The sequence below is a fragment of the Pseudomonas sp. CIP-10 genome (assembly GCF_020911845.1).
GTDB lineage: Bacteria > Pseudomonadota > Gammaproteobacteria > Pseudomonadales > Pseudomonadaceae > Aquipseudomonas > Aquipseudomonas alloputida.
Map to the genome: position 1 here is coordinate 2,107,912 of NZ_CP087160.1, position 54,051 is coordinate 2,161,962.

Annotated in this window: 63 protein-coding genes and 3 pseudogenes (2 of these 66 cut by a window edge); 52 read left to right on the forward strand and 14 right to left on the reverse strand. The window is 57.6% G+C overall.

The features are described 5' to 3' along the window. The 5 genes from LMH93_RS09415 to LMH93_RS09435 form a co-directional block, all read right to left on the reverse strand. Window positions 1-203, reverse strand: partial view of a response regulator transcription factor gene (locus LMH93_RS09415; RefSeq protein ID WP_230065048.1) — the 5' portion only. 181 nt of this gene lie to the left of the window's left edge; the window shows 203 of its 384 coding nt (coding positions 1-203); the start codon lies at window positions 201-203; its stop codon lies off the left edge, out of view. A 297-nt stretch (window positions 204-500) separates the two neighbouring features. After that, window positions 501-773, reverse strand: a complete 273-nt coding sequence (locus tag LMH93_RS09420) for a hypothetical protein (RefSeq protein WP_230065049.1) — start codon at window positions 771-773, stop codon at window positions 501-503. A gap of 15 nt (window positions 774-788) precedes the next feature. Then, entirely contained in the window at window positions 789-1,016 is a 228-nt protein-coding gene (locus LMH93_RS09425) for a hypothetical protein (protein WP_230065050.1), read from the reverse strand. A 407-nt stretch (window positions 1,017-1,423) separates the two neighbouring features. Beyond that, a complete protein-coding gene (locus LMH93_RS09430; RefSeq protein ID WP_230065051.1) occupies window positions 1,424-1,672 on the reverse strand; it encodes a DUF1654 domain-containing protein in 249 nt (82 codons plus the stop codon). A gap of 145 nt (window positions 1,673-1,817) precedes the next feature. Next, window positions 1,818-2,507 carry a LexA family protein gene (locus LMH93_RS09435; RefSeq protein ID WP_442800202.1) on the reverse strand — a complete coding sequence of 230 codons (690 nt, stop codon included), beginning with the start codon at window positions 2,505-2,507 and terminating at the stop codon, window positions 1,818-1,820. A gap of 72 nt (window positions 2,508-2,579) precedes the next feature. Here LMH93_RS09435 and LMH93_RS09440 point away from each other — a divergent pair, with 72 nt between their 5' ends. From LMH93_RS09440 to LMH93_RS09630, 39 genes are all read left to right on the forward strand, one after another. Beyond that, entirely contained in the window at window positions 2,580-2,810 is a 231-nt protein-coding gene (locus LMH93_RS09440; RefSeq protein ID WP_230065052.1) for a transcriptional regulator, read from the forward strand. Window positions 2,811-3,047: 237 nt separating this feature from the next. Beyond that, the gene (locus tag LMH93_RS09445) at window positions 3,048-3,776 is read left to right on the forward strand and encodes a DnaT-like ssDNA-binding domain-containing protein (RefSeq protein WP_230065053.1); all 729 of its coding nucleotides are present in this window, start codon (window positions 3,048-3,050) and stop codon (window positions 3,774-3,776) included. After that, window positions 3,773-4,456 (forward strand): replication protein P, encoded by a 684-nt coding sequence (locus LMH93_RS09450; protein ID WP_230065054.1) that lies wholly within the window; start codon window positions 3,773-3,775, stop codon window positions 4,454-4,456. The genes LMH93_RS09445 and LMH93_RS09450 overlap by 4 nt, the downstream gene beginning before the upstream one ends. A gap of 27 nt (window positions 4,457-4,483) precedes the next feature. Then, window positions 4,484-4,780 (forward strand): DUF1364 domain-containing protein, encoded by a 297-nt coding sequence (locus LMH93_RS09455; protein WP_230065055.1) that lies wholly within the window; start codon window positions 4,484-4,486, stop codon window positions 4,778-4,780. Next, window positions 4,777-6,075 (forward strand): tyrosine-type recombinase/integrase, encoded by a 1,299-nt coding sequence (locus LMH93_RS09460; RefSeq protein WP_230065056.1) that lies wholly within the window; start codon window positions 4,777-4,779, stop codon window positions 6,073-6,075. Before LMH93_RS09455 ends, LMH93_RS09460 begins: the two co-directional genes overlap by 4 nt. After that, window positions 6,072-6,356, forward strand: coding sequence for a hypothetical protein (locus LMH93_RS09465; protein WP_230065057.1), 285 nt, complete (start codon window positions 6,072-6,074; stop codon window positions 6,354-6,356). Before LMH93_RS09460 ends, LMH93_RS09465 begins: the two co-directional genes overlap by 4 nt. Then, complete coding sequence (locus LMH93_RS09470; protein WP_230065353.1) at window positions 6,353-6,670, forward strand: hypothetical protein; 318 nt, start codon at window positions 6,353-6,355, stop codon at window positions 6,668-6,670. Before LMH93_RS09465 ends, LMH93_RS09470 begins: the two co-directional genes overlap by 4 nt. Window positions 6,671-6,682: 12 nt before the next feature. Further along, window positions 6,683-7,369: a hypothetical protein gene (locus tag LMH93_RS09475; RefSeq protein WP_230065058.1), complete on the forward strand. Its 687-nt coding sequence runs from the start codon at window positions 6,683-6,685 to the stop codon at window positions 7,367-7,369. Between the two features lie 324 nt (window positions 7,370-7,693). Further along, complete coding sequence (locus tag LMH93_RS09480) at window positions 7,694-8,017, forward strand: phage holin, lambda family (RefSeq protein ID WP_230065059.1); 324 nt, start codon at window positions 7,694-7,696, stop codon at window positions 8,015-8,017. A 3-nt stretch (window positions 8,018-8,020) separates the two neighbouring features. Further along, a complete protein-coding gene (locus tag LMH93_RS09485; protein WP_230065060.1) occupies window positions 8,021-8,341 on the forward strand; it encodes an HNH endonuclease in 321 nt (106 codons plus the stop codon). Window positions 8,342-8,476: 135 nt separating this feature from the next. Beyond that, window positions 8,477-8,944, forward strand: a complete 468-nt coding sequence (locus LMH93_RS09490; RefSeq protein ID WP_010954708.1) for a phage terminase small subunit P27 family — start codon at window positions 8,477-8,479, stop codon at window positions 8,942-8,944. Further along, window positions 8,904-10,712: a terminase large subunit gene (locus tag LMH93_RS09495; protein ID WP_230065061.1), complete on the forward strand. Its 1,809-nt coding sequence runs from the start codon at window positions 8,904-8,906 to the stop codon at window positions 10,710-10,712. Before LMH93_RS09490 ends, LMH93_RS09495 begins: the two co-directional genes overlap by 41 nt. After that, the gene (locus tag LMH93_RS09500; RefSeq protein ID WP_230065062.1) at window positions 10,709-10,897 is read left to right on the forward strand and encodes a hypothetical protein; all 189 of its coding nucleotides are present in this window, start codon (window positions 10,709-10,711) and stop codon (window positions 10,895-10,897) included. Before LMH93_RS09495 ends, LMH93_RS09500 begins: the two co-directional genes overlap by 4 nt. 2 nt (window positions 10,898-10,899) lie before the next feature. Beyond that, window positions 10,900-12,171, forward strand: a complete 1,272-nt coding sequence (locus LMH93_RS09505; RefSeq protein ID WP_230065063.1) for a phage portal protein — start codon at window positions 10,900-10,902, stop codon at window positions 12,169-12,171. Beyond that, a complete protein-coding gene (locus LMH93_RS09510) occupies window positions 12,168-13,139 on the forward strand; it encodes a S49 family peptidase (RefSeq protein ID WP_230065064.1) in 972 nt (323 codons plus the stop codon). Before LMH93_RS09505 ends, LMH93_RS09510 begins: the two co-directional genes overlap by 4 nt. A 61-nt stretch (window positions 13,140-13,200) precedes the next feature. Then, the gene (locus LMH93_RS09515) at window positions 13,201-14,514 is read left to right on the forward strand and encodes a phage major capsid protein (protein ID WP_230065065.1); all 1,314 of its coding nucleotides are present in this window, start codon (window positions 13,201-13,203) and stop codon (window positions 14,512-14,514) included. A 52-nt stretch (window positions 14,515-14,566) separates the two neighbouring features. Continuing rightward, window positions 14,567-14,815 carry a hypothetical protein gene (locus tag LMH93_RS09520; protein WP_230065066.1) on the forward strand — a complete coding sequence of 83 codons (249 nt, stop codon included), beginning with the start codon at window positions 14,567-14,569 and terminating at the stop codon, window positions 14,813-14,815. A 38-nt stretch (window positions 14,816-14,853) separates the two neighbouring features. Further along, window positions 14,854-15,369: a hypothetical protein gene (locus LMH93_RS09525; protein ID WP_230065067.1), complete on the forward strand. Its 516-nt coding sequence runs from the start codon at window positions 14,854-14,856 to the stop codon at window positions 15,367-15,369. A 2-nt stretch (window positions 15,370-15,371) separates the two neighbouring features. Further along, window positions 15,372-15,746: a head-tail adaptor protein gene (locus LMH93_RS09530; RefSeq protein ID WP_230065068.1), complete on the forward strand. Its 375-nt coding sequence runs from the start codon at window positions 15,372-15,374 to the stop codon at window positions 15,744-15,746. Beyond that, a complete protein-coding gene (locus tag LMH93_RS09535) occupies window positions 15,739-16,242 on the forward strand; it encodes a hypothetical protein (RefSeq protein WP_230065069.1) in 504 nt (167 codons plus the stop codon). The genes LMH93_RS09530 and LMH93_RS09535 overlap by 8 nt, the downstream gene beginning before the upstream one ends. 30 nt (window positions 16,243-16,272) lie before the next feature. Beyond that, the gene (locus LMH93_RS09540; protein WP_230065070.1) at window positions 16,273-16,866 is read left to right on the forward strand and encodes a phage tail terminator protein; all 594 of its coding nucleotides are present in this window, start codon (window positions 16,273-16,275) and stop codon (window positions 16,864-16,866) included. 5 nt (window positions 16,867-16,871) lie between these two features. After that, a complete protein-coding gene (locus LMH93_RS09545; protein WP_230065071.1) occupies window positions 16,872-17,075 on the forward strand; it encodes a DUF2635 domain-containing protein in 204 nt (67 codons plus the stop codon). After that, the gene (locus LMH93_RS09550) at window positions 17,075-18,562 is read left to right on the forward strand and encodes a phage tail sheath subtilisin-like domain-containing protein (protein WP_230065072.1); all 1,488 of its coding nucleotides are present in this window, start codon (window positions 17,075-17,077) and stop codon (window positions 18,560-18,562) included. The genes LMH93_RS09545 and LMH93_RS09550 overlap by 1 nt, the downstream gene beginning before the upstream one ends. A 54-nt stretch (window positions 18,563-18,616) precedes the next feature. Continuing rightward, window positions 18,617-18,964 (forward strand): phage tail tube protein, encoded by a 348-nt coding sequence (locus tag LMH93_RS09555; protein ID WP_230065073.1) that lies wholly within the window; start codon window positions 18,617-18,619, stop codon window positions 18,962-18,964. Continuing rightward, window positions 18,961-19,257, forward strand: a complete 297-nt coding sequence (locus LMH93_RS09560) for a phage tail assembly protein (RefSeq protein ID WP_230065074.1) — start codon at window positions 18,961-18,963, stop codon at window positions 19,255-19,257. The genes LMH93_RS09555 and LMH93_RS09560 overlap by 4 nt, the downstream gene beginning before the upstream one ends. Window positions 19,258-19,386: 129 nt before the next feature. Next, complete coding sequence (locus tag LMH93_RS09565; RefSeq protein ID WP_230065075.1) at window positions 19,387-21,381, forward strand: phage tail tape measure protein; 1,995 nt, start codon at window positions 19,387-19,389, stop codon at window positions 21,379-21,381. Next, complete coding sequence (locus LMH93_RS09570; protein ID WP_230065076.1) at window positions 21,374-22,636, forward strand: DNA circularization protein; 1,263 nt, start codon at window positions 21,374-21,376, stop codon at window positions 22,634-22,636. The genes LMH93_RS09565 and LMH93_RS09570 overlap by 8 nt, the downstream gene beginning before the upstream one ends. 3 nt (window positions 22,637-22,639) lie before the next feature. After that, window positions 22,640-23,749, forward strand: coding sequence for a phage baseplate assembly protein (locus tag LMH93_RS09575; protein ID WP_230065077.1), 1,110 nt, complete (start codon window positions 22,640-22,642; stop codon window positions 23,747-23,749). An 8-nt stretch (window positions 23,750-23,757) separates the two neighbouring features. After that, entirely contained in the window at window positions 23,758-24,258 is a 501-nt protein-coding gene (locus LMH93_RS09580; protein WP_230065354.1) for a phage baseplate assembly protein V, read from the forward strand. Next, window positions 24,255-24,641, forward strand: coding sequence for a phage GP46 family protein (locus LMH93_RS09585; RefSeq protein WP_230065078.1), 387 nt, complete (start codon window positions 24,255-24,257; stop codon window positions 24,639-24,641). Before LMH93_RS09580 ends, LMH93_RS09585 begins: the two co-directional genes overlap by 4 nt. After that, window positions 24,631-25,674, forward strand: coding sequence for a baseplate J/gp47 family protein (locus LMH93_RS09590; RefSeq protein ID WP_230065079.1), 1,044 nt, complete (start codon window positions 24,631-24,633; stop codon window positions 25,672-25,674). The genes LMH93_RS09585 and LMH93_RS09590 overlap by 11 nt, the downstream gene beginning before the upstream one ends. After that, window positions 25,665-26,309, forward strand: a complete 645-nt coding sequence (locus LMH93_RS09595) for a YmfQ family protein (RefSeq protein ID WP_230065080.1) — start codon at window positions 25,665-25,667, stop codon at window positions 26,307-26,309. The genes LMH93_RS09590 and LMH93_RS09595 overlap by 10 nt, the downstream gene beginning before the upstream one ends. Before the next feature lie 2 nt (window positions 26,310-26,311). Beyond that, window positions 26,312-27,115, forward strand: coding sequence for a gp53-like domain-containing protein (locus LMH93_RS09600; protein ID WP_230065081.1), 804 nt, complete (start codon window positions 26,312-26,314; stop codon window positions 27,113-27,115). A 2-nt stretch (window positions 27,116-27,117) separates the two neighbouring features. Then, window positions 27,118-27,309, forward strand: a complete 192-nt coding sequence (locus tag LMH93_RS09605; protein WP_230065082.1) for a hypothetical protein — start codon at window positions 27,118-27,120, stop codon at window positions 27,307-27,309. Between the two features lie 67 nt (window positions 27,310-27,376). Next, the gene (locus tag LMH93_RS09610; RefSeq protein ID WP_230065083.1) at window positions 27,377-29,134 is read left to right on the forward strand and encodes an SGNH/GDSL hydrolase family protein; all 1,758 of its coding nucleotides are present in this window, start codon (window positions 27,377-27,379) and stop codon (window positions 29,132-29,134) included. A gap of 10 nt (window positions 29,135-29,144) precedes the next feature. After that, the gene (locus LMH93_RS09615; protein ID WP_230065084.1) at window positions 29,145-29,870 is read left to right on the forward strand and encodes a hypothetical protein; all 726 of its coding nucleotides are present in this window, start codon (window positions 29,145-29,147) and stop codon (window positions 29,868-29,870) included. 62 nt (window positions 29,871-29,932) lie between these two features. Continuing rightward, window positions 29,933-30,370 carry a structural protein P5 gene (locus LMH93_RS09620; protein WP_230065085.1) on the forward strand — a complete coding sequence of 146 codons (438 nt, stop codon included), beginning with the start codon at window positions 29,933-29,935 and terminating at the stop codon, window positions 30,368-30,370. Next, window positions 30,367-30,750: a hypothetical protein gene (locus LMH93_RS09625; RefSeq protein WP_230065086.1), complete on the forward strand. Its 384-nt coding sequence runs from the start codon at window positions 30,367-30,369 to the stop codon at window positions 30,748-30,750. Before LMH93_RS09620 ends, LMH93_RS09625 begins: the two co-directional genes overlap by 4 nt. A gap of 53 nt (window positions 30,751-30,803) precedes the next feature. Continuing rightward, complete coding sequence (locus LMH93_RS09630) at window positions 30,804-31,034, forward strand: hypothetical protein (protein ID WP_230065355.1); 231 nt, start codon at window positions 30,804-30,806, stop codon at window positions 31,032-31,034. A 100-nt stretch (window positions 31,035-31,134) separates the two neighbouring features. On the opposite strand, the gene LMH93_RS09635 is transcribed toward LMH93_RS09630, so the two are convergent. From LMH93_RS09635 to LMH93_RS29655, 3 genes are all read right to left on the reverse strand, one after another. Then, window positions 31,135-32,433, reverse strand: a complete 1,299-nt coding sequence (locus LMH93_RS09635) for a hypothetical protein (RefSeq protein ID WP_230065087.1) — start codon at window positions 32,431-32,433, stop codon at window positions 31,135-31,137. Between the two features lie 97 nt (window positions 32,434-32,530). Continuing rightward, window positions 32,531-32,956 carry a hypothetical protein gene (locus tag LMH93_RS09640; RefSeq protein ID WP_230065088.1) on the reverse strand — a complete coding sequence of 142 codons (426 nt, stop codon included), beginning with the start codon at window positions 32,954-32,956 and terminating at the stop codon, window positions 32,531-32,533. Window positions 32,957-33,570: 614 nt separating this feature from the next. After that, the gene (locus LMH93_RS29655; protein ID WP_268256902.1) at window positions 33,571-36,540 is read right to left on the reverse strand and encodes a calcium-binding protein; all 2,970 of its coding nucleotides are present in this window, start codon (window positions 36,538-36,540) and stop codon (window positions 33,571-33,573) included. 512 nt (window positions 36,541-37,052) lie between these two features. On the opposite strand from LMH93_RS29655, the gene LMH93_RS09650 reads away from it, so the two are divergent. From LMH93_RS09650 to LMH93_RS09660, 3 genes are all read left to right on the forward strand, one after another. Further along, the gene (locus tag LMH93_RS09650) at window positions 37,053-37,355 is read left to right on the forward strand and encodes a DUF2514 family protein (RefSeq protein WP_442800196.1); all 303 of its coding nucleotides are present in this window, start codon (window positions 37,053-37,055) and stop codon (window positions 37,353-37,355) included. 65 nt (window positions 37,356-37,420) lie between these two features. Continuing rightward, window positions 37,421-37,714, forward strand: a complete 294-nt coding sequence (locus LMH93_RS09655) for a hypothetical protein (RefSeq protein ID WP_230065089.1) — start codon at window positions 37,421-37,423, stop codon at window positions 37,712-37,714. Next, window positions 37,711-38,016 carry a hypothetical protein gene (locus LMH93_RS09660; RefSeq protein ID WP_230065090.1) on the forward strand — a complete coding sequence of 102 codons (306 nt, stop codon included), beginning with the start codon at window positions 37,711-37,713 and terminating at the stop codon, window positions 38,014-38,016. Before LMH93_RS09655 ends, LMH93_RS09660 begins: the two co-directional genes overlap by 4 nt. 463 nt (window positions 38,017-38,479) lie before the next feature. Here the strand turns inward: LMH93_RS09660 and LMH93_RS09665 are convergent. Further along, window positions 38,480-38,846: pseudogene (locus tag LMH93_RS09665) on the reverse strand (transposase); the annotation flags it as partial. 380 nt (window positions 38,847-39,226) lie between these two features. Between LMH93_RS09665 and LMH93_RS09670 the strand changes: the two are divergent. After that, complete coding sequence (locus LMH93_RS09670) at window positions 39,227-39,994, forward strand: SDR family NAD(P)-dependent oxidoreductase (protein ID WP_012051834.1); 768 nt, start codon at window positions 39,227-39,229, stop codon at window positions 39,992-39,994. A 35-nt stretch (window positions 39,995-40,029) separates the two neighbouring features. Here the strand turns inward: LMH93_RS09670 and LMH93_RS09675 are convergent, their stop codons facing one another. Then, window positions 40,030-40,908 (reverse strand): LysR substrate-binding domain-containing protein, encoded by an 879-nt coding sequence (locus LMH93_RS09675; protein ID WP_268256903.1) that lies wholly within the window; start codon window positions 40,906-40,908, stop codon window positions 40,030-40,032. A gap of 178 nt (window positions 40,909-41,086) precedes the next feature. Here LMH93_RS09675 and LMH93_RS09680 point away from each other — a divergent pair, with 178 nt between their 5' ends. The 7 genes from LMH93_RS09680 (at window position 41,087) to gpmI (ending at window position 49,974) form a co-directional block, all read left to right on the forward strand. After that, window positions 41,087-42,364, forward strand: coding sequence for a ribulose-bisphosphate carboxylase large subunit family protein (locus LMH93_RS09680; protein WP_230065092.1), 1,278 nt, complete (start codon window positions 41,087-41,089; stop codon window positions 42,362-42,364). Window positions 42,365-42,367: 3 nt separating this feature from the next. Beyond that, window positions 42,368-43,759 carry a four-carbon acid sugar kinase family protein gene (locus LMH93_RS09685; RefSeq protein ID WP_230065093.1) on the forward strand — a complete coding sequence of 464 codons (1,392 nt, stop codon included), beginning with the start codon at window positions 42,368-42,370 and terminating at the stop codon, window positions 43,757-43,759. Window positions 43,760-43,864: 105 nt separating this feature from the next. After that, the gene (locus tag LMH93_RS09690) at window positions 43,865-45,163 is read left to right on the forward strand and encodes an MFS transporter (protein ID WP_230065094.1); all 1,299 of its coding nucleotides are present in this window, start codon (window positions 43,865-43,867) and stop codon (window positions 45,161-45,163) included. A gap of 140 nt (window positions 45,164-45,303) precedes the next feature. Continuing rightward, window positions 45,304-46,740: a pyruvate kinase gene (pyk, locus tag LMH93_RS09695; RefSeq protein WP_230065095.1), complete on the forward strand. Its 1,437-nt coding sequence runs from the start codon at window positions 45,304-45,306 to the stop codon at window positions 46,738-46,740. Window positions 46,741-46,901: 161 nt separating this feature from the next. Beyond that, complete coding sequence (locus tag LMH93_RS09700) at window positions 46,902-47,075, forward strand: hypothetical protein (protein WP_230065096.1); 174 nt, start codon at window positions 46,902-46,904, stop codon at window positions 47,073-47,075. Next, window positions 47,068-48,336: a phosphopyruvate hydratase gene (gene eno / locus LMH93_RS09705; protein ID WP_230065097.1), complete on the forward strand. Its 1,269-nt coding sequence runs from the start codon at window positions 47,068-47,070 to the stop codon at window positions 48,334-48,336. The genes LMH93_RS09700 and eno overlap by 8 nt, the downstream gene beginning before the upstream one ends. A gap of 108 nt (window positions 48,337-48,444) precedes the next feature. Next, window positions 48,445-49,974 carry a 2,3-bisphosphoglycerate-independent phosphoglycerate mutase gene (gene gpmI, locus LMH93_RS09710; RefSeq protein WP_230065098.1) on the forward strand — a complete coding sequence of 510 codons (1,530 nt, stop codon included), beginning with the start codon at window positions 48,445-48,447 and terminating at the stop codon, window positions 49,972-49,974. Here the strand turns inward: gpmI and LMH93_RS09715 are convergent. Beyond that, window positions 49,951-50,188 (reverse strand): annotated as a pseudogene (locus LMH93_RS09715) (IS21 family transposase); the annotation flags it as partial. The gene gpmI and the pseudogene LMH93_RS09715 sit on opposite strands and share 24 nt — an antisense overlap. A gap of 521 nt (window positions 50,189-50,709) precedes the next feature. Beyond that, window positions 50,710-51,396, reverse strand: coding sequence for a hydrolase (locus LMH93_RS09725; RefSeq protein ID WP_198747828.1), 687 nt, complete (start codon window positions 51,394-51,396; stop codon window positions 50,710-50,712). Window positions 51,397-51,603: 207 nt separating this feature from the next. Between LMH93_RS09725 and LMH93_RS09730 the strand changes: the two genes are divergently transcribed. Further along, complete coding sequence (locus LMH93_RS09730; RefSeq protein WP_019750935.1) at window positions 51,604-52,065, forward strand: RidA family protein; 462 nt, start codon at window positions 51,604-51,606, stop codon at window positions 52,063-52,065. A 19-nt stretch (window positions 52,066-52,084) separates the two neighbouring features. Here LMH93_RS09730 and LMH93_RS09735 read toward each other — a convergent pair whose 3' ends face one another. Further along, the gene (locus LMH93_RS09735) at window positions 52,085-53,071 is read right to left on the reverse strand and encodes a LysR family transcriptional regulator (protein ID WP_178085881.1); all 987 of its coding nucleotides are present in this window, start codon (window positions 53,069-53,071) and stop codon (window positions 52,085-52,087) included. Window positions 53,072-53,302: 231 nt separating this feature from the next. Continuing rightward, window positions 53,303-53,767 (reverse strand): hemerythrin domain-containing protein, encoded by a 465-nt coding sequence (locus LMH93_RS09740; protein ID WP_019750937.1) that lies wholly within the window; start codon window positions 53,765-53,767, stop codon window positions 53,303-53,305. A gap of 189 nt (window positions 53,768-53,956) precedes the next feature. Here LMH93_RS09740 and LMH93_RS09745 point away from each other — a divergent pair. Continuing rightward, a pseudogene (locus tag LMH93_RS09745) lies at window positions 53,957-54,051 on the forward strand (transposase domain-containing protein); its annotated part runs 184 nt beyond the window's last position; the annotation flags it as partial.

Sequence of the window (54,051 nt, forward strand, 5' to 3'; positions counted from 1 at the left end):
ACCGCTTCGATGCGTCGGCCGGCTTCCAGCTTGAACAGCGCGGCCTCAATGCGGTTGGCCACGGTGCCAGGGGTGACCGCCATCTCGCGGGCGATTTCTTTGGTGGTGAGGCCTTGGGCCACCCACAGCAATGCTTCGAGCTCGCGGGGAGCCAGCGCCTTACCGAGCTGGCCAATCCATGAGCCGCAAGTGATCGTTTCCATGAAGTGTCCTCGGTGGGCTGCATTGGTCGTGACGCTCGCTGCCGTGTACCTCCCGGACCAGGGGAGGGCGAACGTCACGACCAATTCAGACGACTTAATGTTTATGTACCTGAGCTTTACGGGAGATAAAACGCACGGGTGTGCGCCTTAACTACTGCATTGGGGTGTGATCTGCATGACGTTTGCCGCCCATTGCTCTCGCGCTGGAAGACGGTACTCAGATCACACTCCGATGCAGCCTGCGATGGGGAGCAGGGCATCGGGCAGTTAACGACATGCTGTCGTGGCGCTGGCTGTTCAGTCTTCGTCACCGTCAGCCAACATCCTTTCGATATCGACGGAGCCGGGTGCGATCCAGTTTTTGATCTGGCCTGTCTCAAGGTCGATGTTCAGGATCAGGTAATCACCGTAGTGGTTGCCTGGGAAGAAGCTCGGCACATAGCCTTCGTAGCTGGCGACTTCTTCACCTTGAGCGTTTTTCAGGCCTGCGGCAAAACGGTCGCACACCTTGATGTGCAAGTGGATTTCGCTCGCATCGACTTGCACTGTCTTCTTCTGGTTGATCTGCATGTTGAAACTCCTCGGTTAGCAGGGAATGCCGTGCTCGGTCATGAACTCGGCGCCTTTCGATTTGATGAAGTCCAGACACTGCTGATACGTGCCTGTCGTTTGCGGCTTTGCGATCGCAGAAACGGTCCAGGTGAAGCGCGCGGCAGCCATGTCGGTGGCATATCCGCCGAATTGCTGACGCTTCAGTTTGAAGACTTGGCAAACCTGGCCGGCGGTGCGAATCGTCATGCGGTTGCAGTTCATCGTCTTGCCCTCCAGGGCGGTATGATTTCCCGTCTGGCCCTGTCGCCAAGGCCAGCCAGTGAAATCTGTTGTCCGCCCCATGCTTACTGCCGCGGCTATCCCCACCTGGCCGGGTCACACATTTCGTGTTCGGTGTTCTTCCCGGCTGGCTGCATGGTTTGGCGTCCTCCCATGGGGGAGTCCGGCAGCTGTCCAGAGGCTGCGTGGTCGACGACTTAGCTTGTCCCGACCCAGGTGATGGCCTGGGTGCGTCGAGGTGGTCACGTCTGGTTGTGTAAAGAGCGTTGGCTGCCGTAGCTGCCTATAACCTGTGTTATGGATCGAATAATAACTCAGGTTTTCTCGGTGTCAATAACTCAAGTTATAAATCCGATCAAAAGAAAGCCCGCGATCAGCGGGCAGGTTGTTCATGCTTCGGAGAATTCTCGCCATCCGATCCTGATCAGGCCAGATTCCAGGGCCTCCACTTTGATGCCTGAAGTCTCCTCCAGGTCGGCGATCAGCCGGCGCCAGTCGGCCGGAGATTCGTCTTGGTTGGGCCGAACCTCTACGCACTGCCTTTTCTGTACGTGTGGAGATGAGATCGCTTGTTGGATGCGGTAGCCAAGCCGCTCATAGGACAGGGAAGGGGAGTGCGAGAAGGCGAGCTGAAGCATGGTATGAAACTCCTTGTACTGTATATGTATACAGTTATCGTGAGCGGTAGGATTTTTCAATACTCTGCAGAAGATTCTTTACCTCGGGCTCTTTTCAGCAGGCGAAAAAAAACCCGGCATGCACCGGGCTTTAGGGGCTGAGTTGTTAGAGCTTGATCGTGGCTCTGACCACTACGCCCACAATTCGGCAGCCTTCTAGGCACATCTCCGTGGGGTAGGCTGGGTTGAGTGGCTTGAGGAAGCGTCGGCCTCCATCCTCAACCAATTTCTTGAAGGTCGCCTCATTGCTGTCGGCTAGCTTGGCCACCACCAGTTTGCCTGGGATCGCTTCGGCTTCTGTATCAACCAGGATAAGCATACCCTCGGGAATGCTCGTGCCCACCGGAGAGGTCATCGAGTCTCCCTTCACCTCCAGCCAGAATGCGACCCCCTTGGAGTCGTAATCTGACATCTCATATCGATCGGAGTATCCAGGCGGGAACGGCTCAACTGCCTCTGCCCAAGCCCCGGCAGCCACCCAGCTGATCACTGGATAGCGAAACGACTCGGGCTGCTGGTTCACCGGCTGAACATTACTGGACTCGCGGCGAGGTCCTTCCCCGGACGCCAGCCATTCAGCTGTAACCCCAAGCGCCCGCGCAATGTCGAGCAGCTTCTTGGAAGTCGAGTTTCGACCACTCTCGAGGTGCTGAATCGTGACTTGGCTCACCCCCGATTTCTCGGCCAACTGAGCCTGACTGAGGCCTAACGCCGTGCGGCGTTCCAGGATGCGGTCTTTGAGCATTTCGGAAGGTTTGTTCATGCCTGCAAGGGTAAAACACACGTTATTAGCCATCAAATAACATGTGTTTGCCTTATCTATAACTTGAGTTATCATCGAATGCACGATCCATTGAGGCACGCAGACATGCCGAACACAGAAAGACCAATTGACGAGGTCGTGCGCTTGGCCGGAGGCCAAGCAGAGCTCGCCCGGAGATGCAACACCAGCCAGCCCCGTATTTGGCAGTGCGTGCACCGGAACCAGAAGGTGCCGGCAGATCTGGTGATCCCCTTCGAAAAGGCAGTTGGTGGTCAGGTTACCCGCCATCAGCTGAGGCCCGATCTCTATCCGCCAGAGGATAAGGCCGCTTCGTGATGAGCATTGTGCGCCTGAAGGCTTTTCGCCAGTAGATGACCGAAACACCTGCGAATCCATCCAGTACCGGAATCGCAGACGAAAAAAAACCGCCTGGCAGGGCGGTCTTCTTGAAACAACATCGAGGTGAATTATGCACCGCACAGACGATGCAGGCAATCCCGCGCAGTCCACGTCAGGTTTCGGCATCTCGCCAAATCTGACGCGTCAGGCAGTTAGTCATGGAGTGCGTTCGTAATGGCTCGTATCCGCACTATCAAGCCTGAGTTCTGGACCAGTGAGCAGGTCATGGAGTGCTCGGCGATGGCTCGACTCCTGTTCATCGGGATCTGGAACTTCTGCGACGACGCAGGCAACCATCCGATGTCCCCCAAGACCATCAAAGCTCTCGTTTTCCCTGGCGACGACATCACTGCGTTAGCGGTGGAGGGGCTGCTCGCTGAGCTGGTATCGAACCGACTGATCACCATCTACGAGGCGGCATCGAAGCAGTACCTTCACGTCAACGGATGGCACCACCAGAAGATCGATAGGCCTACTGTAAAGCACCCTGAATTCGTTGAGCCTTCGCCGAGCGCTCGCCGAGAGGTCGGCGAAGGCTCGTCTAGCGGTGATCGAGGCCTCACCCCCGGAAGGGAAGGGAAGGGAAGTAATACACACTCTCCGCGTGAGCCGTTCGCGATGTTCCTCGACTGGATCCCCGACCAGGTTCAGCTTGAGGCTTACGCCAAGCGTTCCGGGGTAGCTATCGAGGAGTTCTCGGAAAAGGCCATTTCGGGCTTTGTCGTCCATCACGACGCGAAGGGGCTGGCCAAAACCGAGAGCCAGTGGATCGCCGACCTGGTCGGCTGGAGAAAGCGTGACCTTGCGAATGCAGCGAAGGTCGTTCCTCTGCGGTCGGGATCTGGTGGCCAGCAGCTCGACGACAGTGATACGTCGTGGATCGAGCAAGGAAGCGCCCAATGAACCCAGTTGCGGTTGTAACTCATGGCCTGTGGGCCAAGGTTCAGTCCGGCCAGCACGTCTCCGCTGGATACGAACTGCCCGATAACGTGAAGGCAGAACTCAACCGGAAGACAGCGAAGGTGATCAACGACCTGTTCCGTGATCTGCGATCGATCTGCACCGCCTGGAAGCAGGCTTGGCCAGACCAGGCCACATACGACGCGTCCAAGCAGCAATGGCTGACCGCTTTTCTTGAGGCCGGCATCTGCAATCCCGAGCAGTTGCAGTTTGGGCTGATGCGCTGCCGCCAGTCGGGTGCAGCGTTCATTCCGCCACCCGGGGAGTTCATCCAGTGGTGCCAGCCGTCGCCCGAAATGCTCGGCCTCCCAGCATTGGCGGCCGCTTTCCGCGAAGCGACTCGCAATGCCCATCCTGCGATGGCTGGCAGGGGCAAGTGGAGTCACGACGCGGTATGGCACGCGGCCAAAGAGTGCGGTTTCGAGAATCTCAACAAACTGCCGTCCGATGCTAGTTCGAAGCTGTTCGAGCGCAACTACAGCATTGCGGTTCGTCGGCTGATGTCTGGGGAGCCGCTGCAGAAAATGCCACTGGCACTTCCCGCTGAAGTTGCCGCACGCAGTACCCCACAAGTTGGAAATTCTGCCTTGGCAGCCATGCGTGCTCGCTTGGCAGGGCGCTGATCAATCAACCTGCAAGGAGGCGACCCTGTGCGCCAAACAAAACTGACCAAGGCCGCCCGCGGCCGGGAGTGCCAGGTGCGTATTCCTGGCGTCTGTAACGGCAACCCGGAAACCACCGTCCTGGCGCATTACCGCATGGCTGGCACCTGTGGCGTCGGCAGCAAGCCGCATGATCTGCAAGGCGCCTGGGCATGCAGCACTTGCCACGATGCCTGTGACGGGCGTAGCAAGTCTGTAGACCGAGAGACGGCGCGCCATTACCACGCTGAGGGAGTGATGCGCACCCAGGCGATCCTTCTGGCTGAGGCGGTGGTGGTCGCATGAGCGCGACTCGGGAAGTGAAGTTGAGCGAGGCCGAGGTGCGCCGGCAGGCCGCCGACAAGTCGGTACGTGACCTGCGCGATCCGCGTCACCCGGGCCTGTATCTGCGCTTCTGGAGCAACCGCGAGCGCGGTACCTGGCACCTGGTGCGCGGCAAGCAGTGGGTTCGGGTCGCCCGCTGGCCAGACCTGACCGTGGCAGCAGTGATTGCCGAACTGCCCGCTCTGCGTCAGCGCCTGCTGCGTGACCCGGCTACCGCGCTTGTGGTTTCGGGCATGGCTACCGTGGGCCAGTTGCTCGACTGGTACGTCGACCGGGTGGGGCGTGATCGCTCGCTGTCTACAAAGCGCAAGGCCGCCGCTCGCTCCGCCATCGGGCAGCACTTGCGCCCATGCCTGGGCGATCTGCCAGTCAAGTACGTCACCGCCGAGCTGATCGACAAGCACCTGATCTGGCCGGCCCAGGCCAAGCTATCGCTGTCCTATCTGCGGCAGATGTTCGGCATGCTGCTGACCGCCTTCCGCCAAGCCCTGAAGCTGGAGATGGTCGACAGCAATCCTTTGGCCGGAGTGCGCTTCAGTGACTTCACCAAGGCACGAATCGCCCCCAAGGCTGCCCGCCTGCGCGGCGTGCACCTGCCCGAGCTGATGCAGCAATTGACCCGGGCATTCGAGGCGACCCCGCACGACGCCATGCTGGCCCTGATGATGCTGGCCCACGGCACCCGAATCGGCGAAACCCGCATGGCCCGCTGGAGCGATGTAACCCCGGCTGCTGCCGAGTGGTTCATTCCTGCTGCTCACACCAAGACCCGTACCGAGCACCGTCTGCCACTTACCGCTCAGGTCAAGGCGCTGCTGATCCGGTACCGGGCCATTCAACAGGCCCGAGGGTATGAAGGTGTTTACCTGTTCCCGAATCGCCGTGGCCACTACTTGAGCGAGACCCAGGCCAGCATGGTGTTCACCCGGCTGGGGCAGGGCGAGTGGACCAGCCACGATCTGCGCAAGGTATCGCGCACTACCTGGACCGACCTCGGTATCGACGGCCACATCGGCGAGATGTTGCTGAATCACACGCTGGGGAAGATCGCCAGCACCTACATCCACACGCAGGCCATGGAGCAGCGCAAGTTGGCCCTGGAGAAGTGGCATGCCTGGCTTGACCGGATCGGTTTCGCGGCCATCCACGGCCTTACAGAGACCTTATTTGAAATCCCGCAGAAATCGCCACAAGCCAATGGCGGCGAGGGCTCGGGCGACCTTAGCGAATTAGTGATTAGCGAGGATTCGAAATGAATATTTCCGAGCCCCAGGCTCTACGGGAGCAGTTCATCAAGGCTTACCGCAGCCTGCTGCTAGCCGAAGGAATCAACATCCAAGAGTGTCGATTCGAATGGTGTGAAGCCGGGTTTATCCATCGTGAAACGGCAGTCGCTTGGTGGGCTTGGCAGGCCTCCCGTGAAAGCCTTCGCGTCACCAATCCGTTCCCCGTCCAGATGGGTGATCCGGATGGGGATTGGGCGCGAGAGGTTGCCGAGAAATCGCTGCGGGCCCAAGGGCTGAAGGTGGTCGGCTGATGAAGAAGCACGGTCCAGCCTTCAAGAAGGTCGTGATCGAGCTGGACAAGTGCCCTTTGTGCCGTGGGAGAGCGGTCACGATGGGCATGTTTTACGAACTGCCATGCGACCACTGCAACGCCTCGGGCTGGGTAGCGGCTGCAACTGGCGAGGCCCTGCCCTTGGATGAACTGGTGACCCAGCTCAGCCTGAAGCTGCAGGCTGCGACATGGCAGATCGAGCAGTTGAAGAACCCTCAGGCATCCGGGCCTGAGGCGACATATCAGGGAAGCAACCGGCGCGGCGCCGGCGGCACCAACTACACCGGGGATTGAGGGGGAAGGACCATGAAAGTAATCAGCGCTCGCCAAGCTTGGCACGACGCAATGCACGAGGATCGACCATCGGCCTTGGCCGTGGCGGCTGAGGCAGCAGCCCTCGGGAAAAAAGGCGGCCCAGGTGAGAGAAAGGTGATGGTGATGCTGGAAAATCATGACGGCAGAGAGGTGGCAAAGGTCTACGAAATCCGCACAGAAGGCGTACAGGAGACCCGCTCAGGACGCCGGCTGACCGATGCACGCTGCGCACACATGTTGGCGGCTGGGTTGGTGTTGGTGGCTATAGATTCTCTGCCGAAGTCTCTCCGCCACCTGGGTAACTTCATGTACTCCCCAGTAGCTACTGGCAATGATCTCGGCATCGCTCACGGCCTCGCCTGGCTTGGCAGCGGGCTTGAGTCGCTCACAGATCGCCGGAAGCAGCGGGCGTACTGGATGGCAATGGCTGCTCTCCAGTCCCACAAGATGCTTGTGAACGGCGGCGAGGCGATGGGACCAGGTGCTGTGTGCATGCTCGTCGAGGATCGGACCGGAGAGAAAATGAACCCGCAAAACTGGGCCCGTGATTGGCAGGCGATCTGGGATGCGCTTTGCACGCATGTCGACAAGCTCGATAAGCAAGCGCTGAAGCCAGTCGCCGCAGTGGTTCAGCGCCTCCAGGACCGTGGCGAAAATCAGAGCGAGAAAGCCGCTTGACGTTTTGAGGAGTGTTCTGGCACTATTTCGCCATCGTGATAATTTCGCCTATGGCGAAAACATGCAGAAACCCGGCCCCCAAAGCCGGGTTTTTCGTTTCTGGAGATGATCAAAGCCCGGCGGGAACGTGCAGGGGTAACAGTCAGCGTGGGGACTGGAGGGAAACGCCACGACTTCGACCTGACAGGGTCGACATCTCCGCCCATTCGAAGCCTCGGCAATCGCCGGGGCTTCTTCGTTTTCGGCTCCACCACACCCATCGCCCCGAGCTGGGAGTGCTGTTGGGGCCGAACCTATTACGCTCCCCAAAAGGGAGGAACTGAGATGCCAAACATGCCCGAGAAGGATCCTGGCCTGTGGGCCGCTGTGCTTGCCTGGGGGCTGGCTCACCAGCCTCAGCTGTATGCCGCCGGCCTATCGGTCGCGATCGCTGCCCTTCGGGTGGTGTATGGCGGCGGCACTCGCCGGCAGATGTGCCTGGAAGGTGCGCTCTGCGGCCTCATCACCCTGGCTCTGGTGCCGCTGCTCGAATGGATGGGCTTGCCGCAGGGCATGGCCACGTTCGCCGGCGGCATGGTCGGCTTCATGGGGGTAGAGAAGCTGCGCGGCTACTCCGACCTGTTCTTGTCCCGTAAAGCGCAGGGCTAATGGATGTCCTTACCTGCCCCTGATAAGAAGCCAAGCCCATACGGCTACCGCTGGCAACAAGCTCGCGAGGGTTGGCTTCGCAAGAATCCGTTGTGCATTCGATGTGAGAGAGCAGGGCTCAAGAAGCCAGCAACCGTTGTCGACCACATCCAGCCACACCGCGGCGACATGGTCCTGTTCTGGGACCGGTCTAACTGGCAGTCGCTGTGCACCAACTGCCACAGCTCCTACAAGCAGCGCTTGGAGAAGTCAGGGCGCGAGGCTGGCTGCGACGTTAGCGGGAGGCCGCTGGACCCCCGGCACCACTGGAATCGGCCCTCCTGAAAGCCTCAGGGCGCGCCGGGGCCCCATCCAAAGGGTAGGGGGGGTGAAAATGTTTTTGCGGAAATGCTTCCTGACCGATCGCCCCCCTCCGTGCGCAAAACCGCGAAATGAAAAGATTTTTTTTGAGAGCAGAAAATGGCCGGGAGACGACCCACACCGACGGAGCTGAAGCTTGTCAGAGGGAATCCCGGTAAGCGCCCGATCAACAAGAACGAGCCTCAGCCAGCTAAGCGCATTCCCAGCGCCCCCGACCACTTGAGCTCTGATGGCCAGGTGGCGTGGGGGCGGCTCACGGTGCTGCTTGACCGCATGGGCGTGCTTACCGAAGCCGATGGCTTTGCGCTTGAGCGCCTCTGCGACTGCTACTCCGAAATCCTTGCCCTGCGTGACGTGATAGGCGAGCAGGGCCGCACATACGAAACCACCAGCACCCAGGGCGAACTGGTGCTCAAGGCGAACCCGGCGGTGGCCATGCTTGCCGACGTAGACCGCCGCTTCAAAAGCTACCTGGTCGAGTTCGGCCTGACCCCGGCCGCGCGATCCAAGGTGCAAGTAAAAGACGATGAGCCAAAAGAAGACCAGTTCGCGGAGTTCTTCGGTTGACGACCCGGCGACCCAGTACGCCAAAGAAGTGCATTCCGGTGAGCGTGTCGCGGGGCCAGACATTCGAAATGCGTGCGCGCGCCATCTGCGTGATCTAGAGGAGGGGCCGAAGCGCGGGCTGACTTGGGATTTGGCTGCGGCGAACAAAGCTATTCGCTTCTATCGCACTGTCCTTAAGTTGAACGGTGGAGAGTTTGAAGGGTTACCGTTCGAGCTGTTGCCCTGGCAGAAATTCATTGTGGGCAGCATCTTCGGGTGGAAGTCCAGTGACGGTTATCGCCGCTTCCGGGTCGTTTACGTTGAGAGCGGTAAAGGTTCAGGCAAGTCGCCCCTGGCCGCCGGGGTGGGGCTGACCGGACTGATCGCGGACAACGAGGCACGCGCCGAAGTCTACGCTGCCGCGACCAAAAAAGATCAGGCCATGATCCTGTTCCGGGATGCTGTGGCGATGGTGCAGCAATCTCCGGAGTTGACCAAGCGCTTGGTCTGCAGCGGCACTGGCCAGAACATCTGGAACTTGGCCTATCTCAAGTCAGGATCGTTCTTCAGGCCGATCAGTTCGGATGATGGTCAGTCTGGTCCGCGGCCACACATGGCACTGATCGACGAAGTGCACGAGCACAAGACCAACATGGTCGTTGAGATGATGCGTGCCGGCACCAAGAGTCGGAAGCAGGCGCTCATTTTCATGATCACCAACAGCGGCTCGAACAAGCGCGGCCCTTGCTGGGAATACCACGAGTACGGCTCCCGGGTTGCATCTGGGGCGCTCACTGATGACGGATTCTTCGCCTATATCTGTTCGCTTGACGAGGGCGATGATCCGATTCAGGACGAAAGCTGCTGGTTCAAGTCGAACCCTTCGCTCCAGGATGCGGATCTTCCGGGCATGAAGTACTTGCGCGAGCAGGTGACCGAAGCTCGGGGGATGCCGAGCAAAGAAGCCATGGTGCGGCGCCTCAACTTCTGCGAATGGACTGGTGCTGAGTCGCCGTGGATCTCCTGGGATGTCTGGAGCCAGGCTGAAGAACGCGTACCGATGTCGCTGCTGCGCAATCGTCCCAGCGTTGGCGGACTGGACCTGTCCAGTACGACGGATCTCACATCATTTGTCCTGCTCTTCTACCCGACCTACGAGGATCCTCACTGGCGGCTGTTGCCGTACTTCTGGATTCCCGATCACGAACTTGACAAGCGCGAAGCCCGCGACAAGGTGCCTTACGCGGCGTGGGTTAAATCGCGAGATCTAGAAACGACGCCAGGGCGCGCCATCAGCAAGCTGCATGTGTTGCGTCGGCTGCAGACCATCTGTGACTTCTTCCAGGTGGACAAGATCGCCTTTGATCGTTGGCGCATTGAAGACATGCGGCAGCTGATGAGCGAGTACGACATCACACTGCCTGAGCTCGTTGAGTTCGGGCAGGGCTTCAAAGATATGGGGCCGGCGGTAGACGAGTTTGAGCGCCGCCTACTCGGCATGATCGAGCAGCAACCAGAGGAAGAGGGCGGCGCGGCCGAGTTCTTCGATGATGCGCTGCCGGTCGAGGCGGTGGAGTCTCTGCGGCACGATGGCAATCCAGTAATGACTTGGTGCGCCGGTAACGCCGTGATTGTTTCCGATCCGGCAAACAACCGAAAGGCCGACAAGGCAAAGGCAACGGGCCGAATTGACGGAATCATTGCCGCGATCATGGCGACCGGCATTAGCGGGGCAGTGTCTTCCGGCAGCAGCGGCAGTTCCATTTACGACGAAGGAGTAGGGGTTTGAACACCATTGCAATCGCTGCGTGGATTGCCGGGCTGGTTGGCTTCGGCCTGCTGGTCGCCGGGATCGCCCTGATCCATGTGCCCGCTGCGCTCATTTCTGCCGGATTAGGCCTGATCGGCTGGGCCTGGCTGGCCGACAAAGCCGCGGCCCGAGTACCTCTCAAGCCCAGCCCAGAAGGAGGCTGATTATGTTCTTCAGCAATCGTCTTGGCGGCAATGAAGGCCTTGTTTCGGATGGAGGCAGCAGTTTTTGGCGGCGCGGGGTAGGGTCTAGCCGCTCCGCAGCTGGAGTAACGGTGACACCAGACACCGCGCTGGCGATCACTGTCTTGCAGACGTGTGTCACGCTGCTGGCGGAGAGCGTAGGCCAGTTACCACTTGAGCTGTATCGCCGCCTGGGTGATGGCAAGCGTGAGTCGGCAACGGCACATCCGCTCTATGATGTTCTGCGCTATCAGCCGAACCCCTGGCAAACCCCTTATGAGTATCGAGAATCCGGCCAGCTCGCCCTGGGGCTGCGAGGGAACTGCTACAGCTTCATCGAGCGCAACGACGACGGTTCGGTGAAAGCCCTTTACCCGCTGCGAAACGAAAAGGTGACAGTCCTCAAAGGGGGGGATTTGCTCCCCGTCTACCGGGTTGGCGGGCACGACCCGCTACCCATGCGGCTGATTCATCATGTGCGCTGGCACACGAAGAATCATTACACCGGCCTCTCTCCCGTTGAGCTGCATGCCGATGCCGTAGGCTTAGCGCAGGCGGTGAGGCAGTACGCGGGCAAGTCATTTGCCAACGGCACCGCCGTGAGTGGCGTCATTGAGCGCCCGAAGGAGGCGCCACCGATCAAGGAACAAAGCAGTATTGACCGCATCCTCGATCAGTGGGGCAACAAGTTCTCGGGTATCGACAACGCGAAAAAGGTCGCGATGTTACAGGAAGGGATGACCTTCAAGGCCGTGTCGATGAACAACGTCGACGCCGAGCTGCTGGGCATCCTCAAGGCCACGGGGCTCGACATCGCCCGGATCTACAAGATACCGCCGCACATGATTAACGAGCTGGAGAAGGCCAGTTACAACAGCCTTGAACAGCTGCTGATCCAGTACGTGATCTTTGCCCTGATGCCCTGGGTGAAGCGCCACGAGCAGGCCATGATGCGCGATTTCCTGCTGCCGTCGGAACGAAGGGAGTACTTCATCGAGTTCAACCTGTCTGGCCTGCTTCGCGGCGACCAGAAAAGCCGTTACGACGCCTATGCAATTGGCAGGCAGTGGGGGTGGCTGTCGATCAACGACATCCGACGCCTGGAAAACATGCCGCCAGTAGCCAACGGCGATAGCTATCTTCAGCCGCTAAACATGGCTGACGTGGCCAACGGCCTGCCCGATATGACTAACCCCAACGTCCGCGCCCAGCTGGAACAGCAGCGTGACGACATCCTGAGGATGCTTGCCGCATGAAACGACATCTGCGCGCTGCCAGCTTGCTGTTCAATCAGCCGCTACTGACGACACCCGACATGCTGGACCTGGCAGTGCGCTGGGCGAACCAGACTATGAGCCTGAACATCGTAAATCTGAACATGAGCGGCGCCGCTGCTAACCCATCGATGTTCTATGACGACGAAGACTACCAGGCCGAGCAGGATCGCCGCGAAGAGCAGCGCCGCGCCGCCATCGCTCAGACGGGTGTTGAGGTGATTCCTGTCCATGGCGTTCTTGTGAGTCGCGGTAGCCACTTGAACGCCTGCGAGACCATGACCAGCTACGAAGGGCTGCGAGCAGCCCTGAGTAAGGCTATCGCTGACCCGATGGTTGAACACATCGTGCTCGACATTGACAGCCCAGGCGGCAGCGCAGTCGGCGCTTTCGAGCTGGCGGCGGACATTCGCGCCGCGACCAAGATCAAGCCAATCACCGGCCTGGTTAACTTCATGGCGTACTCCGGGGGCTACCTGATTGCGTCTGCCTGCACTGAAGTCGTGGTCAGCCTGACCTCCGGCGTAGGGTCCATCGGCGTAGTGGCCAGCCACATGGATCGCTCGAAGATGATCGAAGGCATGGGGGTGAAGGTCACGACGGTCTTTGCCGGGGCGCACAAGAACGATCTGAGCCCGAACGAGCCGATTACCGAGCAATCTATGCAGGTGCTCAACGAAGTCGTGCAAGAAAGCTATCAGCTGTTCACGACCCATGTTGCCGAATACCGCGGCCGTGATGTTGCGGACATCATCGCCACCGAGGCCGCCTGCTATCGCGGCGCTTCCGCCATCGCCATCGGCTTGGCTGACCGCCTGGAATCGCCGCAACTTGCGGTGGACAACCTCTCTCGTGCGGTTGCCCTCAGCCGTGCGCAGCGTCAAGGCCCGCAGACACAGCAGCGCATCAGCGTACGGGCCTCGGCCTTCGCTATTCAGTCTCAACTCTGACCGCGTTCGCGGCAGTGACCACGACCGCCTAACGGCGGTTTTTTTATGCCCAGGAGGCAGTATGTCCCTCGTAACTCAACTGCGTAGCGAACGCGCCACCATCAATGGTCAGATCCAGTCCCTGGCCCAGCTGGAGGCCGCTGGTACTGCACTCAGCGCGGAGCAGCTCTCCCAGTTCGAGCAGCTCAGCACCCAGTTCAATCAGCTGACCGAGAAGCTCGCGCGTGCCGAAGCGGCCGAGCGTATGGCGACCGCGAGTGCGGTCCCCGTGAGCGAAGGTGCTCAAGGCCTGAACGGTCCGCTCGGCAGCATCAGCGGCCCATACACGGCCAAGCCGGTGCCGGGTGCCAACATGGCGCAGATGGTCCGCGTGCTGGCTGCTTCCCGCGGCGATCAGCAGGCAGCCGCGAAGTTGGCCGCCGACTCGGGCTACAACCCTGAAATCGCCATGGCGCTCAGCACCGTGACACCAGGCGCTGGCGGGGTGCTGGTGCCGCAGAACTTCTCCAGCGAAGTCATCGAGCTGCTCCGGCCAAAGTCGGTGGTTCGCAAGCTCGGGGCGGTTTCGCTGCCACTGGAAAATGGCAACCTTACTGTTCCGCGCATCAAAGGCGGTGCGGTGGTGGGGTACATCGGTACTGAAGAGGATATGCCTGCCACCGATATGCAGTTCGACGATCTCAAGTTGTCGTCGAAGAAGCTGGCGGCACTAGTTCCGATCAGCAACGACCTGCTGGGGTACTCGGGTACCAACCCCAACGTAGACCGCCTGGTGGTGAACGACCTTACTGCCTCGGTGGCTCTGGCAGAAGACCTGTCCTTCCTGCGCGGTGCCGGTACCGGCAACCTGCCCAAGGGTCTGCGTTTCTGGGCGCCCGCCTTCAACGTGTTCGCAGCACCGGCAGCTGTAACCCTGGAAGCAGTTGAATTCGCGCTGTCCGCCCTGATCCTGCGCTTGGAGAACGCCAACTCCAACATGACCTCGCCGGGTTTTGTCATGGCGCCGCGGACCAAGCGCTGGCTGGCCGCGCTGCGTGATGGCAACGGGAACAAGGCTTATCCGGAGCTGGATCAGAACATGCTGAAGGGCTTCCCGGTTGGCTCGACTACTCAGATCCCCATCAACCTGGGGGCCGAGGGCGATGCTTCGGAGATCCACTTCGCGGACTTTGCCGACTGTTTCATCGGTGAAGACGATGCCATGGTCATCGATTTCAGCAAGGAAGCAACCTACAAAGATGGCAGCGGCAACGTGATCAGCGCATTCCAGCGCGATCAGACCCTGGTTCGCGTCATCGCCAAGCACGACTTCGGTCCGCGTCACGTCGAGTCGGTCGCAGTGATGACCGATGTCAAATGGGGTAGCTCCCTGTAACGCAGTACGCCCGGTACGCCGGGCCTTCCTTTCCAATTTCTGGGAGCACCCCATGTCCAAAGTCATTGTTACTTTTGAAAAAAACTGGCGCGGCTATGCCGCAGGCGAAACTGCCGGCTTTGATGCAGCTGTAGCCGAAGGATTGATCGAGGCGGGCTATGCCAGCGAAGCTGGCAAGCAGGCGAAGAAAGGCAGAACCGGAACAGGCAGCGGCGGTACAGCCGGTAAAGACGCCATTGGTGATGCCTCTAGCGCTGCGAGCAAGCCCGATGATTCGGCGGGCGCTGACGGCAAGCCCTGATCATGGCTCGCCGGATCGCTTACACGGGGGAGCCCGTGTTGACATTGCAGCAAGTTGCCTTTCAGTGTCGCGCTGAACCAGAGGATCTGCAGCCCGAGCTGATCAATCAGATCATCATCCCAGGCGTTACAGCACAAGGCGAGTCGAGGACGGGCGCGGCACTACGAGAGGCGCTCTACGAAGAGGATTGGCCGGCGCACTATCCCTCAGGCCACCCTCTGGATGTTGGCCAGGTGGTCGCTGTCGAATCCGTCATGCTGCTCGGCGCTGCTGGCCCACCGGTGGAATTCACCGGTGCGGTTGAGCTCATTCAAGGTGGCAAGGAAAGCTACCTGGCATTTCCATCCGGCCGACCAGAAGGACGCCTGCGCATTCGCTACCGCGCAGGCGTCGACCTCGAGGCCCACCCTGGGGTTGTGAGCTGGCTGCTGATGGCTGCCGAAACGGCATTCGCCCAACGCGGGCTATTGATCGTTGGCCAAACGCTGACCGAGGTTCCTTCGGGGTTTGTTGACCACTTACTGGCGGGTATCACTGTTCCGCCGAGGTTCTGAACATGGCTGGCTCGATAGGCACACGCGAGCCGGAATCCGGCGAGCTGGACCGGCGCATCACTATTCGGCTGCGCGAAGATCTGCCTGTTGATGATGCAGATCTGGACGCGGTATTCACCCAGCCTCGCCACCGCTGGGCCAAGATCCGCGCCGTTGGCACAGCGGTCTACACCGACAGCGTCCAAACGGACGACAAGATCACGCATCGGGTGTGGGTACGACTGCTGGGTGGCGTCACGACCTCGCATGAGGTGGTGGCGGGCGGCGTGATCTACCGCGTCAAGCGCTGCGCCCCTTGGGGGGCAGGTAAGCGTTTCACCCTGATCGAGGTTGAAGAGCTCGGCCAGCAGCAAGAGGAAGGGGGGCTCTATGGCTAACTCGGCTTCCGTTGACGGCTATTTGCACATCGAGGGGTTCGACCAGTTCGGGCGTGAGATCTTTGACAAGAAACAGATCAGGAAAGGGATGCGCAAGGCTGGCCGCCTGGTCAGTCGACGTGCCCAGCTGAATCTGGCCTTGGCCCGTGGACAAGACAACTACCCGGTCAGCCGAACCGGCAGGACCGTCGAGTCGATCACGTTCAAGGTCTCCCGGGCGGGTTTCCTGGTGAAGATTGCGCCGCGCAAGACCTCGGCCATGAAGGACTACTACCCGACTTACCTGCATTACGGCGTGAAACAGGGGGCTCGCGTTCGCGGGCTCGCATCCGGCAAGCGCCGTGGCAAGGGCGAACGTGCCGCCGCTCTCGCGGAGCGCGCCGCAAGCGGATGGCGCATTGCGCCTCGGGCCAACTACATGGAAGACGCCCTGCAGGACGAAAAAGATCAGGTCCAATCGATCATCAAAGCAGCCTTCGCCGCCGCGTTGCGCTGACCAGCAGGCCCTCCGGGCCGGTAAACCAGTATGAAAATCTCTCCCGTCATCGCGCACCTGCGCGAGTACTGCCCGAGCCTGGCCGACAGGATCTCGGGCGGGATCGACCTCGATGCCGTCAGCTCGTCCACGCTACTGAAGAACCCCTCGGCCTATGTGATCGCCGCTGATGACAAGGCTGGCGAGAACAAGGCGCAGAACGCGGTTACCCAGGACATCGAGGATCGCTTTGAGGTGGTGTTCGCCATGGACACCAAGGACGAGCGCGGCCAGCAGGCCGGCGACCTGCTACACGACTTTCGCAAGGAACTATGGCGGGCCTTGGTCGGCTGGCGGCCTGGTGATGAGTACGACCCCATCGTCTACGACGGCGGCGGATTGGTACTGATCAACCGTGCCCGGGTGGTCTACCGCTTCAGCTTCTCGGCTGGCTTTCAGTTGGGCCGCAACCGCGGCAGTGAGCCCGCCGAAACCTGGCATGAGTACGAGCTTGATGGATTGCCGCCGCTGAAGGGCATCGATTTCAGCTTGGACAGCCTGGATCCGAAAGACCCCAACCACACTTTGCCTGGGCCTGATGGCCGGGTCGAAGTGCGCTTTTCCACCGAACTACCACAAGGGTAATCCCCATGACTCGAATCACCGTGTATCCGGTGGAGGGCCGCGTCGTGCCTGACCCGGAGCTGGGCGGCGTGCTGCCGCCCGAAGGGCGCGAAGTGCCGCGCGATGCGTACTGGTTGCGCCGCCTGCGCGTGGGCGATGTGAGCGATAAGAAACCTGCTGCGGCTAAGGCTTCGGCCAAGGCCGCAGCCACTAACGGGAGTGCTGAATAATGGCCGTCAGTTTCAATAGCATCCCCAGCGACCTGCGTGTGCCGCTGTTCTATGCAGAGGTCGACAACAGTCAGGCAAACAGTGCGAGCGGCAGCCTGCTGCGCCTGATCGTTGGTCAGGTCAACGACGATGCCACTGCCCCGGAAATTGGCAAGCTGACCTTGGTGTCGGACCTCAGCTTGGCCAAGACCATCGGCGGCGTCGGCTCGATGCTGGCCGACATGTACGAAACCTGGCGCCGCATCGACCTGGTGGGCGAAGTATGGTGTCTGCCGCTCAAGGCCACCGGCACCAAGGCCACCGGCAAGGTAGTCATTGCGGGCACCACCACTGCCGGTGGGCAGATTAATCTGTACATCGGCGGCCAGCGCGTGCGGGCCACGGTGGCCAGTGGTGCTTCGGCGGCGGCGGTGGCCACGGTGTTGGCCGCAGCGGTCAACGCCGCCGGCCTGGGTGTGTTGGCGACAGCGACCACGGGTGAGGTGACTTTGACCTGCCGCTGGTCCGGCCTCAGCGGTAATGACATTCAGCTGGAGCTGAATCGCCAAGGTCGTAGCAATGGCGAACTGACCCCGATGGGCCTTACCGTTACCGTAACGCCGATGGCCGGCGGCGTAGGTTCGCCGGATATCGCCCAGGCGCTGGCCGTGCTTGGCGACGAGCCGTTTGAGTTCATCTGTGCGCCGTGGACCGATGCCACCTCGTTGGATGCCTGGAAAGGCTTCATGGACGACAGTAGCGGCCGCTGGAGCTGGGCGCGACAGCTGTACGGTCACGTCTACTCGGCGTGTCGCGGCACGCTGGGTGAGCTGGTGGCCTTGGGTGACGCCCGCAACGACCCGCACGTGACCGTATACGGCTTTGAAAAGGAATGCTCGGACCCTGTGTGGCGACACGCCGCCGGGTATGCCGCGCGCACCGCCGTGTTCATCTCGGCAGATCCGGCCAGGCCGACGCAGACCGGCGAGCTGAACGGCCTCACCCCGGCCCCATCGGGTGACCGTTTCATGCTGACCGAGCGGCAGTCGCTGCTGACTCACGGTATTGCCACCGGTTACAGCAGTGGCGGCGCGCAGCGCATCGAGCGCGGCATCACGACCTATCGGCAGAACGCCCTGGGGCAGCCTGACAATTCGTTCCTGGACAGCGAGACGCTGCACCAGTCGGCGTACGTCATCAACTTCCTGAAAGGGCGCATCACCAGCAAGTACGGCCGGCACAAGCTGGCCGATGACGGTACGCGCTTTGGCGCTGGGCAGGCCATCGTCACCCCTAACGTGATCCGTGCGGAGCTGATCGCGGGGTATCAGACCCTTGAGCTGCTGGGCATCGTGGAAAACGCCGACGCCTTCGCCAAGTACCTGGTGGTAGAGCGCTCTACCACCGACCCGACCCGCTTGAACGTGCTGTATCCGCCGGACCTGGTGAACCAGCTGCGGGTATTCGCCCTGCAGTACCAGTTCCGCCTGCAGTACGCCGCGTCGTAACTGAACCACCCACCAAGGCCCGCCACCGTGCGGGCCTTTTTGTAGGAGTTGCCCATGGGCAAGAAAGTCGCAGGCACCGTCTACATCAAGGCAGACGGCGCCCAGTTCACCGTCACGGGTGGGGTTGAATGCCCGATCAGTGACGTCAAGCGTGAATCCATCGCGCCGGGCTTCTTCAAGGAAGAGGACCGCATTCCGTACGTGCAGGCCACAGTGGTCGATGACCCCGACCTGCCGTTGGCACAGCTTACCGGCGCTACCGACGCCACCATCACCGCCGAGTTTGGCAACGGCCGAGTCTACGTGCTGTCCGGCGCGTACCTGGTCGACGAGCCGGCGGCCAAGGGCGACGACGGTACCATCGACCTCAAGTGGGAAGGAATCAAGGGGGCGTGGCAATGAGTGAAGTAATCAAACTGTCGGCGCCGATTCAGGCGCACGGCATCGAGGTCACCCAGCTGGAGCTGCGTCGCCCCACGGTAAAAGAGGCCCGCGCGATCAAGGCCCTGCCGTACAAGATGGACAAGGATGAGGCCGTGGCGCTCGATCTGGACGTGGCCGCCAAGTACATCGCCGTTTGTGCCGCCATCCCGCAATCCTCGGTGGAGCAGCTGGACCTTGCGGACTTGAACAATGCCGCCTGGACCATCGCCGGTTTTTTCTTGGCGCCGGCGTCAGCGACGTTGACGGCCTGATCGCCACGGCCTACGACCTGGCCTGGTTCTGGAAAACCGACCCGGAGCAGGTCATGGAGCGCACCCTGGACGTGATCCTGGAGGCCGCCGCGCACAGTCAGCGCATTGCGGAAACGCTGAGGGGGGAGGATGGCTGACAAGTTTCAGCTCAAGGCGCTGATCACCGGCGTCGACAAGCTCTCGCCGACCTTGGCGGGTGTGCGAAAGAACATTTCCACGTTCCGCAAGAACCTGGAAAGCACCGGCCTCGGCAAGATCGGCTGGAGCGACATCATCACCGGTGGGGCCATGGCGGCCCCATTCATTGCCGGCGCCCGTGCGGCCATCGAATTCGAGTCGCAAATGGCCGATGTACGGAAGGTGGTGAACTTCGATACGCCCAACCAGTTCAAGGAAATGGGCGACGACATTGGCCGGCTGTCGGAGCGTCTGCCCATGGCGGCCACCGACATTGCCAAGATCGTCGCGGCCGGTGGTCAGTCCGGCATTGCCCGGGATGAGTTGCTGAGCTTTGCCGAGTCGGCAGTCAAGATGGGCATTGCTTTTGACCAGACCGCCGACGAATCCGGCGACATGATGGCCAAGTGGCGCACCGCGTTTCGGATGAATCAGGGTGAGGTTGTGGCCTTGGCCGACCGGATCAACTACCTGGGCAACACCGGTCCGGCCACCACCAAGCAAATTTCCGGGATCATCACCGAGGTCGGCGCGCTGGGTGAGGTCGCCGGCTTGTCCTCGGCGCAGATCGCTGCCATCGGCGCGACCATGGCCGGGGTGGGCGTCAAGCAAGATGTGGCGGCTACCGGTATCAAGAACTTCATGTTGGCCATGACCAAGGGCACGGCCGCCACCAGGGCTCAGGCGCAGGCGTACAAGTCGCTGCGCCTGGACTCCAAGACGGTGGCCGAGAACATGCAGAAGGATGCGCAAGGCACCATGCTGGACCTGCTCAAGCGCATTGGTCAGGTGGATGCAGCGAAGCGCCCGGCGATCCTTGCCGAGCTGTTTGGTACCGAGTCTATCGGGGCCATCACGCCGCTGCTGACCAACCTGGAGCTGCTGCGCGGCAACCTGCAGAAAGTCAGCGATGCCCAGCAGTTCGCCGGCTCCATGGAGCAGGAATACGCCTCTCGGGCCGCGACCACGGCCAATAACCTGCAACTGCTGCGCAACGGCATCAACGGCGCCGCGCGGGCGCTTGGCAACGCCTTGTTGCCGGGCATCAACGCGGTGCTTGACCAGTTGCGGCCGTGGATCAGCCAGGTAGCGCTGATGATCAGCGACAACCCGCAGCTGGTGCGCGGCATCGTCATAGCCGGGGCGGCCTTCACGGCGCTGCGTGCGGCGGTGTTTGCGGCCACGGTGGCCGCGCGGGTGCTGGGCGTGGCCTTCGCCGCGACCCCGATAGGGTTGATTGCGGTGGGCATCGCGGCGGCTGCCGGCCTGATCGTTGCCAACTGGGAGAAGCTTGGGCCGTTCTTTAGCGCTCTGTGGGAGCTGATCAAGGCCTACACCACCCCATTCATGACGTTCCTGCAAGGCCTGTTCGACTGGATGCCTATGGACCAGATCCGCAAGAACTGGGAGCCGATCGTGGGTTGGTTCAAGGGCTTGTGGGATCGGGTAAGCCCGTACCTTGAGCCGCTGCTCAAGCTGTTTGGCGGCGGCGACGGTGAGAGCCTGACGGTGCGGGTGCAGCGACTGGCTGACGAGCAGAGGGCCCGTAACTCGGTCGCCGGTGGTAGCGGCGCCTTGGTGCAGGCCAATGCCGTGCAGGTCGCGCAGGGGGTCCAGGCTGCGCGTGAGAAAGCGTTTGGGGTTAGTCCTGAGGCACTGTTGCAAGCGCCGTCGCCGACCCCTGCGCCGGGCTCCATGTTGCGTGCGGCGGCGCCGTTACCCGCGCCGGGTAGCCTGCTGCGGGCGCCTGGACAATTGCCTGAGCCGGGCGCGCTGTTACGCCAGTCGGCGCAGGTGGGCGGCAAGCAGCAACTGGAAGGGGAGCTGCGGGTGGCCTTCGACAACCCGCCGCCGGGCATACGCGTACAAGAGACGCAAACCAGTCAACCTGGCGTGATCATCACGCCTAATGTGGGGCGGCGAACAATGGGTGGCACTAATGAGTGAATGGCGCGACCTGCGCCGCGAGGCGTCGTTTCGTGGCGTGCCGTTCTGGGTGGACAGGGACAGCGTGCCGGTTGGCCGGCGAACCCAGCTGCATGAATACCCCAAGCGTGATCAGCCCCTGGTGGAAGACATGGGCCGGCAAACCCGCAAATATAGCTTTGATGGCTTCATCATCGGCCCCGACTTCATTAGCCATCGCGACCGATTGCTGGTCGCGCTGGATACGCCGGGGCCGGGTGAGCTGATCCATCCGTGGTTTGGCCGCCTGACCGTGACGGCGGGAGATTGTGAAATCTCCCACTCCCGTTACGAACTGGGCATGGTGCGCTTCAACCTGGAGTTCATCGACGGCGCGCTGGCTTTCCCGGTGCAGCGGGTCAACACCCGTCGGCAGCTGGCGGCGCATGTGCCGAGCTTGCTGGAGTCGATCAAGGCGCGCTTTGCGGCGGTTATGGCCAAGGTCAACTGGGCGCGGCAGCAGGTCAACAAGGTGCGTCGGGCCATCGCCAGTGCGTATGCCTTCGCCATCAACTTCCTCAAGCCGCTGACCTCGCTGGTGGCGGATATCGGGGCTTTGGTGCAGTCGCTGATCAATGCACCGGGGGCCTTGGCGGCCAGCCTGTTGAGTGACATTGCCAGTATTGAACGCTGGTTCAGTGGCTATGGCTCGACCGGTTCGTCGCTGCAGTCGTCCAAGGCCAAGGCCGAGGCGATCACGGCACTTTCGGCCACGCGCCTGGCCACCGATGACCCTGATACGGCGTTGATCCAGTCGGCGGTGATCGGCCTGGTACAGGATGCCGCGCTGGTCGACTTGCTGCTGGACATGGCCGAAGTGCCTGTGGCCAGTGTGCGCAGCATCGAGCAGCCGGCCGCGCTCAGTGTCCAGCTGGAGCAGCAGGGTGCGACTGTGACGTCAGGCAGTGTGATGGATGCCGGTGTGCCGGTAGCTGACGACATTCTGGCCGTCAGGGACGCGATCAGCGAGGCGATGTGGACGATTGCCGAGGACAGCCAGCCGGATCACTTCGGCGTGCTCAGTGACGCGCGTCAGGCCTTGGATCGGCACCTGACCGATGTGGCCCGCAGCGGGGTGTGGTTGCATCCGTATCGGCCCCGGCTTGCGGTGCCATCCTTGGTGCTGGCTCACCGACTGTACGGCGATGCCCTGCGTGGCAGTGAAATCATTACGCGTAACAAGATCCGCCACCCGGGCTTCGTGCCCGCCATCGAACTGCAAGTCGCCAAGAGTTAAGCCATGGAGCCAGACAACACCGTCACCCTCAGCGTTGGCGCGCATGACTATGGGGGTTGGAAAGATGTCAGCATCAGCGCCGGGCTTGAGCGGCAGGCCCGTGATTTCAGCGTTGGCGTTACCTGGAAGTGGCCGGGTAGCAGCGAAATGCCGGTGCGAATCCAGCAGGGTGAAACGGTCGAGGTGCGTATTGGTAGCGACCTGGTGCTGAGCGGGTACGTGTTCAGTACGCCGATCCGCTACGACGCTCAAACGATCACCCTGAGCATTGCCGGGCGTTCTAAGACCGCCGACCTGGTGGATTGTGCGGCGGTCAACTCGCCCGGCCAGTGGCGTGGGCAGAGCGTACAGAAGATTGTCGAGGCCTTGGCCGGCGAGTACGGCATCAAGGTGGTCAACGAAGCGGCGGTCACCCTCGGCCTTGATGATCACACCATCGAGCCTGGGGAAACCGCTTTCGAGAGCATTGACCGGCTGCTGACCCTGTCGCGGCTGTTCAGTACGGACGATGGCCGTGGGCGCCTGGTGATTGCCACCCCGGGTACTGCCGGCCGTGCCGTCGACAACTTGGAGCTGGGCAAGAACATCCTGTCGGGTGACACCAATCTGGATTTCTCCAATGTGTTCTCCGAATACATCAGCCGGGGCCAGCGCAGTGGCACCGACACGACTTTCGGCACGGCGGCCAGCGAGGTGGAAGCAGCGCTGGCGGATGACCGGGTGACGCGGCGTCGGGTCAAGGTGATTCACCAGTCCGGGCAGATGACCCCGGAGATGGCACGGGCACGCGTGGATTGGGAGCGGGCCAATGCGATCAGCCGCGCCTTGACCCTGAACTACGTGGTGCAGGGGTGGCGGCAGAGCAACGGGGCGTTGTGGCGGCACAACATGATCGTGCGGGTGATTGACCCGCTGATCGGCCTGGACCGCGACATGCTGATCAGTGAAATCAACTACGAGCTGGGCGAGTCGGGAACCGTGTGCAAGGTCACTGTGGCGCCGCCTGACGGCTTCCTGCCCGAGCCCAACGACGCCTACGAGAGCCGCAAGCTCAAGAAGGGCAAGAAGACCGACAACTTTGAATACCTCATTCCTGCGGACTACAAGCCATGAGAAACCCAATGGCGGGCGTATTGGCCCGTGGCGTGGTGGTGCTGGCCAACGCCACGCGCAAGCTGCAGAGCCTGCAGTTACGCATCACGGCCGGCGAAGTGAAAGACGATATGGAACACCTGGAGCCCTACGGGTTTACGTCCTGCCCGCTGGAAGGCGCCGAGGCCTTGGCGGGCTTTATCGGTGACCGCAGCCACGGCGTGGTGCTGGTGGTATCGGATCGGCGTTACCGCCTGCCCGGCCTGCTGGCCGGTGAAGTGGCCTTGTACACCGACGAAGGCGACCGGGTTGTGCTCAAGCGTGGCCGGGTCATCGAGATGGAAACCCAGACGCTGCGGATCAAGGCCGGCCAGTCGGTGCAGTTCGATACCCCGCTGATCAACACCACTGGGCGCATCGAATCGACCGGCGACCAAGTGGCGGGCGGCATCAGCCAGATTGAGCACATCCACGACAAGGTTCTGTCGGGGCTAGGCCAGTCCGGCCCTCCTGTCGGGGGTGGCGAATGAGCCGCGAACCCCTGCTGCGCCGCGCGGTGACCATCAGCCTGTTCAGTTGGCGGCGCGCGGCGCCCGACGACGCTTTGGACGATGCCGACCGGCAGGGGTGGTGGGGCGACTGTGTACCGAGCGAGGCCGGCGACCAGATCGGTTCGCGGATGTATCTGCTGCGCCGACGCACGTTGACCGATGACACCTTGCGCGATGCGCGGGAGTACGCCGAAGAGGCGCTGCGCTGGATGACCGATGACGACATTGTCACCACCGTGACGGTAACGGCGGAGCGCTTGGGTAATGACCGGCTCAACCTGGTGGTGCTGCTGACAGAGCTGAACGGGGAAACCCTCAAGCTTGCTTTTGAAGATACCTGGAGTCTGATCAATGCCGTATGAGATGCCGACGCTGCCCGCGCTGATCACGCGTACCCAATCGGATTTTGAGCGCAATGCCCCGGACGCGCTGCGCCGCTCTGACGCCAAGGTGGCTTCGCGGGTGCTGAGTGGTGCCGCCTACGGCCTGTACGGCCATCAGGAGTGGATCGCGCGGCAGTCCCACCCGGCGACCTGCGATGAAGAGATGCTGCTGAAATGGGCTGAATGGCGCCTTAAGGACGGGCGCAAGGCGGCTGTTCCAGCCGCAGGCCGCATTGTCGTCAGCGGCGCTAATAACGCCTTGGTGGATGCCGATATGGTCTACCAGCATCAAGACGGACGCCGCTACGTCGTGACCGTAACGACGCGTCTGGTGGGTGGTACGGCGCAGGTGCGGGTGCGCGCCGAAGAACCTGGCGCCTTGGGTAACGTCGAGTCGGGCAAGCTGACCGCCGTCAGCCCGGCCTTGGGCGTCAATCCTGAAGCCGTAATCGGCGCTGGTGGCGTGGCCGGGGGCGCCGATCAGGAAGAGATCGAGCAGCTGCGCACGCGGGTGCAGGCGGCGTTTCAGAACCCGAGCAAGGTAGGCAGCAGTCCCGATTTCGAAGAGTGGGCGCTGGAGGTGCCCGGCGTGACCCGCGCTTGGGCGCTGCCGCGCTGGATGGGGCCCGGTACGTTCGGCCTGATGTTCGTGTGCGACGGCGATGAGGATATTTTCCCCAGCGCCGAGAAGGTGGCCGAGGTGCAGGCCTATCTCGAGATAAAGCGCCCCGTCACTGCCGAGGTGTATGCCTTCGCGCCGATCAATCGGGTTATCAGCGTCACCGTCAAGCTGACCCCGGACAGCGTGGCGTTGCGCGAGGAAGTACGCAAGTCGCTGGCCACCCTGATCGCGGATGAGGCCGGGCCGGGGTCGAGGCTGTATCGCACGCATATTCGCTCCGCGATTAGTAACACCCCAGGTGAGACCGATCACGAACTGCCGAGCCCGGCGGCGGATGTGCTGGTGGCCACCAACGAAATGGGCACGCTAGGAACCATCACATGGCTATGACCGAGGACGATTACCGCGACCAGCTGCAGCAGCTGTTCCCGCCGGGCCCTGCGTTTGACCCCGAGCTACAGCCGGATGTGGCCCAGCTGATTGCCGGCTCGGCCCCGGAGCTGGCCCGCGTCGACGCGGCGGCGGCGCAACTATCGCTTGAGCAGAACCCGGCAACCGTAACCTGGCTGCTGGCGGATTGGGAGGCCTATCTCGGCTTGCCGGATGCCTGCACGGTGCCCGGCTCGCAGACGCTGGAAGAGCGCCGGCAGGCGGTCATCAACAAACTGACCGCCACCGGTGCCCCGCAGCGTTCGTATTACCTGAGCCTGGCTAATCAGGCCGGTGTCGAGGCACAGATTGCCGAGTTTCGCCCCCCGCGCGCCGGGCCTGCGGTGGCTGGCGACTTCCTCTACGGCGATGGTTGGCCGTGGTCGTGGCAGGTTCAGGTGCCTATCGACCTCTTTGCCACGGTAGAGGCCGCCGTGCTGGATTGCCGGTTGCAACTGGAGGCGCCCGAGTACACCGATGTGCGCATGGGCTTTGGCTTGGAAGTGGTGCAGGCGATTGCCGAGAAGGTCGATCAGCTGTTCAACGCCATTCACTACGTCGCCCCCGCAGCGGTGGGCGGTTACAAGGACCTATAACAATGCAGAAAATTTCCGCATGGACGGACCTGGCCACCCCCGCCGGCGCCTATCGCTATGGCTCGCTGGTGGGCGGTGTGGCGCCCACGCCGATCAAAGCCGAATGGCTGAACATGGTCCAAGACGAGTTGTGCAATTTTATCCTGGCTTACCTGCCGGCCTTGGACAAAAACGACAATGCACAGATGCTGAAGGCGGCGCAGAAGATGGTGGCCAATGTCGCGCTCAAGGCCACCACCTTGGCGGGGTACGGCATTACCGATGCCTATACCAAAGTGCAGACCGATTACTTGTTGTCGCAGAAGGCTAACTGGGCGATCACCCTCGGCGGTTACGGCATCACCGATGCCTACACCAAGACTGAAGTCAACACACTGCTGACCAGCAAGGCGAACAATGCCGCTACCTTGGCGGGCTACGGCATCGGCGATGCTTACACCAAAGCCGAGACCTATAGCCGAGCAGAGACCTATACCAGGACCGAGACGGAAAGTCGCCTGAGCACCAAGCAAGACCTCAACACCGCTGGGTTCGGCAGTTCGGCGTCGTGGGAGCGCGATGGTTCAACTGGCGCGCTCCAGCAATACGGCGTGTTCAACATGTCGGCAGGCCTCAATGAGCAGACGATTCCCTTCCCGGTGAGCTTCCCGACCGCGTGCAGGTATGTGGGCCTGACAAACATGGAGGACGCGGCAGCCGAGGGCAATATTGTGCGCATCCTGCGCTGGACGAACTCGTCTGTAACCATCATCAACTCGGGTGGTAACACTTCAACCGCCTACACCTGGCATGCCAAAGGGAACTGATCATGGGGTACTTCTTCAGCCCGTCGCGACTGGCGTTTTTCCATTCCGATATTCCGTGTGACGACGCACCTGATGATCTGCGCCCGCTCACGGATGAGCGCCATGAAGCCTTGATGGAGGACCTGTTGCGCAATGGTAAGAAACTCGCCGCCGATGGCGCTGGCGATCCACTTGCGATAGAGCGTGACGCGTAACGAACCTGTCCAAATCGATTGACCTGAACCCGCCCCGGCGGGTTTTTTGTTACCTGGAGAAAAGTGGATGACTGACATTTCGGCGCTGGAAGGTTATGCCGGGCTGCTGTCGGAGGCGGCCGCGGAGGCGAAAACTGCGTCCGCTAAACAAAAGCATTACGTGGAAGGCGGCGCGCTGGAGGACGTGGACACCGAGAGCGGTCCGGTGCCGACGCTGGCCAAGCAGGCGCGCCTTGCTGACGAGAAGATCGATGCGGCATTGATCGACGTGGCCTCGCAGATGGCGGGCGCTATGACCTACGGCACGGTTGAAAAGGGCTTGCTAGGCACGTCGAACGCCGGTTTTTTTAGCGTTCCAAGTGCGCTTGAAAGTGAGTACTTAGTCATGTATCGGAACGATGCCGGAGTTGCAACTGCCGTAAAGCGTTACCCAAGTAGCGAAGCAGTTGATAGCGTTCTGGGCCTGATCGCCCCATCTGCTGGCGCACCGCCGGTTGCGGCCTCCGTTGTGGATGAAGACGGTTTTGAAATTGTTCAGTTTCAAGAGGACAAACTCAAGGCAAACGCATATGAGCTTGGCGAGCATGGTTTCAAAGCCGCTGAGTTTTCTGTCCAGCATGTAAACCAGTTCGGAATACCAGCAGGCCTCAGCATCATGGATCCCGACGGTTTCCATTATGAATTGGAGCCTGGTGGCTCGACTGCGGCAAAAGACACGCATAAATCGGTGCTTGCATCGCTACGCCACTCGTTGGCTAGCGAACTTCAAGACGTCTGCATCAGGTTGGTGGGGGACTCTATTACTTGGGGTATGACAGTTGGTGGTGGTGGTGTAATTGATCCACGTAATCATGCCCTTGCCGACGTACGTAATAACTTGACCTCGCCAAGCTGGGCTAATCTTTTGCATCAGTATCTTGGCGGGCGCTACTCGACAGGGGTGTTGAGTAATCCGGCGCCAGGCGTTGCGCTTTACCAAGCAGCACATGCTATTGATATTGCTGGCTCAACCGAGATCTCGGTTGTTGATGTTGCCGCAGGTTCAAACGTTGCAAAGGTAGTCGAAGCAAATGCGGCCGCTGCTCTTGGTGCGCTCTGTGTGGTATCCAGTGGGCGCGCGGTGGCTTTCGACACGGTAGGCTCTGCATTTTCGGTTGTTTATGTTGAAACGCCGTCCTCAGGTAGTTTCGATGTAGTGGTCGATGGCCAAGTGGTGAAAACAGTTGTGGCTACTGGCTCAACCACAACCTACGGAAAAGTAACTGATATCGCCGTTTCGTTTGGAAAGCACTCTGTTGAGTTGCGTTGCAGCGGCTCAGTTTCTTTCGAGCACATTAAAAAGACTCGAAAAATTCGCATAGCGAACGATGGGTTGATCGGGACAAATACTGTCGAATGGTTGCCGGGAGGCAGCCTCCTACCAGCCTCGGTGGCCAGTGATGACACGCACGTCTTTGTGCAACTGGGCACCAATGACCGGGGGCGCACTGCTGTTCCAAATGATCCAGTGAGAACCAAACGCAACTTGGAGGCTATCGCGGATTACTTGGTGAACGTGCTTGGGAAGCAGCTAGTGCTTATGGCCGCGAACTTCGCGACCATCGATTATCCATCAGATGCAACCTACAAATATTCGCAGGCTGATGTCTCACGGATGATCGCTCAGGTAGTGGGCAAATTTAGCTGCGGTCATGTCGACAATTATCACGCGACGCTTAAGCAGAAACTGGCCGGCGAGAATTTCCTATCGGACGGGTTGCACCCGAATGATACCGGTCATATGCAAATGTTTAAAAATATTGTAGATAGCCTAGAGAGAGCTTAAGGGGTTGAGCATGGCTGTAGTAATCAAAGATGGTAGTGGTTCGTTCCGAAACAAGGCGGTTGGTTGGGCTGGTTGCCCAATTGACACCACAGGTCTTGAGTTGGCGCATTTTTTCGGTGGCGCGCTTAGCAATTCGCTGAAAAACTTTGCTTTCGACAAAGAAGACAGCTCGGCACTAGGTGCCCCAGCAGTTAATCAGGACAGCATCAGCCTGCAGGGTCGGGTCAATTTTATCCAGACTCAAATGGCAGACACTCCTGAAGTGACCCTACTGGCTGCTTTCAAACCGGTTGACGCAGGTGGCGAGGCCATTGTTGCAGGTAATTTCGTCGCCAGTACGAGCGGCGCCACCCGGAGGCTCGCGCTATTTTATAATACTGCTAAGCAGGTGACCGGGTTTCGTGGTACCTCTACCAACGCCAACGGAGCTGCGCTACCAACGCCTATCGTCAATGGTGTGCCTGTTTGCCTCTCGTTGCGAAATATCACTGGCACAACCCCCAAGATCATGGTGAAGAACCATACAAGTGGTGAGGCAGCAGAGGTGGCTAACGCGGGAGCACCATCACTCGGCTCTCCAATTAGGATTGGCAGCGGATATAACACCGGTGGATTTTCGGGGCAAAACGAAGTCTATGCACTAATCGCTTTTAGCCGGAGCGTTTCCGATGACGAGCTGGCCAAGCTTTACGCCTGGCTAAAGCGCTACTGCGAGCGGCGATCGATCGTTATCTGATGTTCGCCTACTGATCAAGTACTCCCGCCCTGCGCGGGATTTTTTTCGCCTGGAGAAAACACATGGCTACACCACGCGGCGTCCGTAACCGGAACCCCGGGAACATCGACTTCAACCCCCGGAACGACTGGCAAGGCCAAGTCGGCAAGGAGCCTGCTGGCCGCTTCGCTATCTTTGACACGCCTGAAAACGGCATCCGCGCACTGGGCAAGCTACTGCTCAACTACCGAGGGAAGGATGGGATGCCGGGCGTTGGGCGCCCTGGTATTGATACGCCGCTTGAGTTCATCAGCCGCTGGGCGCCGTCCAGCGAGAACAATACCCTTGCGTATGCCAAAGCCATCGCCAAGCGCCTGGGCGTAGATGTTCGCGATTCCATTGACATCTCTAAGTCGCCGGTGCTGCGCGAGGCGGTGGTCGGAATCATCATTCACGAGAACGGCGGCAACCCCTACAAGGCCGAGGTGATCGACGAAGGTATTCTGCGGGCACTGGCATGATGCAGTCAGCGGTGGAGGGCTGCCGTTTGGCCGCTGTGCTGTTTGGCTCAGTGCTGCTGATAGGCGTAGGTGGTGCTGGCGGTACCTGGCTGGCAGCTTGTCATTACCGACCGCAGCTGGATCAGGCCAATAAGGAGGCTACGACTTGTGAGGCTGCCCGGGACAATCTGAGCGGGCTGGCGGCAGAGCAGGGTAAGGCACTGGGCGACCTGGCTCTTGCTGCAAATGAGCGACAGGTCGGTGCGGAGAAAGCAGTGGGCGAAGCCAAGGCCAGCACTGATGTTGACTACAGCGCTGCGAGCCGCCTGCAACAGGAGCGCACCGGTGGAGATCAGTGTGCGGCCGCCATCTCAATCATAGACAAGGAGTTGGGATTTTGAACGACAAGGTCGGCTGCAAAAGGTTACAAGAGCTACCCCTGCTGGCTGCCCTGATGCTGGCGGGGTGCGCGACCAAGCCGGCATCCCACGCTCAATACGTGCGCGTCGAGGTTCCCGTCCAAGTGCCGTGCCGGGCGCCAGAGGTGGCTGTACCACTATGGGCAGGCGCGGGCCTGCGCCAGACCGACAGCCTTGAAGTGAAGGTGCGCGCACTGCTGGCTGAGCGCCGGCAGCGGATCGGGTATGAGCGACTTTTGGAGGCTGCGCTAACTGCCTGCCGCTGATCCGCTGCTGCTCCTGCCAAGATCTCGCCTCAGTCGACCGGAACCCCGAGGGCTAACCCGGGCGGGTAGGTCGCCTGATCTCCATGGCTGTTTGTATCTGCTAGTGGGATTTACCCAAATAGCTATTAATGATTTTAAGTGTGTCGGTCTTCGAAAGTGTAACGTGACCACCCTTAGTCATGTGAAGTCTGTCATGAGTTGTGACCTTCAGGGACCCTACTTCGGAAGCGGGAAGCTTGTGGGCTGCTTCCGACCAGCTTTGGAGAAATCCATTGAGCTGAGATATATGAGCAGTGTCCTTGATGTTATGAAGGTAGATTATCTCAGGGAGGCGCCCCTCTTTCATGAACCGCTTCGCGACCTGCGTACGATATCGGAACTCTTCAGGAATTAGAGTTATTTCCTCGACTTGGAATGCTGCCTTGGCAAGCCTGTCAACTTCACCCTTCATATGATATGTTTCGAGATCGACCTGAGGGATGTCAGCAATGGCCACCGATCCCGGTATGCAGGATGCGAAGGCCAATGATGTAAAGCCGCCGGCGGATGAGCCAAAGAAAATGGGAGGTTCGCTCAGGCCTGCAAGTTCACGCAGTTTATTGATAATTGAAACGCATTCGTGCACATAGTCACGCTCAGGAGTGCCGATGAACCACCCACCGTTCAAATCGTCACTGAGATAGAGCGTAGGATCATTCAGTACGATTCCAGAGGCATCCAGCGAGTCTAGCCACTTCCAGCGGAAAAAGCATGGCAAAGTCGTTTTGTCGCGGTCGATAGCGGCCTGACCGAGCACAACAAGTTGGTCGGCATTTTCCCGAAAATTACAATAAAACTCGAAGGGAACCCCGTCCAGATTCACCGTGAGAACGTACGGCTCGCCATAGATGATCGTTATATCTTCTAACGAAGAAGCTGTCACGGCGGTCTGCGAAAATTTTGCACTGCTAGGTTTTAGGGTGGATCCGATAGGCTGCTCATCCAGCATTCTTTCAAGATGCCTACCGACCTTGCGTTCGTATTCTCTTAGACTTTCACTTGGGACATGTACTTGAAAGTGCGAAGTTATCCCGGCTACATGCTCTGAGGAGTAGACAACCAAACCTGCATTTGGGTATTTAGGCTGCACATGATTCTTGAAGAACGAACCAAGCTCTCTCGAGTGCTCTTCACATTGATTTTTAAAAACACAGGAAATGAAGAGAGGGGCGCATTCGGCGTCTGCTCCGCAGCGCAAAAATGCTTCGAAGTTTTCGTACTGATTATCGAGTCTGGCAATGCCATGCTTTATGAATAGATCATGTTCATCAAGGTACAGAGATTGACTGCATCGATCTGCCGTGCCTAGCGGTCGATCAAGTGGGGCGATTCCGCTCCAAGGTATAGTTTTGTAATCCATGCAAGCTCCTAGGCCTGTTATAGTTCTGCAATGCTAGGCTGTTAGGGGTGAAAATTTGGTCGGATAGTCGGCGCGAGGCATAGGCCCTTGCACCATCTTATTCTGGCACCAGTCCGCATAGACCCCGAAATATTAGGGCATCATCTAGGAAGATTTCTGTTGAGCAGGCCTGGTCTGATGCGATAAATACCTCATCATCCTGAAGCGAAAATTCTAATTTTCGATCAAATAGCCCTGAAACTCCCAGGGTAAACCTTCCTCCAGCCTCGATTGGTTGGATTCTCACAGTTTTATCGAGAATCAGGATTTCCATGAATGCAGCATTCACGTTTCCAAAAGTGCTCACTGGGCTGGTTGTGAGAGCTACGCCTTTCGTCGACCCTAGAACCTCTTCGAGGTGCTCGAACAACTCCATAACTTTTCTATTGAACGCCGCTCGCTCAGTGCGAAGGCGGCGAGCTTCTGGTTCGATCTTTTCAAGGTGATTGAAAAGTTTCTCTTGCAAACACTTGACACTACTCATTCGTCGTTTCCCTGTACGGCGGTTCTTGCCATATTAGCGCAAGCCGTGATGCAGGTCATCTAGTACCCAAATTGAGGGAAAAGGCAGCCCTGAACCTAGCAGGATCAGGGGCGTGTGAGGCTTCATCCTGTCTGGCTGCGGATGCGTTGGAGCCTTCCGACGATCGGTGAACCGGCTCTGGAGCGGCTCACAAAGGCTTTTTCAGCCTCATGGAACGGCAGCGTTGCTGATCATAGCCTACCGGACAGCGACACCATGCAGATCTTTCGGATCAGGGATCCATCTGAGGTGCGTCAGCAACCCTCTAACCAGCCCCGGCGGCTGGAGCAATGGCAATCAATCAGAGGCAGTTGGAACTCAGATGCAATCGTTGTAAAAATATCAGCGTCGAAATGATTTGTGGTAGCTCTGGGTACGCTGCGAGGCCTTGATTCGATACTTACATTGTCTCCAGCCACCTAATGTTATCAATGTCTTACTGAGTTAATCTCATAGTGCCTCCCCTGGGCCACGTAGGCGTAGGCTCAGAGGAGGAGACTGCTGTCAGTATGCCAAGAACTAGTTTGGCTTTAGGAGTTCACTAGTTTGGTTGGGCGGTCAGTTGTCGCTAATCTTTATAGGGCAAAGTCTGATAGGTCGATGGTAGATACACCCAGCAGTTGAATTGCAAACTCTGGAGTGCTATCTGAATTCATATTTCCATAGAGTATGCCGTTTGCTAGTTTCAATTGACCAGCAGCGGTAAACGCGCTATCGCTGGAGATGATCGTATGAAAAGCATCATTGGCAAATGTGGTGGTGTTCGCATCAAGCATTGTGAGGTCGATTTTGTCGATGCCGTGGACAAAGTCGGTAATTACATCCCATGTTTGGCTTGTAGTCCCGGTATCGCTTACTGCTTTGTAATAAAAAGTATCGCTACCTTCGCCACCTGTGAGGGTGTCTTTACCCGATCCGCCGATTAGGTGATCATTGCCACCGCCGCCCCATATTCTGTCGTCTCCTGCGCCACCGTCGAGAACGTTGTCCGCGTAGTTGCCAGTCATTTTGTTAGCTAGGTGGTTGCCGTAGCCATTTACCTCTGCACCGCCATTCAGGACAAGATTTTCCTGATTAGAGCCGAGGGTCCAAGTGACGCTGGCTACGACAGTGTCAATTCCGCCGTTGGCTGAAGTTTCGCTGACGACATCATTCACGTTATCGACATAGTAGGTATCGTTACCCATGCCGCCAATCATGGTGTCCGCACCGGCACCGCCATTTAGCACGTTGGCTGCGGCGTTGCCTGTCAGCTTGTTATCCAGGTTGTTACCGTAGCCATTGAGGTCCGCGGTTCCGGTCAGGATGAGATTTTCCTGATTGGCGCCCAGGGTGCGAGTGACGCTGGAGATTACAGTGTCAATTCCGCCGTTGGCGGAAGTTTCGCTGACGACATCATTCACGTTATCGACATAGTAGGTATCGTTACCCATGCCGCCAATCATGGTGTCCGCACCGGCACCGCCATTTAGCACGTTGGCTGCGGCGTTGCCTGTCAGCTTGTTATCCAGGTTGTTACCGTAGCCATTGAGGTCCGCGGTTCCGGTTAGGATGAGATTTTCCTGATTGGCGCCCAGGGTGCGAGTGACGCTGGAGATTACAGTGTCAATTCCGCCGTTGGCGGAAGTTTCGCTGACGACATCATTCACGTTATCGACATAGTAGGTATCGTTACCCATGCCGCCAATCATGGTGTCCGCACCGGCACCGCCATTTAGCACGTTGGCTGCGGCGTTGCCTGTCAGCTTGTTATCCAGGTTGTTACCGTAGCCATTGAGGTCCGCGGTTCCGGTTAGGATGAGATTTTCCTGATTGGCGCCCAGGGTGCGAGTGACGCTGGAGATTACAGTGTCAATTCCGCCGTTGGCGGAAGTTTCGCTGACGACATCATTCACGTTATCGACATAGTAGGTATCGTTACCCATGCCGCCAATCATGGTGTCCGCACCGGCACCGCCATTTAGCACGTTGGCTGCGGCGTTGCCTGTCAGCTTGTTATCCAGGTTGTTACCGTAGCCATTGAGGTCCGCGGTTCCGGTTAGGATGAGATTTTCCTGATTGGCGCCCAGGGTGCGAGTGACGCTGGAGATTACAGTGTCAATTCCGCCGTTGGCGGAAGTTTCGCTGACGACATCATTCACGTTATCGACATAGTAGGTATCGTTACCCATGCCGCCAATCATGGTGTCCGCACCGGCACCGCCATCAAGTACATCGTCACCGTTGCCACCTTCCAGCAAGTCATCTCCGGCAAGTCCGTACATCCTATCATTGCCGTCCAGCCCTAACACCCAGTCCGCGTAGCTACTACCGCTGAAGTAGTCGTCGGCAGAAGTAAGTGTGGACTTGCTGGCTACGAACCTGATGCTGGTGTTGATGCCCAGGCTAGTTAGTTCGTTCGTGGAGTAATTTCGAATATTTCCCTGTTGGTCCTCAATACTTACGGAGGTAATATTATAAGCTCCGTAAGGATTGGTCGCGGCAATGTGCCAAGTTTGTGCGGAGTTTCCATCCAGCCAGGAGTCAGAAAGTCCTTGGTTGAGCAGAAGGTTTGATGAGAATTGTTGACCACTATTGGTGTAGGAGTAGGTAATGTTTTTATCAAGCCATATCTGTATATTTTTGATGCCTGATAGGTCGTCTGATGCAGTTGCGCCTATGGTTAACTCGTTAGTCCCCGAAGACAAGGCTATTGTGGTGGGTATTTTAAGAGAGGTAAGGCTTGGTGGCGTTACGTCCGGTGTTGAGTTTTTGAAAAGAATGCTTGTGTTAACGCCTAAGCCTATTAATTTCTCTGAGGAGTAAGTTCGGGTGTTTCCTTGAAGATCCTCCACTGCAACGGAGGTGATATTGTAGGTTTCAGAGCGATTGGTACCTGCAATGTTCCATGTTTGTGAGGAGTAGCCATCCAGCCAAGAGTCAGAGAGTCCTGAGTTGAGTAGGAGGTTTGAAGAAAATTTCTGATCACTATTGGCATAGGAGTACGTAAAATTCTTATCAAACCATATTTGTATGTTTTTAACGCCTGATAGGTCGTCGGAGGCAGTCGCGTTTATGGTCAGTCCGTTGCTGTCCGAAGATAAGTCGATTGTGGACGGTATCTCAAGGGAGATGAGATTTGGTGGGGTGGCGTCAGTAGTTGGGTTTTCAAAAAGAACACTAGTGTTGACTCCAAGCTCAGATAGTTCACTTGGAGAGTAGGTGCGAGTGTTTCCCTGCAAATCCTCCACGACAACGGAAGTCACATTATATATTCCAGGCGGGTTGGTCTCTGCAATATTCCATGTCTGAGAGGATGAACCATCTACCCAAGAGTCTGAAAGGCCTTGGTTGAGTAGAAGGCTCGATGAAAACTTTTGATCAGAATTGGTATACGAATAAGTGAAATTTTTATCAAACCAGATTTGAATGTTTTTTATTCCTGAGATGTCGTCAGATGCCGCGGCATCTATAGTCAGCCCTTCCGCTCCCGCCGAAAGATCAATTACTTGCGGGATTCTCAACGAAGAAAGATTAGGCGAATTAGTATCAGTAGTGAGGCTCATGCAGGTCATCCATGGTGCGAAGTGGTGTTGGATCTGTCCCATGTCGTCATATTGAGGAGATGGCCATTTGATACTAATGTGGGCAAAAACAAAAAGCGATATGGTCAGCCGAATTTGTTATCTGATGCCATGAATTCTAGGTGTTAAGGCTTGTCACCCAAAGCATTCGAAGCCATGGTTTCGGCCGATGTCACCGATCCCGGTGGCCGCGCCGCCGCCGGGAGAGGTCAGCGAGGAAAGCCTGGTGGAGATGCTCGAGCTCGCTGCTCGAGTACGAGGAGGCTTGTCACCTTGGCCTTTTCAAATATGAGGGTTGGGTTGATCACGAGCAGGAAGAATCGTTGTCGGGGGGACGACGGGAAGGGGGCGCTGTTTAAATGGCCGAACCGTATTAGACAGTCGCGATTCGCAGGCCGCTAACGGCGCAACCTGAGGATCGATTCCCACACTACGGTTGCATTACTGGCAGTCAAAGGTGACGGGGTGCTGGTACGTCCTGGTTGAGCAGCGATTTGACCAAATCCAAATCAGAGTGCTTCCAGGTCAATGAAGAAACCAAAATTGTCGATGCAGGCGTTGCTGCCACGCGGCTGCGCGACGAAAGCGCCAAGCTCGCCGCCACCGCCACTTGCCCCAGCACGAATACCGCCGCTGTCGCCAGAGGCCAGGCAGCCACCCGCGCCGCCATGGTGCTCTCCGACCTGCTCGACCGGTCTGTCGCTACGAATCGAGAGTTGGCGCAAGCGTATGACCGAGCCCGGAACGCCGGCCAGCAGTGCGGGCGCGAGTATGACGCCATGATGCCATCCGGCTGATCGGGATTGCTGGATAGCTCTTTTCATGAGTAGGATACTGTTTTTATATACAGTATCGGTGCCGTATGTACTTCCTCCTCGTTCGACGCCGCGAGCATGGCGTGGCCTTACCCTCTGACCGTCTCGGGAAGATCCAGCCCCTGCGCGCGGATGTGCACATCGGTGACCACCACAGCGAGCCATTGGGTCGAGTTGCGACCCAGGCCTGGGTTTTTAACCCGACGCCTGGGCCCGACATCATCCCCCGGCTGCATGATGCGAAGGTCAACGGCATGGCCCAGCTTGGCATCAACATCAACGGGATTGAAGAGGTCGACGGCGTGCTCTACGCGCAGTCCTGGTGGTGCAGGGCAGAATGATGGCCGGGATACCGCAGGCATGGATGGACGAACTGAACGACCGGTTCGCTTTAGTCACCGATCCAGAGGGGCGCGCTGCCGTGCTTGATGCAATGGCGTATGCCGCCCATCGGCGGCGAGAGGTCAGCGACGAGAACCTGGTGGACATGCTGGAGCTGTCGGAGGCTGGCAAGGAGTGGGGGTTGGTGGAGGTTGATGAGGCGTACCACATCGGCCTGTTCAGTTACGAGATTGCGAATAGTTGGGATGGTGACGAGCCAGGACGGATCATCGTCGGCAGAACGCCTGGGTGGGGGTGTTAAGGGGGGCTGGTGGTGCGCGAAATACGGCCGAAATCGATTCCAAAACTGAAACGGCAACCCTTGCAGTATGCGGCTTGTAGCCTTGCCGTTTCTGGTTTGTTTTGGAATCGATTTCACCTTACAATCCGCATGGGGCGGGGCTTTGTCCTACGGTCTTGAAAACCGTCGATGGGCAACTATCCTAGAGTTCGAATCTCTACGCTTCCGCCATATTCAAAGCCCTGATTATTCAGGGCTTTTTGCGTTTCTGGGGCTCCGATTTTCTATGTCATACGGATCGCGCCCGCATTTCTTTGATCATTTCCGCATGCTGTGTGCGAGCTGCTGGTAGTGGCCAAGTGATCCTGAGCCCTGCGCAAGGTTTGTCCTCGGCGATCGCAGGCGGTAACCCGTCGTTGAGCTGATGCGGCCGTTTCAAGATGTGCCGTTGTTTCAGGAATCAGCCGATATCCTGCTGGGCGGGCGATGCGCTCATGTCAAAAAGCGAGCACAACAGGTCAACCGGCGCTTCGCAGCAGAGTTGATCGATTAACGCGAGCGCTCCTGCTCCTCGGCCATCAAGCGCTCGGTAGCTCTTTAGGATCGATTTCTCCTGCGCCTGCCAAATGATCCGCGCTTCCAGTTCCTGGGTTTTTGCTGCTCAGGCGTCAGCGCTTCACTGATCGGTGTAACACCGCCACGTTCCTGCAGAGGCTGGGCGATCCACCTGGGCAAGGCTGACTCAGCCAGTCCAAGCCACCGCGCCGCCTCGATGTTGTAGCCTGGTCGAGCACCAAGCGGGCGGCTTCGCGCTGAAATGCGGATGTGAAGGTGCGGCGTTGCTTGATCATCAGGCACCTCTCTGTGGTGGGCAGGTGTAGCTACTCGTAAATATTTATGTGATGGATGGATGGCGGAAATTTTGACATCACCCATACATTTCACCTCTGTTGTGAATTCAGTGGTTGTCGAGCACCCGGCTATTTCCTCTGGTGGACATATAGAAGTTAAAAGTTTTTATGTGTTCAACGTAGTCACTATTTATTTGCTGTGAAGACCCCTCGGTATGCCACCCTAGTATGGGGCTTCAGTTGGTGCAGTTACTCACGCTGGCTTGTGTGAGGTTTCCTCTCCTAAGCACGAGTTTTTATCCATTGCGCAAAGCCCCCTGGCAGCTCTAGCCTTCAGCCATCCAATAAGCCTTGGGCGATCATAACAAGAGAGGGTTTCGATGAAGTACGCAGACAAGAAAATCGCCGTGGTTACAGGCGGTGCGATGGGTATCGGTGCTGAAGCTGCCGTTTCACTGGCAAAGGACGGGCATCATGTCGTCATTTGTGACATCAACGTCGACGCGGCTGAGCAATTTTCGCGACAGCTCCGTGCGGAGGGCTTCACAGCTGACGCGTGCCAGGTAGATGTAGCCTCGGTGGAGTCTGTAAGGGATGCATTTTCTTGGATCGATAGCGAGTTCGGCAGATGCGATGTGCTGGTGAATTCCGCAGGCATCGCCAAGACCATGCCGTTCCTGGAGTTTGACCTAGACGTTTTCAACAAGACCATGCACATCAACGTCACTGGCACGTTCATGTGCTGCCAGCTCGCCGCTCAAATCATGCGGAAAAATGGGTTCGGCAGAATCATCAACATCGCGTCGGTCGCTGGTATGCGTGCCGTGGGCAAGGGGCGAACCGCTTACGGTACCTCTAAAGGTGCAGTCATTGCGTTGACCCGGCAGATGGCTGTGGAACTCAGCGAATACGGGATCACTGCTAACGCTATTGCGCCGGGCCCGGTCGATACCCCTATGACCAAGGAGTTGCACAGCGACACCTTCCGCCAGGCTTATAGCAATGCTATTCCGGCCAAGCGCTACGGAACGACTCAAGAAATTGCCGGCGCAGTTAGCTATCTGGCATCTGACGTAGCTGCTTACGTGAATGGTGTTGTGCTGCCTGTGGATGGCGGGTTCCTGGCCTGGGGCGCAGGCGACCTGTAATCGGCAATATTGCAAGCGCCCAAGCGGGCGCTTGTCTAGCTTTGCGCCATCTCTTTTTTTATCCACTTTTCCAAATCTGCTGTATCGGGGCGTAGCCTTGCATTGGGTGAAACCCACAGAACCAACTTTGCCGCCCCTTGTGCAAAGCCAAACGGGGCCACCAAGGCGCCACTCTCAAGCTCTGCCTCCACCAGCATGCGTGGGACACAGGCGAACCCCAAGCCGAGCTTGGCTGCCTGAATGAGTAAGTAGAAGTGCTCGAAATATTCCATCTCAAGCAGCTCACCAGGTTCTTGCTCAATAGACGCGTACCAGTCCTTCCACGCGTGGGGACGGGTTTTTGTGGTCAGCAAGCGTTCCTTGGTTAAGTCGCTCACCTCTGTGACGCCGGACGCAGCCAGATAAGCAGGCGAACAAATTGCACCTACCCATTCGCTGGTTAGGGGTATCGGCTCGATCCCAGGAGGTGGTTCGATGCTGTCTAGGCGTATCGCTACGCTGACGCCTTCGTGGGCGAAATCAATGGGGCCGTGACCCGTTTTCAAGCCTAATTCCATGGTGGGGAAGCTGCTGTGGAGCTTGGCGAGTCGAGGTAGCAGCCAATGCATCATGATCGACGCCGAGCAGGAGAGCTCAAGCGGGCGAGGGCGAACCTCATCAATGCTTTCTTGTATCAAGGCAAAAGCCCTGGCCAAGCCTGAGGCGAGGCGTGCTCCCTCTGGGGTGAGTTTGGTGCCATGTGCATTTCGGGTCAGCAAAATTACACCTAGGGAGTCTTCCAAGCTTCGGACATGACGGCTGATAGCCCCGTGAGTCACGCACAGAGCATCCGCTGCATCGCTGAACGATCCTTTGCGCGCGATCATTTCAAACGCTCGTAGGGCATTGAGCGAAGGCCTGACTGGCGACGTCATATACGCACCTCCGTAAGACCGAAGCCTCGGCCATAGCTAGGATTCTAGTGTGAGTTTTTCTCACGCTCGATGGAAATCATATCGGTTGGATTGATACAGGGTCAATGTATATTGATTTGAAACTGCCTTGGGCATTTCGGGCAGATTCACAATAACAAATAGATTTGAGGCACCCATCATGGTCGATCACAAGGCCGGGCGAGAGGAGTTTACTGCCCGATTTTTTGTAGAGAGCAGCTACCCGATTGAACGGGTTAGCGAGGTAATTGCAGGGGAGCAATCCAGCGGTACCTTCCTCTCACTTCCTGGCGAATCGGCGGAGCTTAAGGAACGCTCCCGTGCTCGTGTAGTAGCTATCGAGCCGCTGCCATCCGTTTCCAGCCCTTCTCTGCAGAGCGACTACCTGGCTCGCCACAATCCCGCTGAGACCTACCATCGAGGTGAGGTCACTATTGCGTTCCCTACAGCCAATATCGGAACGAATATCCCAGCGTTGCTCACCACCATTGCCGGCAATCTCTTTGAGATTGGCGAGGTGAGCGGGCTGAGGGTGCTAGATCTGGAGCTTCCCGAGCGGTTCGCATCGGGATTCATTGGCCCTCAATTCGGAATTGAAGGCACCAGGGCGCTAGCCGGTGTTCATGACCGACCGATCATTGGAACCATCGTCAAGCCGAGTATCGGCCTTACTCCCGAGCAGACAGCTTCTGTGGTCGATGAGCTATGCGCCGGAGGTATCGATTTCATCAAGGATGATGAGTTGCTCATCGATCCTACCTACGCTTCGTTCGATGCTCGTCTCAGTGCTGTGATGCCTGTGCTTCATAAGCATGCAGATCGCCTCGGACGCATGCCTATGTATGCTATCAACATCTCGGGCAGCATCGACGAGATGATGCGCCGCCAAGATGCAGTGCTTGAGGCGGGTGGTACATGCGTGATGCTTTGCCTGAATTGGGTTGGGCATTCGGCGGTTGAGCACATTCGCAAGCATGCCCAGTTGCCTATTCATGGTCATCGTAATGGCTGGGGAGCTCTGACTCGTTATCCCCAGTTAGGTTTCTCATTCGAGGTGTATCAGAAGATCTGGCGGCTGGCCGGGATCGACCATCTGCATGTGAATGGTATTCAGGGCAAGTTCTACGAGGCGGACGACTCCGTAATCTCCTCTGCCAAGAGTTGCCTTGCTCCATTTGCCGGCATGCGCCCCTTGATGCCTGTCTTCTCCTCCGGTCAATGGGCGGGCCAGGCGCCTGAGCTTTTCAACAGGCTTCAATCTGTTGACCTGATGCACCTCGCTGGCGGCGGCATCATCGGTCATCCGATGGGGATCGAAGCAGGCGTTCAAAGCATGCGTGAAGGCTGGGAAGCTGCTGTACAGCATGTGCCTCTTGAGCGTTACGCAGAGGGTAGGCCAGCCCTGTCAGCGGCCCTTCAGAAGTTTGGAGGCAAATAAGTCATGACCTCCCATCACGTTACCAAGCTGCCGTTGGTCTTTTATGGTGATGACTTCACTGGCTCGACCGATGCTCTAGAGGTTCTGACGGCTGCTGGACTTAAATGTGCCCTGTTCCTCGCTCCTCCGACCCCAGAACGCCTGGCGGAACTCGGCGAATTTGACGCCATCGGCATCGCTGGTGATAGCCGTGCTTTGTCCAATGGCGAGATGGATGCGGCGTTGCCCGGGATTTTTAAGGGCATCAAACGTCTATCGCCAGCGTTGATTCACTACAAGGTTTGCTCGACTTTTGACAGTGCCGACTCCGTGGGCAGCATTGGGCACGTCATTGAGCTGGCATCTCGCATCTATGATGTCAAAGGGATCCCGATCATTGCAGGCAATCCCGCATTGGGCCGCTACTGCGTTTTCGGCAACCTCTATGCCTTGTCCAAGACAGATCACAAGGTTCACAGGATTGACCGGCACCCTATCATGAGTGCCCACCCGATTACCCCGATGCATGAAGCGGACTTGAGTATCCATATCGGCAAGCAAAAGAACTTGTCGATTGGCAAAGTTGATATTCGCCAGCTCGAAAGCAGTGCAGAGCTCAGCCGATTAGTCGACGAGATGTCACAGCAGCACGATGCAGTGTTGTTTGATGGTACCGACGACTCTCATATGACCACCGCTGGCCAAGTATTGACCGAGCTTTCATCAGGCGCAGCTCCAGTCTTCGTCGTCGGTTCTTCCGGCGTGGAGTACGGCCTCACACAATATTGGCGTACCGCTGGGGTGTTTCCGCCACGCGCGTCGCTGGCCGTACCTCTGAAACCTGCAGACCAGGTACTGGTTATCTCAGGCAGTGCTTCGCCGTTGAGTCAGGCCCAGATTGAAACGGCAATCGATTACGGGTTTGTGGAGCTTGAAGTCGATGCTGCCGCTTTGATTACTGAGTCCCGAAAAAGCGCCGCAATACGAGATGTGGTAATGGCCGCTGTATCCCACCTCGAAGAGGGGCGGTCGGTGCTGATTCACACTGCCAAAGGCCCTGGCGACTCTCGTATCGAGCAGATGATCGAGGCAATGCTGCAAAAAGGCCTGCCTAGGGATGAGGCGAGGGTTCAGGGAGGGAAGCAGCTAGCGATGGAGGTAGGCCAGGTTGCACTTGAAATTCTCAAGGCATTCCCGTTGAAACGATTAGTGGTGTCCGGTGGCGACACATCGAGCCAAGTGACCAAAGTGCTTGCCCCTGACGCTCTGGTTATCAAGTCTGATATTTCTCCTGGCGCTCCTCTGTGCCAAATGCACTCTCGCGAGCCGTACCTGAAGGATGTGGAGATTGCTCTCAAAGGTGGGCAGATGGGAGATCGTGATTATTTCGTCAAAGCACTCAGAGGCCTTGAATAATCTCTGAGGGTTTTTCAGCAAGAAAATACTTGCATATCTACAATAACAAAAGGTGAAACCATGCATACCTCTATATCGAGCCCTGTCGAAAGTGACCTCGATCACATGGATCATGACGAGAAAAAATCCATGAAAAATGTTGTGGCCGGAAGCCTGTTCGGAACAGCATTAGAAACCTACGATCTCTACCTCTACGGCACTGCTGCTGCCCTTATTTTTGGGCCTCTGTTTTTCCCAGGGACTGATGAGACAGTTTCCCGGCTGGCCTCTCTTGCGTCATTCGCAATTTCTTTCGTGGCGCGTCCACTAGGGTCGCTTGTACTTGGTCATTTCGGGGACAGGATTGGCCGTAAAAAGCTGCTGTATCTCACGCTCATCATTATGGGCTTGAGCACTGTAGGTATTGGTCTTTTGCCTACCTATGCCAGCATTGGCATTTGGGCACCTATCATGCTCTGCGTGCTCCGCTTCATCCAAGGCTTCGCTTTTGCGGGTGAGTACAGTGGCGCTGTGCTGATGCTCTTAGAGCATGCCCCAAGAAGAAGGAGGGGATTCTATGCGGCGATCAATAACATCGGCCCAGTCTTTGGTTTCATCGCATCCGCTGGCATGCTTTTGATCGTGAGTGCCTTGCTTTCTAAAGAGGATTTCACCGCGTGGGGATGGCGTATTCCTTTCATCGCCAGCCTTGCGCTGCTGATAGTAGGGGTGTTTGTCCGCTCCAAAGTCCCTGAGTCTCCAGTGTTTGAAAAAACTGCTGAGAAGAGGGCTGCAACCCCTGGCGATTCGCAATCTCCAGCGCTCCGCTTGTTCACTCGCTATCCTAAGCAACTGATGCTGGTTGCAGGCGCTAACATCTGCCACTTCTCGACCTTCTACCTCTTCACTGTATTTGCCCTGAGCTATGGCCAGCGAGAGCTAGGCCTGTCCAATGCCTTCGTGTTGTCAGTCGCAATGGTTGCAATCTGTACTCACCTGGTAGTCGTACCCTTTGCAGGGGCGCTGGCAGATCGTATTGGCCGCCGTACCATGATGCTGATTGGTTTTGTCGTGACTGCACTTGCAGCCTTTCCTTTCTGGCACCTCTTTTCCACCGGTGAGTTCTGGCCGATGGTCGCTGGATCCTGCATGTTCATGACTGGATATGGCTTGGTATACGGTGCAGTGCCATCGTTCACTGGCGAAGCTTTCGGGCCTAGCGCTCGCTTCACAGGTTTCGCGATGTCTACTAACGTTGGTGGAATCGTAGGCGGTGGCACTGCTCCAATTGTAGGGGCATTCCTCCTCAGCCATTACGGTACGCCTTACGCGATCTCGATGCTCACGATAGCTCTCGCGGCGTTCTCTGGACTCTGTGTCTACCTGTCTGCAGAGACAAAAGACGTGGACATCGTCGACGAGTGACCCTGGCATCTGCGTGCCTTCCCGGGGGTACGCAGTCTCGGCTGTAAATCCCACCTTGTATTGCTGAGTGCTCAGCCAGCAATAACTTTTCGAACTTACTCAGTGAGATGAGAGAATCCTCGTCCCTGGAAGGTATCGGTATGACCATCCGTAGAACCAAAATTGTTGCAACTCTAGGCCCTGCTAGTAATTCGCCGCAAGTCATTGAAGAGCTGATCTTGGCCGGGCTAGATGTAGCGCGTTTGAATTTTTCTCATGGCACTCCGAGTGAGCACATTGCTCGCGCTCGCTTGATTCGTGAGATCGCTGCCAAACACGGTAAGCATGTGGCTTTGTTGGGCGATTTGCAGGGCCCTAAAATCCGTATTGCGAAGTTCACTAACAAACGGATCGAGTTGAAGGTTGGCGATACCTTCTCGTTCTCCACGAGTCATCCCCTCACATCAGGCAATGAGCAGGTTGTGGGAATTGATTACCCCGACCTGGTGAAGGATTGTGGTGTCGGCGACGAGCTTCTGCTTGATGATGGGCGAGTGGTTATGCGTGTTGAGTCGACTACGCCAGAAGCCTTGAATTGCATCGTCACTGTGGGCGGGCCTCTGTCAGATCACAAGGGGATCAACCGCAAGGGGGGCGGGCTCACTGCTCCTGCCCTTACCGAAAAAGACAAAGCTGATATCAAACTCGCTGCCCAAATGGATCTCGACTACTTGGCCGTTTCATTCCCTCGGGATGCCAAGGACATGGAGTACGCCCGCAAGCTGCGTGATGAGTCAGGAGGGACAGCCTGGCTGGTGTCGAAAATCGAACGAGCCGAGGCTGTTGCCGATGATCAGACGCTCGATGAGCTGATCGCCGCTAGCGATGCGGTCATGGTCGCTCGGGGAGATCTTGGTGTGGAGATTGGAGATGCGGAGCTAATCGCTATCCAAAAGAAGATTATTCTGCATGCCCGGCGCAACAACAAAGCGGTGATCGTTGCGACCCAGATGATGGAGTCGATGATCTCCAGTCCGATGCCTACCCGCGCTGAAGTGTCAGATGTGGCCAATGCGGTACTCGACAATACTGACGCCGTAATGCTGTCCGCTGAAAGCGCTGCCGGGACATACCCTGTTGAGGCAGTACGTGCCATGGCTCGTATTTGCAGCGGGGCTGAAAAGCATCCAACCAATGTAAAGTCTAGTCATCGATTGCATACGACCTTTGGGCGTTGTGACGAAAGCATTGCGCTGGCCGCGCTCTACACCGCAAACCACTTTCCTGGTGTTAAGGCAATCATCTCGCTCACCGAGAGTGGCTTCACGCCCTTGATTATGTCTCGGCTTCGTTCTCATGTGCCGATCTATGCGCTTTCGCCTCATCGCGCTACCCAGGCTCGTTCCTCGCTGTTCCGTGGTGTTTATCCGATAGCGTTTGATCCTACCGCACTGCCCTCTGAGACAGTAAGCGAAGCCGCCATCGGCGAATTGCTGAAGCGTGATTTGGTACAGCCTGGAGACTGGATCATTCTCACTAAGGGTGACAGTTACAATGTGGTGGGTGGTACGAACGGCATGAAAATTCTCCAAGTATAACTCACAGTTAATTGAAATAATTCTAAAGGCGGATGCATCAGCTTTGATGCTTATAAGGATCTGCCTCTAATCCTTGTCGGCTATATGCGGCGGCGCCACGCAATCGGTACTCACCTAGGTGTAGCTCCGGGGTGTGTTCGCTATTGTCAGGGAGTTTCCAAATGGTTGTTCAACAGAAAATTTTTGAGTCTGGTTTGGATCAAAATTTGAAGCCTGATGACTGGCCACGCGATTTTGATATTCGAGCTGAGTTTGCCGAACAACAAGAGTTGCTGGACGCTAATTATCAATATGCTGGATGTGCATCGCAATTGGAGGTAAGTAGTGATGAGTGAGTTTACTCGCATCAAGAAGGTCTTCGCTCGCGAGATCTTGGACTCTCGAGGCAACCCTACCGTAGAGGCTGTGGTTACTTTAGGTTGTGGAGTAACAGGTGAGGCAAGCGTACCGTCAGGCGCTTCCACCGGCTCCCGTGAAGCCCTTGAATTGCGTGATGGCTCATGGCGTTACAAAGGAAAAGGCGTAATGCGTGCCGTCGAAAATGTGAATGTTGCGATCCACGAGCGCATTCTAGGCCTGGACGCACTGGATCAGCGAGTAGTTGATCAAGCAATGATCTCTCTTGATGGTACGGACTCGAAATCTATTCTTGGTGCTAACGCAATTCTCGCTGTTTCTTTGGCCACTGCTAAAGCTGCCGCAGCATCCCAAGGTATTCCATTGTACGAACACCTTGCGAAACTATTCAGTGCGAACCCCACTTACTCTATGCCTGTGCCGATGATGAATATCCTCAACGGTGGTGAGCATGCGGATAATAATATCGATATCCAAGAGTTTATGATTCAGCCAGTTTCAGCTCCGAATTTTAGAGAGGGTTTGCGAATTGGCGCTGAAATATTTCATACCTTGAAGGCCGTGCTTTCAGAGCGTGGCCTAAGTACCTCTGTTGGTGATGAGGGTGACTTCGCCCCCTCCTTGGCCTCGAATGAAGAAGCGCTCGTTGTTATTGCTGAAGCTGTTAGTCGCGCAGGCTACGAGTTAGGGCGAGACGTAACGTTAGCATTAGATTGCGCGGCTTCCGAGTTTTACAACGAGGGTAAATATAAGTTGGCAGGTGAGGGGAGGTCTCTGACTTCCGAGCAGTTTGTTGGCTATCTGGCTGATCTCTGTAGCAAATATCCGATTGCTTCTATCGAAGATGGTCTGGATGAGAGTGATTGGGATGGGTGGGCATACTTAACCGCTCAGCTGGGCCAGAAGGTTCAACTGGTGGGGGATGACCTTTTCGTCACTAATCCAAAAATTCTGCGCAGGGGTATTGAACAAGGAGTTGCCAATTCCATTTTGATTAAACTTAATCAAATCGGAACTCTAAGTGAGACGTTTGATGCCATACGTATGGCGCAAGAGGCAGGTTATGCTGCTGTGATTTCCCATCGATCCGGGGAAACGGAGGATACAACGATTGCCGATTTGGCCGTAGCGACTAACGCCGGGCAGATCAAAACCGGCTCGCTGTGTCGTTCAGATCGTGTTGGGAAGTACAACCGCTTGCTTCGTATTGAAGAGGCTCTTGAAGGCCAGGCGTCCTAAGGTGCTGGGGCGACCCTCGTAGATGCCGACTGCCCATTGCGCGCACGGTTTAGCTCTAAGTAGATGTATGAGCCGTGCGCGCCAGGAATATTATTCAGAGGTTCTCACATGACAACCTGCACTCTAGTTGTTTTGGATGGAATTGGACTGAGGTCTCAGCAGGAAGCCAATGCAGTAGCTGCTGCCAACACTCCGACCCTGGACTACCTTTTCGAAAATTACCCTCACAGTGAGATTGCGACGTCCGGTATGGCTGTTGGGCTTCCTGATGGCCAAATGGGAAATTCCGAGGTCGGTCATATGAACCTCGGAGCGGGCCGGATCGTTTATCAAAATTTTTCGCGGATCAACAAAAGTATCGAAGATGGCTCATTCTATGAGAACGATGCTTTTCTAGAGGTTGTGAAACGTACAAGGCAACGAGGTGGTTCAGTTCATCTGCTTGGCTTATTGTCACCTGGCGGTGTTCATAGTCACTTGGATCATTTTGTTGCAGCAGCCAGTTTGGTTGCGGCGAATGGTATCGAACAATGCTATGTTCATGCGTTCCTTGATGGGCGAGATACCCCACCCAAAAGCGCTTCGGAATCTATATCTGCCCTTGAGCTTGAATTGGCCAACAATGGCGGAGGTAGAATTGCGTCGTTAGTAGGGCGTTACTATGCGATGGATCGCGATAACCGCTGGAGTCGGGTAGAGGCGGCCTACAGGTTAATTGTTCAAGGGCAAAGCAAGTTTCACTATGAAACTGCGCAGGAGGCTCTTCAAGAGGCCTATGCGCGTGACGAAAGCGATGAGTTTGTCCAGGCAACATCGGTTGGTAGCCCTGTTATCATCAGTGAAAGCGATGCAGTCATACTGTTGAACTTCAGGCCTGATCGATCTCGTCAAATTTGCAAAGCGCTCACTGATTCTAATTTTTCTGAATTTAAGAGGCCTATTGTCATAGGCAAAGAGCAGATGCTCACTATGACGCGCTACGCAGAAGAGTTGGATGTATTGTGTGCTTTTCCGCCAGAACCTATCAGGAACAGTCTGGGGGAGTACATGGCCCGGCTGGGAAGGTCTCAACTTAGAATTGCCGAAACAGAAAAGTATGCCCACGTTACGTTTTTCTTTAATGGGGGGCAGGAAGAGCCATTCTCATTGGAGAAAAGGATTCTTGTTAAATCTCCGCTGGTGGAGTCCTACGATCTTCAGCCCGCGATGAGTGCCTTTGAGTTGACGGATAATTTAGTCGCAGAAATTTTAAGTGCCAATCATGACTTGATTGTATGTAATTTTGCAAATGGGGACATGGTTGGTCATAGTGGTGTTTTTGAAGCTGCTGTAAAAGCTGTGGAGGCCGTCGATCAATGCCTGCGGCGTGTTGTAGACGCAGTGCTTGTATCGGGTGGCAATTGTCTGATAACTGCAGATCACGGCAACGTTGAACAGATGTGGGATCCAGAGGCCGGACAAGTTCACACTGCCCATACTCTTAATCCCGTTCCTCTTATCTACATTTCCGGTGGGAGTAAATTTGGTCTTAGTAATGGTCGGCTGTGTGATATTGCTCCAACCATTCTGGATATCCTAGATCTTCCGCAGCCCAAAGAGATGACGGGTGTTTCGTTATTGAAGTCCATTAGTCAATAATGCATCCTTTATCTGCTCATCCGTGCTACGCAACTGGTCATAGTGCGCAGTATCGGCAACAGGGTACGTTCAGTTGCAGGCGGGTTTCGACTGAGGATGGTGCTTCACGGCCTGTCAGACGGACCATGACATTCGGGATGGGTTCAGCGCTCAGGCTGCCAGACGCCAAAACTGGCTTTACCGCTGCGAGGACAGCATTCAGGCCTGCGATGGGTCCCTGGCTGGCAATCACACCATCATCGGCAATCATGACGATCCGAGAGGGATGGCGCCGACTGCTGACCCCAGTCCAGGACTTCTGCGACGCTGAGACCGTTGTACTGCAGATGGATCACCTAGTGCCATAACGCCGATAGCGCTGGGCAAGCCAGGCATTCAACGCTTCGATGCTATGAAAAGTGCTTGGGGGCAGCATCATTTGGTCCGTTCCTGCCATGCCAAAGGCGAAAAAGGCTGCGCGACAGCCCGCATGCTGCAGCAAGCGCGGTGACCGATATGCCGGTATCCAGATGATCCAACATCATCTGCTTGGCCGTTGTGACCTGCCAGGATTTGAGCCGCCCAGTCGACTGAATCCCGACGGTGGCTATAACATGAACATGGCTTGATCCGGGCAGCACGATTCGCTGAAGCCTCGTCTGGCGCTTCAGAACACTCCGTAACGATTGGTAGCCCGGATCAGCTCGATCCAGCCCCGCTTGTTGATCAGGAACCAACTTTGGGGCTGATCGGGCATCAGACCGATGCGGGCACGGGGGCCAGGGTTGGGCCGTGCTGAACGCGCTCTGGCGCTTTGTGCACCATGGTGTAGGCGTAGTCGACGCCCATGCCGTAGGCACCCGAATGCTCTTTGACCAGTTCCATGACTGCATCGTAGGTGTCGCGGTTTTTCCAGTCGCGCTGCCACTCCAGTAGCACCTGCTGCCAGGTAACTGGTACCACGCCCGCCTGGATCATGCGCTGCATGGCGTAGTCGTGAGCCTCCTTGGTCGTGCCCCCGGAAGCGTCGGCAACCATATAGATCTCATAGCCTGCATCGTGCATGGCGGACAGCGCGAAGGTGGTGTTGCAGACCTCAGTCCACAGGCCCGAAACGATGATCTTGTTTCGACCATTCTTCTTCAGCGCGTCACGTACCTTCTGGTCGTCCCAGGAGTTCATGGACGTGCGCTCGAGCAGCGGAGCGTCAGGGAAGACCGCGAGCAGCTCGGGGTAGGTATGCCCGGAGAAGCTCTCGGTTTCGACTGTGGTGAAGATGGTGGGAACATTAAAGATCTTGGCTGCTTTGGCCAGGCCCACGGTGTTGTTCTTCAGCGTCTGCCGGTCAATGCTCTGCACGCCAAAAGCCATTTGCGGTTGCTGATCGATGAAGATCAGTTGGCTGTTGAGCGGGGTCAGGACTTCAGTGTGTGGCTTGCTCATTGTTCTTCCCTTTTGCTGAACGGTGGCGAGAGTTTTTCGGCGGGATGTCGCCGAGTGCCAGCACAAGATAGCGAAACACTCAGCGAAATAGTGGCGCACATTTGCGCTCTTGTGGGCGTATTAATGCACCATGGATGACGTTCAATCCGGTGCTAGGATCTCGGCCAGTCGGATCACCTCGATCCATTTTTCGCCAAGGAGAATCCAGTGGCTGCTTCACGACCTTTCAACGACGACACCGCCTACTGGGGCGTTTCATGGGAAGAGGGCTACGGCTATCCGCAAGCGCGGCGAGTTGGCAACGAGATCTTCATCTCGGGGCAGTTCAACCATGACGAAGAGGGCAACCTGGTAGCGCCGGCGCCACTGGATGCTGACGGTCGTCCGAGCGATTTCTCGTCAATGGGCGAACAGATGCGGGTTTCCTACGACAACATCGCCAAGCTGTTGGCCTTGTATGGCGCTACGATGCAGGATGTCGTTGAGGAGACGCTGTATGTGTTGGACATGGACGCAGCCTTTGCCGTAGTCGGCAAGGTGCGCAAGGCGGCCTATGGCACCGAGCGACCGCAGGCGGCCAGTAATATCATCGGTGTATCGCGGCTTGCACAGCGCCCCCAGCTGATCGAGATCGTGTGTCGTGCTGTGATCGGCGCCCAAGTCAAATAAACGGCGCCTCCGATTTCAACTAGGAAGCAGGGATGGCCTGCTGACCTTCGACCAGAGGTTTAAGGTCCGCCACGGCAGCCGCGCAGAACGTCATGAATGCTTTTACCCGCCAAGACTTTCTTATGTCCTGGTGGGTGAGCAGCCATAACTCATCCTGAAGCTCCTGCACCACTGGGCCGGCTCGAACCAAACCTGGGGTGATGTCGCCCAGCATGCAGGGGAGGAAACCAAAACCGAGGCCCGCCGCAATAGCGGCACTTGCTGCCGCCACGGAATCAGTGCGGTAAGCAATATGCTCCGAGGGCACTCGACATTCGACGTAGCTCGTTGCCTTCAAACCGCACAGGCCTCCCGAGTAGGATACCCATGCCTGACCCTCAGCGAAGGGATCGGTAATCGCCGCCTGCTTGACGCTGCCATATGCCGCCCACGCGATGTTGGCGAGCTTGCGGCCCACGAGGGTGTCCGTCGGTTTTTTGGTCGCGCGCACCGCAATATCCGACTCGTCCCTCGCCAAACTCAACGTCTGGTTGCCGACCAACACCTCAATGGTAATCCCCTCATTGAGGGCTTTGAAGTCCGCGATGATCGGCGTGAGAAAGTACAGCAGCAGCGAGTCGCTGGTAGTGATTCGCAGCTTTCCCAGAGGGCCTTGGCCGGCGCGGGACACCCTGCGGGTGACACTGACGATGTCCAGCTCAACGCGCTCGGCCAGTGCACGCAGCTCGACGCCTTCGGCGGTCAGCAGATACCCCGCCTTGCGATGATCGAAAAGCGCGACCCCAAGCGTCTTCTCAACTTGCGCGACCCGGCGCGAGACGGTGGACACATTGATGCCGAGCTTCTTGGCCGTGGCGGAGCGGTTGCTACAGTCACTTAGCGTTTTAATGATCCGCAAGTCGTCCCAGGAAAGTTGGCTGACAGCTTCGCCGACATCCCACTTCGGGCCGTTGGCATTCGCAGGGATGGACTGGGCACTTCCAGGTGACGGCTTCACGACAATCATTCCAGGTGGGGAGGGCTGATGATACGAGAAGGAGCTTGGCCAACCAAGGTGGGGTTAGAAGGCGTGCCCGGTTCATGGGCAGAAGAATGCTGGCTGCTAGGCGGGCAAGCACTAACACGCGGGGATAGCTCGAGTAACTCGATCCCACGATTCATGAAGCCTCACCCGACTGCTTGTTCGACATCTGAAGCGGATCCCTGCCAGCCGTCGCACTGGCAGGGAATGGCCTTTTCAAGCGGCCCGCTGCTCGCCCTTGAGTATCTTTTTCTGGGCTTCCATGGTTTGCCCAAGCTGTTCCAGCACGTCCTTGCCAAGAAGCTTTTTGGCCGTCGGGAAGAGTTCGCCTTCTTCTTCCTCGATGTGGTGTTCCAGCAGCTCTTTCATGACTTTAACCCGACCGGCAAACTCAACGGAGCCGGTTTCAGTGTGCAGGAGGTCAGGGATGACGAGGGCGTCGACAGTGCGATGCTCTTCCTTGGCCTCGTAGTACATTTTCGCCTCTTCCTTGCCGCCGGCTTCTTTAATAGCCGGATATAGGATGTCCTCCTCAAGCGCTGTGTGGATCTGTAATTCTTGCTCGATTTTTTGCAGTAGCTCGGCCCGTTTTTTCACGGCTCGTTCTGTTGTGGCCGACAGTTCCTCGAGCAGCTTCTTCACCAGCTTGTGGTCTTGAATCAGTAAGTCGATAGCGTTCATGGCGTTACCTCATCACGGATGGGGTTTACGAAGTTTGCTTGTGGTTGAGTCGCAGCCAAGCGGCAGGGTTCAACTCTCTCGATGGCTGACACCTTCGAGCGGTGTAGCGACCATTGCGCCCCTCAAGATTGCGCCCCTCAAGGAAGATGAGCTGTGTCGCAAGTGCGCCAGTGAAAAACAGTCAGGCGCATCGAGCAGCTCTCTCACGAGATTGCCATCCTCAAGCGCCACAAGTTCGCCAAGCGGAGTGAGCAAATCAGCCCAGCGCAAGGCAACTTGCTGGA

Bases quoted from the DNA above. Each gene is read 5' to 3' on its own strand.
- LMH93_RS09515 (WP_230065065.1), top strand. From the start codon at position 13,201: ATGTCCCTCGTAACTCAACTGCGTAGCGAACGCGCCACCATCAATGGT.
- LMH93_RS09640 (WP_230065088.1), bottom strand. From the start codon at position 32,956: ATGAGTAGTGTCAAGTGTTTGCAAGAGAAACTTTTCAATCACCTTGAA.
- LMH93_RS09655 (WP_230065089.1), top strand. From the start codon at position 37,421: ATGTACTTCCTCCTCGTTCGACGCCGCGAGCATGGCGTGGCCTTACCC.
- LMH93_RS09430 (WP_230065051.1), bottom strand. From the start codon at position 1,672: ATGCTTCAGCTCGCCTTCTCGCACTCCCCTTCCCTGTCCTATGAGCGG.
- LMH93_RS09550 (WP_230065072.1), top strand. From the start codon at position 17,075: ATGGCCGTCAGTTTCAATAGCATCCCCAGCGACCTGCGTGTGCCGCTG.
- LMH93_RS09420 (WP_230065049.1), bottom strand. From the start codon at position 773: ATGCAGATCAACCAGAAGAAGACAGTGCAAGTCGATGCGAGCGAAATC.
- LMH93_RS09435 (WP_442800202.1), bottom strand. From the start codon at position 2,507: ATGGCTAATAACGTGTGTTTTACCCTTGCAGGCATGAACAAACCTTCC.
- LMH93_RS09490 (WP_010954708.1), top strand. From the start codon at position 8,477: ATGGCCGGGAGACGACCCACACCGACGGAGCTGAAGCTTGTCAGAGGG.
- LMH93_RS09620 (WP_230065085.1), top strand. From the start codon at position 29,933: ATGGCTACACCACGCGGCGTCCGTAACCGGAACCCCGGGAACATCGAC.
- LMH93_RS09685 (WP_230065093.1), top strand. From the start codon at position 42,368: ATGACCTCCCATCACGTTACCAAGCTGCCGTTGGTCTTTTATGGTGAT.
- LMH93_RS09570 (WP_230065076.1), top strand. From the start codon at position 21,374: ATGAGTGAATGGCGCGACCTGCGCCGCGAGGCGTCGTTTCGTGGCGTG.
- LMH93_RS09625 (WP_230065086.1), top strand. From the start codon at position 30,367: ATGATGCAGTCAGCGGTGGAGGGCTGCCGTTTGGCCGCTGTGCTGTTT.
- LMH93_RS09475 (WP_230065058.1), top strand. From the start codon at position 6,683: ATGAAAGTAATCAGCGCTCGCCAAGCTTGGCACGACGCAATGCACGAG.
- LMH93_RS09595 (WP_230065080.1), top strand. From the start codon at position 25,665: ATGGCTATGACCGAGGACGATTACCGCGACCAGCTGCAGCAGCTGTTC.
- LMH93_RS09425 (WP_230065050.1), bottom strand. From the start codon at position 1,016: ATGAACTGCAACCGCATGACGATTCGCACCGCCGGCCAGGTTTGCCAA.
- LMH93_RS09485 (WP_230065060.1), top strand. From the start codon at position 8,021: ATGTCCTTACCTGCCCCTGATAAGAAGCCAAGCCCATACGGCTACCGC.
- LMH93_RS09530 (WP_230065068.1), top strand. From the start codon at position 15,372: ATGGCTGGCTCGATAGGCACACGCGAGCCGGAATCCGGCGAGCTGGAC.
- eno (WP_230065097.1), top strand. From the start codon at position 47,068: ATGAGTGAGTTTACTCGCATCAAGAAGGTCTTCGCTCGCGAGATCTTG.
- LMH93_RS09565 (WP_230065075.1), top strand. From the start codon at position 19,387: ATGGCTGACAAGTTTCAGCTCAAGGCGCTGATCACCGGCGTCGACAAG.
- LMH93_RS09740 (WP_019750937.1), bottom strand. From the start codon at position 53,767: ATGAACGCTATCGACTTACTGATTCAAGACCACAAGCTGGTGAAGAAG.
- LMH93_RS09545 (WP_230065071.1), top strand. From the start codon at position 16,872: ATGACTCGAATCACCGTGTATCCGGTGGAGGGCCGCGTCGTGCCTGAC.
- LMH93_RS09505 (WP_230065063.1), top strand. From the start codon at position 10,900: ATGTTCTTCAGCAATCGTCTTGGCGGCAATGAAGGCCTTGTTTCGGAT.
- LMH93_RS09590 (WP_230065079.1), top strand. From the start codon at position 24,631: ATGCCGTATGAGATGCCGACGCTGCCCGCGCTGATCACGCGTACCCAA.
- LMH93_RS09700 (WP_230065096.1), top strand. From the start codon at position 46,902: ATGGTTGTTCAACAGAAAATTTTTGAGTCTGGTTTGGATCAAAATTTG.
- LMH93_RS09480 (WP_230065059.1), top strand. From the start codon at position 7,694: ATGCCAAACATGCCCGAGAAGGATCCTGGCCTGTGGGCCGCTGTGCTT.
- LMH93_RS09445 (WP_230065053.1), top strand. From the start codon at position 3,048: ATGGCTCGTATCCGCACTATCAAGCCTGAGTTCTGGACCAGTGAGCAG.
- LMH93_RS09615 (WP_230065084.1), top strand. From the start codon at position 29,145: ATGGCTGTAGTAATCAAAGATGGTAGTGGTTCGTTCCGAAACAAGGCG.
- gpmI (WP_230065098.1), top strand. From the start codon at position 48,445: ATGACAACCTGCACTCTAGTTGTTTTGGATGGAATTGGACTGAGGTCT.
- LMH93_RS09675 (WP_268256903.1), bottom strand. From the start codon at position 40,908: ATGACGTCGCCAGTCAGGCCTTCGCTCAATGCCCTACGAGCGTTTGAA.
- LMH93_RS09440 (WP_230065052.1), top strand. From the start codon at position 2,580: ATGCCGAACACAGAAAGACCAATTGACGAGGTCGTGCGCTTGGCCGGA.
- LMH93_RS09600 (WP_230065081.1), top strand. From the start codon at position 26,312: ATGCAGAAAATTTCCGCATGGACGGACCTGGCCACCCCCGCCGGCGCC.
- LMH93_RS09585 (WP_230065078.1), top strand. From the start codon at position 24,255: ATGAGCCGCGAACCCCTGCTGCGCCGCGCGGTGACCATCAGCCTGTTC.
- LMH93_RS09535 (WP_230065069.1), top strand. From the start codon at position 15,739: ATGGCTAACTCGGCTTCCGTTGACGGCTATTTGCACATCGAGGGGTTC.
- LMH93_RS09725 (WP_198747828.1), bottom strand. From the start codon at position 51,396: ATGAGCAAGCCACACACTGAAGTCCTGACCCCGCTCAACAGCCAACTG.
- LMH93_RS09465 (WP_230065057.1), top strand. From the start codon at position 6,072: ATGAATATTTCCGAGCCCCAGGCTCTACGGGAGCAGTTCATCAAGGCT.
- LMH93_RS09460 (WP_230065056.1), top strand. From the start codon at position 4,777: ATGAGCGCGACTCGGGAAGTGAAGTTGAGCGAGGCCGAGGTGCGCCGG.
- LMH93_RS09635 (WP_230065087.1), bottom strand. From the start codon at position 32,433: ATGGATTACAAAACTATACCTTGGAGCGGAATCGCCCCACTTGATCGA.
- LMH93_RS09580 (WP_230065354.1), top strand. From the start codon at position 23,758: ATGGCGGGCGTATTGGCCCGTGGCGTGGTGGTGCTGGCCAACGCCACG.
- LMH93_RS09630 (WP_230065355.1), top strand. From the start codon at position 30,804: ATGCTGGCGGGGTGCGCGACCAAGCCGGCATCCCACGCTCAATACGTG.
- LMH93_RS09520 (WP_230065066.1), top strand. From the start codon at position 14,567: ATGTCCAAAGTCATTGTTACTTTTGAAAAAAACTGGCGCGGCTATGCC.
- LMH93_RS09690 (WP_230065094.1), top strand. From the start codon at position 43,865: ATGGATCATGACGAGAAAAAATCCATGAAAAATGTTGTGGCCGGAAGC.
- LMH93_RS09735 (WP_178085881.1), bottom strand. From the start codon at position 53,071: ATGATTGTCGTGAAGCCGTCACCTGGAAGTGCCCAGTCCATCCCTGCG.
- LMH93_RS09555 (WP_230065073.1), top strand. From the start codon at position 18,617: ATGGGCAAGAAAGTCGCAGGCACCGTCTACATCAAGGCAGACGGCGCC.
- LMH93_RS09605 (WP_230065082.1), top strand. From the start codon at position 27,118: ATGGGGTACTTCTTCAGCCCGTCGCGACTGGCGTTTTTCCATTCCGAT.
- LMH93_RS09670 (WP_012051834.1), top strand. From the start codon at position 39,227: ATGAAGTACGCAGACAAGAAAATCGCCGTGGTTACAGGCGGTGCGATG.
- LMH93_RS09510 (WP_230065064.1), top strand. From the start codon at position 12,168: ATGAAACGACATCTGCGCGCTGCCAGCTTGCTGTTCAATCAGCCGCTA.
- LMH93_RS09540 (WP_230065070.1), top strand. From the start codon at position 16,273: ATGAAAATCTCTCCCGTCATCGCGCACCTGCGCGAGTACTGCCCGAGC.
- LMH93_RS09680 (WP_230065092.1), top strand. From the start codon at position 41,087: ATGGTCGATCACAAGGCCGGGCGAGAGGAGTTTACTGCCCGATTTTTT.
- LMH93_RS09495 (WP_230065061.1), top strand. From the start codon at position 8,904: ATGAGCCAAAAGAAGACCAGTTCGCGGAGTTCTTCGGTTGACGACCCG.
- LMH93_RS09660 (WP_230065090.1), top strand. From the start codon at position 37,711: ATGATGGCCGGGATACCGCAGGCATGGATGGACGAACTGAACGACCGG.
- LMH93_RS09560 (WP_230065074.1), top strand. From the start codon at position 18,961: ATGAGTGAAGTAATCAAACTGTCGGCGCCGATTCAGGCGCACGGCATC.
- LMH93_RS29655 (WP_268256902.1), bottom strand. From the start codon at position 36,540: ATGAGCCTCACTACTGATACTAATTCGCCTAATCTTTCTTCGTTGAGA.
- LMH93_RS09450 (WP_230065054.1), top strand. From the start codon at position 3,773: ATGAACCCAGTTGCGGTTGTAACTCATGGCCTGTGGGCCAAGGTTCAG.
- pyk (WP_230065095.1), top strand. From the start codon at position 45,304: ATGACCATCCGTAGAACCAAAATTGTTGCAACTCTAGGCCCTGCTAGT.
- LMH93_RS09575 (WP_230065077.1), top strand. From the start codon at position 22,640: ATGGAGCCAGACAACACCGTCACCCTCAGCGTTGGCGCGCATGACTAT.
- LMH93_RS09610 (WP_230065083.1), top strand. From the start codon at position 27,377: ATGACTGACATTTCGGCGCTGGAAGGTTATGCCGGGCTGCTGTCGGAG.